Source organism: Blastococcus sp. SYSU DS0753 (assembly GCF_054051175.1).
Genome location: NZ_JBJHAT010000011.1, coordinates 1 through 55,392 on the forward strand (window position 1 = coordinate 1; position 55,392 = coordinate 55,392).

Here is a 55,392-nt window from a genome sequence, read left to right on the forward strand (position 1 = left end):
GCGACCGCTCGGCGGAGGGGCGCGCCCCCCCCCCCCCCCCCCCCCCCCCCCCCCCCCCCCCCCCCCCCCCCCCCCCCCCCCCCCCCCCCCCCCCCCCCCCCCCCCCCCCCCCCCCCCCCCCCCCCCCCGGGGCGGCAGCGGTCACCTGGCCGGGGGCAGAAACGGAGCCGGTGGTGCCGGGGACGACCGGGGAGTCGTGGCCGGCTGTCCCGGCACCGGCGTCCGGGAGGGACGCGGCGACGGCTGCCCGGGGCTCCCCGCCCGGCCCGCCGTCGTCCGCCGTCGCGGCGCCGTCGCCGACGGCCCCGGCCGGGGGCAGGGCCGTGGGCGGCGGCGCACCCGGACCCTCGGGTGCCTCGCCCGGCACGCCGGTGACGGCGCCCGTGGCGGTGGCCGCGGCGGCCGGGCCGCCCGAGGCGGACACCACCACGGAGAGCGGTGCGGCCGACTGCGCCGTCGCGGCGCCCCCCGGCGCACCGGACGCGGCCGCCACCGGTGCCGCTGCCGCGTGCACGGCCGGGGTGGTCGGTGCCATGGGCGGAGCCGCCGGCGCGGGCGTGCCCGCGGGCGGAACGGGGCCGGGAACGATCGCGGCGCCGGGCTCGGTCGCGGCGGCTGCGGCGCCTGCCCCGATGCCCGCGGCGAGGGTGGCGCTGCTCGCTCCCACGGTGCCGGTGGTCGGCCCGGCCGCGGTGGAGCCCGCGGTCGACCCCGCGGCGCTGCCGAGTGCCAGGGCCCACAGCGCCGCAGCCACCCCGGCGGCGGCGGTGTCGACGACGGTGACGCCGTCGGCTGCTGCCTCCCCGGTGGCCGCTCCGTCCTCGCCCGGGGCGGCGTCGCCGGAGGTCTGCCGTCCCCCGTGGCCGCGAACCGGGTTCTGACCGCCGGACAGCGCGCCGTCCAGGGCCGAGGCGAAGGGTTCCGCGCTGTCGCCGGAGCCGCCCGGCGAGGCGCCGGCCGGAGCGGCCCGGGGACCCGGGGCAGCGGTGGTCACGGGAGCGGTCATCGGTAGGCCTCCGCCTTGCTCATCACGGACCGGACGTAGTTCTGGGTCTCCGGGTAGGGCGGGATGCCGCTGTACCGGCTCACCGTCCCGGGCCCGGAGTTGTAGGCCGCCAGTGCCAGCTCGGTGGAGCCGAACTGCTTGGTCAGGCTGCTGAGGTAGCGGGCCGCGCCGTCGATCGCCGAGGCCGGGTCGAGCGCGTCGACCCCCAGGCCGCGGGCGGTGGCCGGCATGAACTGCATGAGGCCCTGCGCGCCGGCGGGGGAGACGGCCGAGGAGTTGAAGCCGGACTCCTGCTTGGCGACCGCGGCCAGCAGCGAGGCGTCGACGCCGTGCTTGCTGGCCGCGCGCTGGAACAGGTCCGCGTAGGGCACCCCGGCCAGCGTGCTCGCGGTCGCCGCGGCGACCGGGCTCGCCCCGGCCGCTTCGGGGAGGACCCGGCGGATCACGCTCGGGTTGCCGACCGCCTGCACCTTCACCGTCTCTCCGGCCTGGGGCGCGGCGATCATCTGCCCGTTGCCGAGGTAGATGCCCACGTGGTCGATCCCCGCCCGCGACGACGAGTGGTCGAAGAAGACCAGGTCACCCGGGCGCGCGGAGGCGAGCGAGGCGACAGCCTTGCCGGCGGTCGCCTGCTGCGAGGAGGTGCGCGGCAGCTCGATGCCCAGGTTGCCGAACACCAGCTTGGTGAAGCCCGAGCAGTCCAGCCCCTTGCGCGGGTCGGTGCCGCCCCAGAGGTAGGGGACGCCGAGATACTTCTGCGCCTCGGCGACGACCGCACCCTCGGAGGCGGTGGCCGTGCCGGCCGCCGCGGTGGTTACCGAGGAGCTGCCGGTCAGCCCGGCCGCGCCGGCGGCCGAGGCCCACGCGGCGGACGACGAGGTGGTCGTGGCGGTCGGCTGGAACCGGGCGTGGATCTCGGCGATCCGGGCCTGCACCGCGCTCACTCCGTCCATGCCGTGCCCCTCTCCGTGTCGGTGCCCTCGTCGGTGCCGCGACGGGCACGGCCGGTGGCCAGGTCGTCCGCGGCGCGCGCCTCGGCGGCGTCGGCGGCGCGCTGCTGGGCCTCCCGGTGCCGTTCGGCGAGCCGCTCGAGCGCCTTGGTGCGGCGCGCGGCGGCGGTCCACTCCGCCCGGACGGCCTCGGCCTGCTCCGCTTGTGCGGTGGCCAGCGACCGGGCGTCGGCGGCATCGGTGGCCGCCGTGCGCAGCAGCACCATGGCCGCCACGAACGAACCGGCGGGCAGGGACGGCGGCAGCACGGCGCCGGCCAGCGCCGTCTCCTGCTCGGCCGCCCGCCGGGCGGCGTCCGCGGCGGCGTTCGCGGCGGCCGCCGCGGCGGCGGCCGCTGCCCGCTCCTCGCTCCGGCGCAGCTCCAGGACGGGCTGCAGCCGGAAGGCGGTGCGCTTCACCCGCCCCTCACGATCCGCTGCAGCCAGCCCCACGCCTCGGCGGCCGACGTCGACTCACCGAGCGGCTGCTGGAGGAACGCGTCGATCTGCGGGGCCAGCTGGCGGGCGCGGTCGACCAGCGGGTCGCTGCCGTCCTGGTAGGCCCCGATCTCGATCAGCTCCCGGACGTCGCGCAGGGCGCCCATGAGGCGGCGGATCTCCCGGGCATCGGCCATCTGCGCCGGCGGCACCACCGCGCCGGCGACGCGGGAGATGGACTCGAGCACGTCGATCGCGGGGAAGTGGCCGGTCGTGGCCAGCTTGCGGGTGAGCACGATGTGCCCGTCGAGGATCGAGCGCGCGGTGTCGGCGATCGGCTCGTTGTGGTCGTCGCCCTCGACGAGCACCGTGTAGAGGCCGGTGATCGACCCGGTCACACCGGTGCCGGCCTTCTCCAGCAGCTGCGGCATCATCGCGAAGACGCTCGGCGGGTAGCCCCGGGTGGCCGGGGGTTCCCCGGCCGACAGCCCGACCTCGCGCTGGGCCATGGCGGTGCGGGTGATCGAGTCCATCAGCAGCAGGACGTCGCGGCCCTCGTCGCGGAACGCCTCGGCGATGCGGGTGGCGACGAACGCGGCCTTGAGCCGCACCAGCGGCGGCTCGTCGGAGGTGGCGACGACGACGACGGTGCGGGCCAGCCCCTCGGCGCCCAGGTTCTCCTCGATGAACTCGCGCACCTCGCGGCCCCGCTCGCCGATCAACCCGATGACCCGGACGTCGGCGTCGGTGCCGCGGGTGATCTGGGCGAGCAGGCTGGACTTGCCGACGCCGGAGCCGGCGAAGATGCCGAGGCGCTGGCCCTTGCCGCAGGGGACGAGCGTGTCCAGGGCGCGAACGCCGAAGCTGAGCGGCTCCTCCACGCGGGCGCGGGAGAGGGCGTGCGGCGTCGGGGTCTCCAGGTCCACCCACGACACGCGGCCGTCGAGGGACGGTCCGCCGTCCACCGGCCGGCCGAGCCCGTCGAGGACGCGGCCGAGCAGCTGTTCACCGACCGGCACCTGCAGCGGCCGGCCCGTGGCGCGCACCGGGGCGCCGGCGTGCACGCCGGACAGCACCCCCAGCGGCATGCAGGTGAGCCGGTCGCGGCCGACGGCCACGACTTCGGCGAGCAGCCGGCGCGTGGTGGGGTCGACCTCGACGAGGTCACCCACGGCCGCGGTGACGCCGTCGACGCTGAGGGTCAGCCCCATCGCACCGGTCACGACGCCGGTCACCTGCGGGCGGGCCGCCGCACGGGCGCGCTCGACCACGCCGGGCGGGACGGTCATGCGCCCAGCACCTCCTGCACGCGCTGCAGCGCCGTGCCCAGCTGGGCGTCGATCCGCCGGGGGCCGGACTCGGCGACGGCGCCGGCCCGCTCCACCGACGGATCGGCGACCACCCGCACCGTGTCGGGCAGCTCGGCGAGCGTCTCGGCGGGCACCTCGGCGAGGTCGTCCGGGTGCAGCCGCACGATCGTCGGGGCGTCGGCGGGGCAGAAGGTGAGGGCGCGGCGGACCGCGTCCATCACCGGGTCGGCGGCCAGCGCGAGCTCCCGGCCGAGGAGGTCCTCGACGAGGGTGAGCACGGTGCCCACGATCGAGTCGCGGATGTCGTCGGCCACCGGGCGGGCGGCCTCCTCCACCTCCCGCACGGCCGCGCCGAGCGCGGCGGTCGCGGAGACCAGCCGACGCTCCCACCGGGCCTGGACCTCGGCCAGTCGCTCCTGGGCGTCGCGCTCGACCTCGGCGACGACGGACTCCGCGGCCAGCAGGCCCTCGGCGTGGCCGGCGGCGAAGCCCTCGGTGCGGGCCTGGGCCCGCAGCCGTGCCAGCTCCTCGGCGTACACGTCACCGAGCCGGAAGGACGGCTTGCTGCCGGCGACCGGCTGGTCCTCGGCGCGGCGCACGCTCGTCCGGCGTTCGACCGGAGAGGGCTGGGCGGGGACGGCGGGGGAGGAGGGCGCCGGGGCGGCCGCGGCCGGCCAGGCCGGCACCGGGATGCCGGCGGTCCGGGCGGCCGGGACCACCGCGACCCGTGGGTCCGCGGGGGCGCCGCGCTCGGCCATGACCTCCCGGTAGGGGCGGGCCAGCGCGGCGGAGCCGCCGCGCAGGACCGCGCCCTCCCGGGGTGGCCGGTGACCGGTGTCAGGAGACGAACTCATCGTCCCCGCCGCGGTTGATGGTCAGTACACCCTGCTCCTCGAGCGTGCGGATGACCGCGACGACCTTGGCCTGGGCCTCCTCGACCGTGCGGGTGCGCACCGGGCCGAGCAGCTCGATCTCCTCGCTGAGGTTCTCGGCCGCGCGCTCGGAGAGGTTCCGCTTGATCTTGTCCTGCACGTCGGGCCGCACACCCTTGAGCGCGGTGGCGAGGTCGTTGGCCTCGACCTCGCGCAGCACCAGCTGCAGGGAGCGGTCGTCGATGGTGACGATGTCCTCGAAGACGAACATCTGCGAACGGACCTGGTCGGCCAGCTCCGGATCGGTGTTGTCCAGCCACTCGAGGATCGAACGCTCGGTGGGCCGCGGGGAGCGGTTGATGATCTCGACGAGGGTCTCGACACCGCCGACGGTGGTCATGTCCTGGTGCGCCAGGATCGAGCCCATCCGGCGGCCGAGCTCCTCCTCGACCAGCCGCACCATCTCCGGTGAGGTGCGGTCCATCATGGCGATGCGGTGGGCGACCTCGGCCTGCTGCTCGGGGGCGAATCCGGAGAGCACCTCGGCCGACTGCGCGGCCGTGAGGTGGGCGAGGACCAGGGCGATGATCTGCGCGTGCTCGTCCTTGAGGAAGGTGACCAGCTGCCGCACGTCGGCGTTGCGCAGCGAGGCGAACGGCACCTCGGTGTAGACGACGTTGAGCCGGGACAGGATGCCCTCGGCCTTGTCCTGGCCGAGCCCCGCCGCGAGGATCTCGCGGGCGAACTCGACACCGCCGCGCCCGACGAACTGCTGCGCGGTCATCAGGTGGTGGAACTCGCGCATGACGCCGTCGACGTCCTCGAGCTCCACCGAGCCCAGCTTCATCAGCTCGCGGGTGAGCGCCTCGACCTCCCGGGGCCGCAGCTGGGCGAGCAGGACGCCGGCCTCCTCCTTGCTCATCTGGGCGAGGAACACCGCGGCCTTGCGGAGGCCGGGCAGCTCCGGGCGCGGCGGTACGGCGACAGCGGTGCCGGGCGTCGTGGGGATGCTCGCGAGGGTCATGACTTGCTCTCGCCCAGCCAGCCGCGCAGCATGGCCGCGACCTCGTCGGGACGCTCGCTGACCATCGTGGAGATCTCCCCTCGCACCTTCGCCCGTTCGACGGCTTCCAGCTCCAGCGCGGCGTTGTCGGGCTCGACCATCTGCCGGGTGCTGGCCACGCGCAGGCGGTCCAGCTCGGCGAGCACGTCGTCGTCGAGCTCGAGCGCCTCGTAGTCCTCGTCGTCCTCGTCGTCCTGGCGGCGCCGCGAGCGCAGCCAGACGATGAGGACGACCAGCGCGATGCCCGCGGCGATGCCACCGGTGCGGATCATCGACCACATCTGCTCGGCGGCCTCGGCCTCGCGCGCGGCCTCCATCGCCGCGGCGGCGTTCTCGGCGGCGGTGGCGTCGAAAGGCAGCGCGGCGACCGTGATGTCGTCGCCTCGGGCCTCGTCCAGGCCGACGGCGGTGACCATCAGATCGGTCATCTGCTGCTGGTTGAGGTTGCCGGCGACCGCGTCGTCCATGACGACGGAGACGGTGAGCCGCCTCAGGGTCCCGGGGGCGTCGTCGACGACCTCGACGGTCTTCCCGACGGCGTTGTTGGCCGTCGTGGACTCCTTGTTGTACGTGGCCTCGCCGCCGGCGTTCTCCGCGGCGTCGGGCATGTTCTCCGGGCCCAGGATGCCGCCCACCGGGGCGCCGCCGCCGACGTACTCCTCGGTGGTCGTCTGCTCGGAGAGGGGTGGCGTGCCCTCCTCGAACTGGTAGGTCTCGGTGGTGGTGTTGCGCTGGGCCAGGTCGACGTCGGCGCGGACCGACACGACCGCCTTACCGGGACCGACCACCTGGTCGAGGATCTTCTGGGCGTTCGCGGCCAGCCGGTTCTCGTAGTCCTGCTCCACCTGGGAGCGGGCGTCGCCGGCGGCCGCGGTGACGCCCGTGCCGGCGGCCGAGAGGACCCGGCCGGTCGAGTCGGCCACCGTGACCTGGTCGGGGTCCATGTCCTGGATGCTCGAGGAGACCAGGTTGGTGACCGCCTGGATCTGCTCGCCCGTGAGCGCGGTGCCCGGGGCCAGGTCGAGCAGGACCGACGCCGTCGGCACGGCCTTGTCGGCGACGAACACCTCGTCCTTGGGCAGGGCGACGTGCACGACGGCGGAGTTGACGCCCGCCAGTGCCTTCAGCGTGTTGGCCAGCTCGCCCTCCAGGGCGCGCTGGTAGGTGACCTGCTGCTGGAACTCGCTGGTGGTGATGCCCTGCTCGTCCAGCAGGGCGTACCCGGTGCCCTTGCCGGCGGGCAGGCCCTTGCCGCTCATGGCCAGGCGGAGGTCGTAGACCTTGTCCTTGGCGACCATGATGGTTCCGCCGCCGTCCGCCAGTTCGTAGGCCGTGCCCTGGGCGTTCAGCTCCTCGACGATCGCCGAGGCGTCGGCGGCGGCGAGGTTCGAGAACAGCGGGGCCTGCGTCGGCGTGGTGATCCAGCTGTAGAAGAAGAACCCGCCGAGGGTCAGCCCCGCGAGCAGCAGGCCGATGACGACCTTCTGCCCGGCGCTGACCGTGTCGAACGTGGAGCGGGCACGCTCCAGCGTCCCGGCGAGTGCCGACTTCATCAGATCTGCATCCTCATGATCTCGTTGAAGGCCGCGACGGCCTGGTTCTTGATCGCCACGACCATCTCCGTGGCCACGCCGGACTCAGCGCTGGCGATCATGTAGTCGTGGACGTCCTTCAGGTCGCCGGTGGCGGCCTGCACGCCCAGCTCGGCGGTCACCGACTGGGTGGCCTGGAGCTTGTCGAAGGTGGAGGCGAGGACGGCGGCGAAGCCGTCGGTGCCCTCGGCGGCGGGAGTGCCGCGGGTGCTGCCGGCGACACCGGTGACCGCGCCGAGGCCGATTGGCGGGATGCCGCCGAGCGGGATCGTCATCAGCCCTTACCCAGCTGCAGCGCCGCCTGGTAGGCGTTCGTGGCCCGCTCGACCACGGCGAGGTTCGCCTGGTAGCCGCGCTGCGCCATCATCATGTGGGTCATCTGGTCCCCGAGGTCGATGTCGGGGTACTTGACGTAGCCCTCGGCGTCGGCCAGCGGGTGGTCGGGCTGGTACACCAGGCGACCCTCGGGGTCGCCGAACTCCGCGCGGGCCACGCGCACGCCGCCCTCGCCGGTTCCGTAGTCCACGGCCTGGGCGACGACGAGCCGCGCCTGGAAGGCGTCCTCGTCGGTGCGCCGCACCGTGTTGATGTTCGCGATGTTGTCGGCGGCGGCATCGAGCCACTTCCGGTGCGTCATCAGCCCGGACTGCGAGATGCTCAGGGCCTGGAACATGCTCATGGGGTCAGGACGTCCTCAGTGCCGTGCGGATCGAGTTGTACTTGCCGTCGAGCGCGGTCAGCGCCAGCTGGTAGCGCAGCCCCGTCTCGGTGGCGATGACCGTCTCCGCGTCGAGGTTGACGTTGTTGCCGTTGGTGTTCGTCGGCTCCAGCGAGCGCACGGTGGTGCCGCCGGAGATGACCGGGGTGGTGCCGTTGCGGATCGCCCCGCGCAGTGACGTCTCGAAGTCGGTCCGCCCGGCCAGGAAGCCGGGGGTGTTGACGTTCGCGATGTTGTCTGCGGTGACGCGCTGCCGCTGCGCGAGGCCGGCGAGCGCGGCCTTCAGGACCGGCGTGCCGACGTCGCCGATCATCGGGCGGCTCGCCGGCGGGTGGAGCAGGACACGATCGACCTCCGGGTACGCGGAAGACACCCGCGAACGAGTGCTGGGCCGCCGATCCGTGGCGAAAGTGGTGCTCTCCGTGCACCTGCTCCATCGGCAGCCGGCCGGTGCCGCCTGACCTCGTTCCGCCACACGAGGGACGGCAGGGACCGGATGGGGGAACCGTGGCGGATGTGACGGGCGGTGAGCTCGCCGTGCCGCGAGCCGACCGGGACGGGGGAGTTGGCACCTTCCGCACGGTCGCCGCGCCTGAGGGGCGGGTGCACGGCAGAACAAGACGAACGCCCCGCCGCCGGGAGCCGGCGACGGGGCGGACGTGCGGAGAGCGGGTCAGTGAGCGAAGGTGGCGAGCCGTCCGCGCCCGAGGGCGCGGGTGCGGTTGTCCCGCGCGGCCCGCCAGGCGGCCGCCCAGCGCTCGGCGGTGTGCTCGGTGAGGTGCTGGGCCAGCACCCGCTCCCGGGCGGCGGCGGCGACCTCGCGCCGGCGGTCGGCGTCCGTGATCCCGAGCGTGAGCCACTTCGCCCAGTCCTTGGGGGCGCGGGCCGGCATGCCCAGGCCGAGCCGCTCGTACTCGTCGGTCCGCGCGCGCACGCAGTACACGCCCCGGGCCGAGTACTCGAGCGGCTTGAGCCAGCTCTTGCTCGTGTTGAACCGGTCCACGCGGAGGGGGGCGATCCCGATGTCGAACAGCTCGCCGACCCGAGCGGCGTAGGTGTCCACGTCCATGACCCACGGCACCTCCTCGGGCTCGGACCGCAGGCCGAGACGCTCCCGGAGGTCCCACTTCTGCCCGAGGACCACCAGCCGGCTCCGCGGCGCCGTGCGGTCCAGCGCCTGCTGGAGGCCGGAGCCCATCTCCTGCAGGTCGTACGGGTGGTTGTAGACGTTCCCGGTCCAGCCGATCGTGACCGTTCCCGGCGTGCGCTCGTAGGCCGGCGGCAGCTCGGCGATGCGCCGGGGGACGGCGTTCTCGATGACCACACCGCGACCGTGGGGGGCGTACTCCCGCAGCAGCGCCGGGGTCGAGGTGGTGACGAAATCCGCCTCACGGGCGGCCTGCGCCGCGAGCTGGCTGTGCCCGGCGCGCACCAGGGCGTCGTGCGCCATGTGGCCGTAGGGGACCGCGGAGAGCAGGTCGTCCATCTCCACGACGACGGCCACGCCCTGCTCCTGCAGGACCCGCTGGGTCTGCAGCATGCCGACGGTCTTCGGCAGCTGCAGGACCACCACGTCGGCGCCCTGGGCGTCGGCGGCAGTCACCTCCAGCTCCCCGTCGCCGGCGGAGGGGTGCATCGTCGTGGTGATGCCGCGGGCGACCGCGACCTCGACCCCGAGCCCGGCCGCCTGGACCGCGCGGGCGGGCTCCTCGATCCGGTAGTACGTCGAACCCGGGGCGATCGCGTGCGTGAGCAGGACGCGCATGTGGGGGACCCTTCTCTGGATGGCCGCTGCCGGGGGAGCGGTGCGCCGGTGCGGCGCCCGGCGCCGGGAGTCGGCGCTCGCCCCTCTGCTATCGGCAGGTCGGAACCGGGAGACGTTCCGTCAGCGAGGTTTCGTGCTCAGCGGGCCCACGTCAGAGCGCGCGGTCGATGAACGACGGGACCGGTCGCTCGGCGCCGTAGGACATGCGCGCGGCGACGTCGCGCTGCCTCTGGGACTGGATGATCCGCTCGACCAGGGCCTCCGCGACCGCCAGCTGGTGCTGCAGCAGCCGGGCGGCCCGCTCACGCAGATCGGCCGGGATCGGGCCGAGCCCGGACGGCGGCACCCAGTCGGTGCTGCGCCTGCCCCACGCGGCGATCTCCTCGGCCCGGCCCCGGGCGAGGCTCTCCTGGGCGTCGAGGACGTCGCCCTCGAGCTGGTCGAGGGCCTCGCGCCAGTCGGCCGGCGGGTGCCGGTCGCCGGACGTGGAGCTGCCGGAGGCGTTCGGCCGGGCGGCAGGCGTGTACGGGCTGGCACCGAAGCCGGCCGCGGCCGAGCCGCTGACCGGGCCGACGGTCATGACGCGACGCCCGCCAAGGAGGCCGCCGCCTGCCGCCACGCGTCGCGCAGGGGCTCGACGACCGCCCGGCAGGAGGCGATCCGGTTGGCGTCGAACTTGAGGTTGGCCTGCACCAGCTCGCCCATCAGCCAGTTGTAGAGGGCTGCCAGGCGCGGACCGCCCTCCCACAGGTCGACCTGCAGGCTGGACAGCAGCTCGAGGACGATCGCCTGGGCGTGCTGGAGCTCCTCGTTCGCCCGGGAGCGGCTCCCCTCGGCGACCGCCACCTGAGCCCGCTCGAGATCGAGGGCCAGCCGGTCGTAGAGCATCACCAGCACCTGCTGCGGCGAGGCGGTGGCGACGGCGTCGCCGAGGTAGCGGGCGCGGAGCGAAGCAGCACTCATGGGGAAGGGCTCCTGAAGCGAAGAGTCGAGCGGGTGGGGCGGGGGACGTCAGGCCGACGGGAGCGAGCTGAGCTGACCGGCCAGCCAGTTCGACTGGTTGGTCAGGGAGCTCAGCGCGGACTCCATGGCGGTGAACTGGCGGGTGAGGGCCACCTTGCGGGCGGCGAGCCGCAGATCCCAGTCGGCGATCCGGTCCTGGATGTCGCGCGCGAGGTTGTCCTGGCCCTTGGCCAGGGAGCTCAGGGTGCCGGTCGTCGCGTCCGAGGCGGCCTTGCTGACGTCGCGGACCCGCGCGGCCAGGCCGGCAACGGCACCGGGCTCGCCCTCCACGCCGGTTCCGACCACGATGCGCTGGGCCAGCTCCGGCGTCGCCGTGAGGGCGGCGGCGAACTTCTCCTTGTCGAAGGTGATCCGGCCGTCGCGGGTGGACTGGAACCCGACCTGGGCCGGTGAGCCGTCGTCGCCGACCGCGTCGGAGACGGCCTGGAGCAGCTGACCGGCGATGGAGGTCACCGCGTACTCGCCGCGCAGCGCCGCCGTGCTCCCCGGCGTGTTGTCCGTGTAGGTCTTGATCGTCGACAGCGCGTTGTTGACGGCGTCGACGAGCGCGGAGACCTTGTCGGCGACGGCGGCGGGGTCCGACGCGACGGTGACGGTGACCGGCGTGGGCTCCTCCTTGGAGACCGTGAGCGTCGCGCCGGGCAGGACGCCCTCGAAGGTGTTGGTGGCCGAGCTGATCGTGTAGCCCGTCGTGCCGGCGGTGGTTCCGCCGACGACCAGCTCCGCGTTCTGGCCGGCGCTCGTGGCGGTGAACGCCGTGCCGGCGACGGAGAACCCGGTGGCTGCGCCGGAGGTGCTCGCGCTGATCTGGAGGGCGAACTGCCCGGGGGAGACCTGCACCGCGGAGGCCTTCAGGCCCAGGGCGGTGTCGCCGTTGATCTTCGCCGCGACCTGCTCGAGCGACTCGGTGCCGTCCAGCGTGACCGTGCCCTTGCTGGTGGTCCCGTCGGCGCTGCGGATGTCCAGGCTGCTCAGGTCGGCGGCGGTGGTCGTGCTCGACCACCGGCCGGCGCTGGTCCAGGAGGCGGTGGTCGCGACCTTGGCGACGGTGAAGGTGAGAGAGCCCGGGGTGGCGTAGGAGGCGGTGGTGACCCCGACGGAGGCAGCGGTGCTGGTGGCCTTCGTGCTGGCGAAGGACTCCGGCTTGAGCAGCGACTGGGCGCTGGTGGTCAGGGCCGCCAGCGCGCTGTTCACCGTGCGGTAGGCGCTGGCGGTGACCTGCGTCGTCGACAGCCGCGTCTTCAGCGAGTTCTGCTGCTGCGCCTCGAGCTGCAGCAGCTGGCTGATCATCGTGCCCGTGTCGATCCCGGACACCAGGCCGGTGTTGATGCTCATCGTCATGTCACTGGCTCCTGGGGTCGGTGGGATCGGGGCGCAAGCGAGTGAGGGGGGAGGCGCGAGGGCCTCCCCCCTCACCCGGGGTGGTGCTGAGGGTCTGCGACCTCAGTTGCTCAGCTGATCGTCGATCAGCGGAGCAGCGAGAGGACGCCCTGCGAGGCCTGGTTGGCCTGCGCGAGCATCGCGGTGCCGGCCTGGCTCAGGATCTGGGCGCGGGTGAACCCGACCATCTCCTGGGCCATGTCGGCGTCGCGGACCCGGCTCTCCGACGCGCTCAGGTTCTCGATCGAGACGTTGAGCGAGTTGATGGTGCTCTCGAAACGGTTCTGCGAGGCACCGAGGGTGGCCCGGGACTCCGACACCGTCTTGATCTGGGCGTCCAGCGTGGCCAGGTCGGTCGAGGCGCTGTAGGTGCCCGACGCCTGCATGTTGGTGGACACGCCGGTGACCGCGGTGGCGACGGTGGTGACGTTGCTCAGGCTGACGCTGACGGTCTCGCCGCCGTTGGCGCCGGTCTGGAACGACAGGCTGGAGGCGCTGCCGTTCAGGAGCTTGGTCCCGTTGAAGTCCGTCCGGGTCGCGATGTCGGTCAGCGCGCCGGCGAGCTCGGTGACCTCCTTCGCGATGTAGCCGCGGGCCTTGTCGTCGACGACGCCGCTGTTACCCGCCTGGACGGTCAGGTCACGGACGCGCTGCAGGATGGAGTGCACCTCGGTGAGGGCACCTTCTGCCGTCTGCACGACGGAGACGCCGTCCTGCGCGTTGCGGACGGCGACCTTGAGGCCACCGACCTGCGAGCGCAGGCCCTCGGAGATCGCCAGACCGGCCGCGTCGTCGGCGGCGCGGTTGATCCGGAAGCCGGAGGACAGCTTCTCGAGCGACTTGCTCATCTGGCTGTCGGTGATCGACAGGTTCCGGTGAGCGTTGAGGGCGGCGATGTTCTGGTTGATGCGCAGACCCATGATGATCCTCCTTGGATGGGGTCGTACCTGGTGATCCCGCTGCATCCGTGCTGCGGGGCGGTGCACCTAGGTCATCGGCGGCACGTGCGCACCGCTTGAGCCGAGTGCCGAGAACTTTTCCGGGATTCAGGCCGAGCGGGCGGACGTCACCCCGGCGTCGGGCCACGAGCCGTGCCGGCGGGGGGCCGGCACTCCGCCGGCACGGCCGGTCACGCGGTCGACGTAGGCGCGTTGCTGGTTGCGTGCGCGCACCCCGCCGTCCGCGGGGACCGTCCTGCCTTCCCAGATCTCGCTCATGGCGGCGTGCAGGAGGGTGAGTGCCCGTGCGCGCATCTGCGAGACGCGCGACAGCGTCACTCCGAGGTCTTCCGCGATGTCGGTCAGTGATTCATCACCGAAGAAATTCCGCTCGACGACCTCGTCGAGCCGGTCGGGCAGCGCCCGGATCGCCGCGTGCAGGTGCCGGGCGCGTTCCCCCCGCAGGACCGCGCGTTCGGGCGACTCGCCGCTGTCGGGCAGGTCGAGCGCCGTCCCGTCGGGGCCGACCTCCGCGTCGATGCTGATCATCACGGCCCGGTGGACGTCGACCTGCAGGTGATCCAGCTCGCTGCGGGCGACACCCAGGCTCTGCGCGAGCTCCTCGCGCGTGGGCGGCCGGCCCAGGCTGATGGTCAGCGCGTCGGCGGCGGCGTCGGTCCGCCGGGCCGCGGCGCGCACCGATCGGCTGGCCCAGTCCCCGGAGCGCAGCTCGTCCAGGACCGCCCCCTGCAGCCGCGCCAGGGCGTAGGTGGCGAAGGAGGCGCCCGCGTCCGGGTCGAACCGTCGTGCCACCTCGACCAGGGCCACGTGGGCGCAGGACAGCAGGTCCTCCCGGCTGACGTGGCCGGGGAGCGAGATGCGGGAGGCGACGGCGTTGACGGCGAACGCCGCCAGCGGCAGGTGTTCGGTCACCAGCGCGTCGACCTCCTGCGGGGAGCGCCCCTTGACCGGGTGCGGGACCCGGCCGTTCTGGGGGCGTTCGCGCAACGGCCGGTCGTGGGCGGGCCGCTCACGGAGGGGTCGCTCGGTCGCGAGGGAACGGACTGGGGTCACGTCCGTATCTCTCGGCGGTCGGTACCGAGGTCGGCACCACCCGTCGGCACAAATCCTGTCGAACTTGAGCGCCAGTTCCGCCCTTCGGCTCAACCCCCTCCGGACGGGTGCCGATGCCAGCTCCGACAGCGGGTCGTCCTGGCCGGGGGCCGGGGGACCGCGAGCACGAGCGAGACGACGGAAGGCGGTGGACGGAGTGGACTACCAGCACCTGTCGACGTTGCTGTGGCGGGAGCAGGAGCTCCTGGACCTCCTGCTCTTCAAGGCCGAGGAGAAGCAGTACCTGATCCTCACGGGCAAGAGCCGGTGGCTGGCGCGCATCGCGCACGAGATCGAGGTGATCCTCGACCAGCTGCGCACCCTCGAGGTGGAGCGGTCCGCGGCCACCGAGGCGATCGCGGGGACGCTCGGCCTCGCGAGCGACCCCTCCCTGCGGCAGGTCGCCGACGCCGCCCCCGCCCCCTGGAACGACCTCCTGGCCCAGCACCACGAGGCGTTGCTGGTGCTGATCACCGAGCTGCGCAGCCTGTCCGACGCCAACCGGGAGCTCATCGAGGGCGGCCTGTCGGCCATCGGGGACGCGCTCACGCGGACGCGGTCGTCCTCGGCCGGCACCTACGGCGCGACCGGCCGGCACTCCGACGGCACCTACCGCGCGGTCACCCTGGACGGAGCACTCTGACGTGAGCACCTTCAGCCTCCTGAACACCGCGACCACGTCCCTCTGGGCGCAGCGCCGGGCGCTCGACGTCACCGGCCAGAACATCTCCAACGTCAACACCGACGGGTACTCCCGCCAGCGGGTCGACATGCAGGCGATCGGCGGCAGCGCGGTCCCGGCTTTCTACTCCACCGGCGACGGCATCGGTGGTGGGGTGAACGCCGACGAGGTGACGCGGATCCGTGACGCCTTCCTGGAGGGGCGCGGGCACACCGAGCACGCCAACCGGGCGCAGCTGACCGCCGAGACCGACGCGTACCAGCTCGTGGAGCAGGCCTTCCGCGAGCCGGGCACCACCGGCCTGCAGAACCTCATGGCCGACATGTGGCGCGGATGGCAGGACGTGGCCAACAAGCCGGAGGACCCGGCTGCGCGGGGACAGGTGCTCAAGCGGCTGGAGACGCTCGTCGGGGGACTGCACTTCAGCAGCGCGCAGCTGGACGGGCAGTGGCAGCAGACCCGCGAGAACCTGGGCGTCCTCGTGGACGACGTCAACGCGGCGGCCGACACGATCGCCCAGCTGAACACGGCGATCCTGCGCGCCTCGCAGAGCGGCCTGCCGGCCAACGACCTCACCGACCAGCGTGACCTGCTGGTCATGAAGCTCGCAGACCAGGTGGGGGTGTCGGTGCGGCCGCGGGACGGTGGCGTCGTCGACGTGCTGGTCGGCAGCGTCACGCTCGTCGCCGGTGGGACGGCGTCGAAGCTCGCCGTCCAGGGCACGATCGACCCCGCCGGTACCGCCGGCGACCCGCCGCGCATCGTGACCGCGACCGGGGGGCTCGCGGTCACCGTCGGAGGAGCCGCCGGAGGGCAGCTGCACGTGCTGAACTCCATCCTGCCGACCTACCGCACCGAGCTCGATGGCGTCGCCTCGTCCCTGGCCGCCGCGCTGAACACCGCGCACGCCGACGGCTACGATCTCGACGGCCTCCAGGGCGGTCCGCTGATCGGCTCCTCGGGCGGACCGGTGACGGCCTCGTCCATCACCGTGGTCCTCACCGACCCGCAGAAGGTCGCGGCATCGTCCATCGGCCCGGGCGTCCCGAACCTCGACCGCGGGAATGCGGACAAGCTCGCGCAGCTGGGCAACGGTGTCGCCTCACCGGACGCCGCCTACCGCAAGATGATCGTCGAGCTGGGTGTCCAGTCGGCGGTCTCGCAGCGCAACCTCGGCATCCAGTCGGTCATCACCGGGCAGGTGGACGCCGCCCGGGAGTCCGTGGCCGGGGTCAACCTCGACGAGGAGATGACCAACATGCTGTCCTTCCAGCACGCGTACTCGGCCGCGAGCCGGCTGGTCTCGGCGATCGACGAGATGCTCGACGTCCTGATCAACCGCACCGGCCGCGTGGGGCTGTGATCTGAGTGCGCATCACGCAGAAGGCCGTCGCCCTCACCAGTCTGCAGGGCCTCAACCGTAACCTCGACGCGTTCGGGAAGCTGCAGCAGCAGCTCACCTCGGGCAAGCTCATCAACGCGCCGTCCGACTCGCCGACCGGTACGAACAAGGCGATGCAGCTCCGGTCGGAGCAGGCCGCGGTCGAGCAGTTCGGCCGCAACATCTCCGACGCCGACAGCTGGCTGTCGATCACCGACTCCACGCTGCAGAACATGCTCGACGTGACCCGGCGGGTCCGGGACCTCACCGTGCAGGGGGCCAGCACCGGCAGCTCGTCCGAGGCCAGCCGGCGGGCGCTGGCCACGGAGGTGGCGTCGCTGCGCGAGAGCCTGCTCGGGCTGGCGAACACCACCATCCAGGGGCGCCCCGTGTTCGGCGGGGTGACCACCGGCACCACGGCCTACAGCGACGCCGGGGTCTTCCAGGGCATCGCGGGGGCCGACGGCGCAGACGTCATGCGGCGGGTCTCGTTCACCGAGGAGGTCCGTGTGGACCTGACCGGGCCGGAGGCCTTCGGGCCGGCCGGGGCCGACCTGTTCGCCCTGGTCGCCCGGATCGCCGACGACCTCGTGAACGACCCCGCCGCCCTGGACCAGGGGCTGGTGGACCTGGACGCGGCGATGAAGCGGATGCTCGGCGGGGTCGCCGACGTCGGTGCCCGGGCGGCGCGGGTCGAGCGCGAGCAGCAGATCAACAGCGACCTCGCGCTCAACCTGGAGACCCAGCTCGGCGGGGTCGAGAACGTGGACCTGCCGAACACCATCATGCGGCTGCAGATGCAGCAGGTCGGCTACCAGGCGGCGCTGCAGGCCACGGCGAAGGCCATCTCGCCGACGCTCATGGACTACCTGCGCTGATGACCATCCTCGCCGACAGCCCCGCAGTGGGCCCGATGACGACGGCGCCGGCTCCGCCCCCGGTGCAGGTGCTGTCGTTCACCGAGCCGCTGCCGGGGTTCCCGGACCACTCCGACTACGTGCTGGTCGCCGGGGACGCCGCCGGGCTGCTCTTCTGGCTGCAGGCGGTCTCGCCGGACGGTCCCCGGTTCCTCGCCGTGCCGGCGCGGGAGTTCTTCCCGGAGTACGCCCCGGTCGTCCCGGCCGACGTCCGGGCCGGTCTGGGTCTGACCGACCCGGCCGATGCCCGGGTCTACTGCCTGGTCAGCGTGCCCGGTGGCGACGTCGCCGAGGCCACGGCCAACCTGCGGGCCCCGGTAGTCGTCGCCCCCGCGACGCACCGGGCGCAGCAGGTCGTGCAGACCGACGGTGCGCATCCTCTTCGTCGGCGCCTGCGCCGATAACCTCAGTGCCGCCGCGTCGGGGACGCGGCCCCGTGCCCGCAGCCGCGGGCACCGCCACGGACGGCCACCCACACACCCATGGAGGGGTACTCGTGCTCACACTCACCCGCAGCGTCGGCGAGACGATCCGCATCGGCGACGACATCGAGGTCCACGTCGTCGAGGTGCGCGGAGGCACCGTGCGACTGGGCTTCAAGGCCCCGCGCGAGGTCACCATCCACCGCGAGGAGGTCTACCGGCAGATCGCCGAGGCGAACCTGCTGGCGGCCCAGGTCACCGCGGACGCGCTCGGCGCGCTGGCGGCGTTCGCGCCCACGGCCCAGTCGGACGCCGACCCCGACGGCGCCGGCGCGGAGAGCCCGCGTCCGGCCGAGGCGGCGCGCCCCGGCGACTGACAGAACTGCACGGCTGTCGGGGGGTGCTCCTCGGCAGTCCGCGCCAATCTGACGGCCCGATGGGGCTGGGCGACCGCGACACGGGCAACTCTTGCCGAAGCTTCGCCCTGACTACTGCGATGGACACAGCGAGTTGTGTGCCGTGTCCGCAGCGTGCATGCGGCAGATTCCTCCCCAGGCAAGTGACAGGGGGCGATCAAGATGGCACGTAACGCATGCACCGCTTCGGTGGCGGGGGACCAGACCGGCGACCAGGAGTCCGTGGTGGTCCACGTGCAGCTGCGACCCCGCCGGGGCGCCACCCGCAAGTGCCTCGCGGCGCTCGCGGCGCTGGCCGCTGAGCACGAGGGCGTGGTCGTCGCGGTCACCGGCCTCAGCAAGGACGACCGCGTCGTCCGGGTGACCGTCGGCGTCGATCTCGGACCCCGGGCAGCGGTGGCGAAGTTCTCGCCGCAGGCCCAGGCGGCGTACGCGTTCGTATCGGCGGTGTTCACCTCGCTCTACGACCACATGCCGGTCTACACGGCCGAGCCCAGCGGTGCCGAGCGCGCCGCGGCTACGACGCTGCTCGAGCACGCCGCCGTCGGTGCCGCCCGTGCCGACGCCCTGGGCGCCGACATGTTCGAGGCGCTGCCCGACGCCTCGGCGCCGGCCTCGCCCGTCCCCGCGCCGCGCCGCCCTGGCCCGGGGGAGCGCATCCCGGCCTGACGGCCTCCCGTGCAGTGCGGGGTGCCGGCCGCCCGGCACCCCCTTCTTCCCCGTAGTGCCCAGGAGTACCGATGCCCGACCGCGTCCCGTTCCCGACGTCCACCACCGACGACCGACCCCGTACCCGCGAGCCCCTCGTCTTCGGGGGGATCCCCGAGGCCGACGGGTGGGCGCTGGCGCCCATCACCCCGCGCGACCGGGTGCACTTCCGGGTGGACCACGAGCTGCCGCTCGACGAGTTCCGCCGGGACCTGCCCGAGGGCGTCACGGTCAGCTACGACCAGGGTGACGGTCTCTACCGGGTGGACGGCGCCTGCGGAACCGCCGCCGTGCTCGCCGACTGGGTCAAGGCCTGGTGTGCCGGCCGGGGCACCACCACCATCGGGCTGCGCGCGGAGACCGGCGTCCGCCGGCGCGCGCCGCGCGACCTGCCGCCGGCCTTCCTCGACGACCTGTGCCGGCACTACGGGCCGGTCAGCCTCAAGCGCCTGCAGCGCAACATGAGCACGATCCGCCTGCACCTGCCCGACCCCGACGACCTCGGCCAGCAGGTCTACGAGTGGATCCTCAAGGCGGTCGCGCAATACGACGAGAACAAGTCCGTTCCGTTCGGTGCCTTTTTGGCCACCCAGCTGTCCAAGTGGGTGCACGACCTGGGGCGCAACGCCCACGGGCGCACCGCGGCCGACACCGAGCACAAGCAGCAGAAGGCGATCGCGGCGTTCATGGCGGAGCACCAGCGCCGCCCCAGCGAGAAGGAGCTCGCCGCCTACATGGGGCAGAGCGTCGCCACCTTGCGGCGCAACTCCCAGACCGTCGCCACGCTGAACGGGCTGCGGAACCTGCAATCGCTGGACGGGGCGCCCGAGGCCACCGAGATCCTGCTGCCCGACTCCTCCGAGGCGCCGGACGAGATCATGGGGGAGGCCGAGCAGACGCTGCTCTCCCACGCCCTCACGGCCGCGTGCGCTCCCGACCCGGACGCCCGCCGCGATCAGCGGGCCGGCCAGCCCAACGTGCTCGGCTGGGCGACCTGGTACCTGACGACCTGGGGTGGGCGGACCAAGACCCAGCTGTCGGCCGACCTCAACACCTCGGTGCGCAACATGAACGTCTACGCCGACCGGGTCGAGAAGGCGCTCAAGGACCGGCTGGCCGAGCTCGCGGACTGAGGAAGGACCCCGGCCCTCGCACCCCGCGCAGACGCGGGGCGAGCCACCGGACAAGGCCATCGAGATCCCGTGATCTCGGCCGTCGCCCCGCAGGGGAGCGGTCGAGATCACGGGATCTCGGCATGTGCGCCGCGCAGAGCGGTGACGTGCGGGGCGGGGTGGCGTGGGCGGACACGCCCGGGAGAATCGAGCCGGAAAAGGACCCGTCGGCGGGTCGAAGTCGGTCCGAGCCTGCCGATATCCACCTCGTGACACCCCGCCCGAGGAACCGCCGCCCGGCCCATGCGCCGGGCCCGGGGCCCAGGGCGTGGTACCGGAGCGGTGCCCGGTGAGCGCGCTGCCCGCGGGCGACGCCGGGTGCCCGGCGCTCGTGCCGCACTGGCTGGACGCGACCGCCCGCGAGCTGCTCGCCGCATCCGTGCGCACCGCCCTGGACGACAGCGCCGTTCACCCGGTGGCCAGCATCCACCTGCACGACGTGCTGACCGAGCTGCACGTGGCCGCCGCGCGCGAGGCGGTCTGGCCCGCCTCCACCGCACGGGTCCGCCTGGCCACCGGGTGGGACGAGGACGTCCTCCCCGTCCGGCTCAGCCGGGCCGAGCTCGCCGCGGTCCTCGGCCTGCCGGCGCTGCCGGCCCGGCTGCGCGGCCTCCTCGGTGCCGGGGACCGCCCGTGACCCCCGGACCGTTCGGCACCACCTCGTCCACGCGTCTGCTGCAGCGGTTCCGGACCACGCCCGTCGACGTCGTCGACCTGCACGACGTGGCCGCGCAGCTGCTGCCGCGGCTGTCCTCGCAGCGCCTGCGCCTGGGGCTCGTCAGGCGACCGGGTGCGGGCACCGTGCTGCACGTCGAGGAGGACGAGCGGGTGCAGCGGGTGCCGCTGACCGACCTCGCCGAGGACATGAGCCGGGCGGGGATCCCGGGCACGACCGCGGGCATCGCCGCTGCGCTGGGCACGTGGGTGGCCCGTCGGCCCGTGACGGACGCGGCCGCCGCCGGCGAGGGGATCGCCGTGCTGGACTGGTCGGACCGGTCCGAGACGGCGGTGGGCTGGACCGTCGTCGTCGTGCGCGGTGAACTCGCCGTGCCCTGGGTCCCCTCACCGGCGGCGCGCACGGTCGAGCTGCACCGTGTCCGCTCCGCGGCGACCGGCCGGGCCCACGAGGTGTCACCGGAGCTGCGCGTCGAGGGGCCGTTGGCGCTGTGGTCGCACCGCGCGGTGCCGGTGCTCGCGTCGGCGGCCCTGGTCGCCCCGGAGCTGATGCGGCAGCGCATCGCTGCCGCGGGCCTCGCGCTGCCCGACATGCACGTGGTCGTGACCCCGCACCGGCCGGTGGTCTGCGCGGATCCCGGGGTGGCCCGACGGCTGGCCGGGCAGGCCAGCGAGGCCAGTGTGACGCTGCCCTGGCGGGACGTCGTCGACCTGCCCTGGATCTGAGCACCGCCGGCCGCCCGTCGCTCAGGAGATGTAGCCGTACTCCCAGTGCCAGGGCTCGGGCTTCTCCGCACCGGGCCGGGCCCACTCCGGCTGCACGAAGCCGAAGCGCGCGGCGTTGGCCGTCATCCAGTTCCACTGCGGGGTGTGGGCCACGTTGATCCCGCCGCCGAGGTCGATCGCCAGCGCCCAGCCGTGGTTGGACGTCCCGGGCACGGCCGCCAGGGTGGGCTTGGCGTAGTAGGCCGCCACCTGGCCGCCGAAGGAGCGGTAGGAGTCGGTGAGGTGCAGCGGGGTGCCGAACTCGGCGGTGAAGGCGGCGTCCAGCTGGGCGTAGGCGGCGGCCGCGTCGCACCGCAGCGCGTGCCCGGCCACCCCCAGCCGGCACAGCGCCTCGGCCGGGATCCGGCCGTTGGACCAGCCGCCCCACGCCGGGCTCACGGGGCCCGGCGCCGGAAGGGGAGCGCCGCACGCGCCGGTCCCGCCGCCGGCGGGGAGCGCCGGGCTGGGCTCGACCGGGCGGGGCAGGGTCACCCGTACCGCCGACGAGCCGGCCGCCATCGAGCGGACGGCCACCTGGTAGGAGGCGGCGGAGGCGCCGATGACCTGCCCGTCGCCCAGGTAGATGCCGACGTCCTGCCCGCCGGGGGCGAAGACCAGGTCGCCGATCTGCACGTCGCGCGCCGGCACCGGTGCGCCGGTTGCCCACTGGGCCGCGGGGTCACCGGGCAGGGCGTACCCGGCCAGCAGCCAGGTGCCGGCGGTGAAGCCACCGCAGTCGTAGGTCTCCGGCCCCGCGGTCCCCGCGACGAAGGGCTTGCCGAGCTGTGAGAGGGCGTTGCTGACCGCGGCCACGGTCTCGGCCGGCAGCACCGTCACCGGTTCGCTGCCGATGACGGCCCAGGCCACGCCCGGGATCGGCCGGCCGTCGGCGTCCAGTGCCGGGGACAGGCCCGGGGGGAACGTGGCGGCATCGGCCAGCGCGGCAGCCGGCGGCGGCACGAGCCCCGCACCGGCCAGGCGCCCGAGGTAGTCCTGCCAGCGCCGCGTGGCGGCCTCGTTGCGCTGCTGCTGGGGACCGGCCGCGGGGATCGCCCCGAGACCGGCGAGCCGGCCGGTGACCTCGGGGGGGAGCTCGCCCACCTCGTCGCGCACGGCGGCGAGGACGCCGGCGGCGCGCTGTTCGGCGACCCGCAGGGCGGCGCGGGCGTCCGCCACGCGGGAGGAGGCTGCCTGCAGCCGGGCGGCGGCGCGCTCCGCCCGGACCACGCTGCCCTCCAGCGCCCGCCCGGCCCGGTCGGCGATGGCCACCCGGGTGAACGTCGCGGAGGTGGTAGCGGGCCGGTCGAGGTCCAGGCCGAGCACCGGGTACCGGCTGGTGCCGTCGGCCCGGTAGAGCTGCGCCGCGCCGGCGCCGACGGCGTGCCGCATGGTGGCGAGCTCGGCGCGCACCGCGTCCTCGGCGGTCAGCGCGTCCGTCAGCCGGTCGCGGGCCCGTCCGGCCTCGTCGGCCAGCCGGTGGTAGCGGTCCGCCTGCTCCAGCAGGGAGCTGCGCGCGGTGAGCGCCAGCGCGGTGGGATCGAGGGCCGAGCCGCCACCGTCGGGCGACTGCGTCCCGGGCAGCAGCACCGCCAGGGCGGCCGGGATGAGGAGGGCGCTGGTGGCGATGACGCCGAGGCGGGCCGACCAGCGGGAACCGGGACGCCGGGTGCCGCCGGTGCGCCGCCGTCGGCTGGGGGTGCGTCGAGTCGCGGCCCGGCCGGTGGCGGGGCGCCCACGGCCGGCCGCGGACCCGGGCGCCGGGCGCCGCGCGCCGGCGCCACCAGAGCGGCTGCCGGTGCTACCGGAGCGGGTGCCGGTCCCGCCGGAGCGGGCGGCGACGGCCGCCCGGGCCGCGGCCAGCTGCTCGGGCGTGACGCCGGGGCGGGCGGCGGCCGCCTGGCGCAGGGCCAGCGCGTCGCGCAGTGCCGCGGCCTGCGCCGGGGTCAGGGGCGGTCGGGCCGGGGAGCGCTTCCCGCCGCTCGCGCTGCTGCGGGCCGACGAGGTGCGGGCAGCCGACGACCGGGGGGCGGTACGGGTGCCGGCCGCGGTGCGGCCGGCGCTGGTGGACCGCGCGGTGCGCGGGGCAGCCGCACGCCCGGGTGTCCGCGAAGCAGGCACTGCGTCCCCCGGGCGATCTCGTCGTGACGGATGGGGCTCCTGGTGCTGCTGTGGTCAGGAGCTCTCCGCACATCCATCGACACGCCGGGGGAGGTGCTTGAAGAACGAGGGGGAGGGGATCACCCGTTCGGGGTGGGGTGAACCTGGGGGGAGTCGCCGAGCAGGCGGCTCAGGGCGCCCACCAGGCGCCGTGCCGGTGTTCCAGGGGGATCCGCAGCTCGCCGCCGTCCTCTGTGGAGACGACGAACTCCAGCTTCGTGATGCGGACGGGCGGGCCGTCGCCGTCGGGCTCCAGCAACCGGCCGGTCGCCAAGGGCATGGGCGGCAGGACGAGGAGGTCCTCGTCGGGGAGCTCGGCCATGCGCGGTCCTTCCGAGAGCGGGGTCGCACCCACCGTAGGGATCGCGCCCGGGGACGCAACGGGCCGGGTGACCTGGAGGGTCACCCGGCCCGGTCAGGCCCCGTAACGGGCCGGCGAGGGACGAGGGGCGGGGTCCTCGCTCAGCGCGCGTCGAGGGGGACGTAGTCCCGTTCGGTCGCGCCGGTGTAGAGCTGCCGGGGACGCCCGATCTTCGTGCTCGGGTCGGCGATCATCTCGCGCCACTGCGCGATCCAGCCGGGCAGCCGGCCGAGCGCGAACAGCACGGTGAACATGCGTGTCGGGAAGCCCATCGCCTGGTAGATCAGCCCGGTGTAGAAGTCGACGTTCGGGTAGAGCTTGCGCTGGATGAAGAACTCGTCCTTCAGCGCGATCTCCTCGAGCTGGCGCGCCAGGTCGAGCAGCTCGTTGTTGCCGCCGAGCTTGTCGAGCACCGTGTCGGCCGTCGACTTCACGATGGCCGCGCGGGGGTCGTAGTTCTTGTACACCCGGTGGCCGAAGCCCATGAGCTTGACGCCGGGCTCCTTGTTCTTCACCCGCTCGACGAAGCGCGGGATGTCCCCGCCGTCGGCCCGGATCGCCTCCAGCATCTCCAGCACCGACTGGTTGGCCCCGCCGTGCAGCGGGCCGAAGAGCGCGTTGATGCCGGCGGAGACCGAGGCGAACAGGTTGGCGTGCGAGGACCCCACCAGCCGGACCGTGGAGGTCGAGCAGTTCTGCTCGTGGTCGGCGTGCAGGACGAAGAGCATGTCCAGCGCCTTGGCCAGGTCCGGGTCGACGTCGTAGGGCTCGGCGGGGAAGCCGAACGTCATCCGCAGGAAGTTCTCCACCAGGCGCAGCGAGTTGTCCGGGTACAGGAACGGCTGACCGACCGACTTCTTGTACGCGTACGCGGCGATCGTCGGCAGCTTCGCGAGCAGGCGGAGCGTGCTGATCTCCACGTGGTCCTCGTCGAAGGGGTCCAGCGAGTCCTGGTAGAAGGTCGACAGCGCGCTGACGGCCGAGGAGAGCACCGGCATGGGGTGCGCGTCCCGCGGGAAGCCGTTGAAGAACTGCTTGAGGTCCTCGTGCAGCAGCGTGTGGCGCCGCAGCTTCTGGTCGAAGGCGGCCAGCTCGTCGGCGGTCGGCAGCTCGCCGTAGATCAGCAGGTAGGTGACCTCGAGGAAGCTGGACTTCTCCGCGAGCTGGTCGATCGGGTAGCCGCGGTAGCGCAGGATCCCCGCATCCCCGTCGATGTAGGTGATCGCCGAGGTGCACGAGGCGGTGTTCACGAAGCCGATGTCCAGCGCGACCTTGCCGGTCGTCGCCAGCAGCTTGCTGGTGTCGAGGCCCGGCGCGCCCTCCGCGGCCGGAACCTCCCGGAGGGGAAGCTCGCCGCCACTCCAGCGCAGGGCTACGTCGTCGGTGCTCGCTGATTCGCTCATCAGATCGGCACGTTACTGGTTGCCGAGAGGTCGCGGGAGGCTGACGGGCGTGTCCCGCCGGCGTGCCGCGGTCGGTGCCAGGGGCGGGGCCCTCGGCGGGGGGATGAGGTTCGAGGCCGGTGCCGGTCACCGGGGGAACGGCGTCCCCCGACGGGGTACCGGTCACGCTCCGCCGTCAGGACGGCCGCACAGGTCGGGCGAACACGTTCACCTGGCCGAGGTAGCCGGCCGGCAGGGGGAAGGGCAGCACCTGGCCGTCGCTCTCGGCGAGGGCGCTGAACTCGAAGTCCCCCGCGCGGCTCAGCAGCGCGATCGACTCCTCCTGCGTCCAGCCGTGGTCCGCCGCGGCCACGGGCGTGTACTCGTAGACGACGGTGGGCCGGACCGCGGCGATGAACTCCAGGGCGCCGCGGAGCACGCTCGGTTCATGGCCCTCGACGTCGATCTTGACCAGCGTGACGCGGTCGAGCTCGCCGGCCGCGTGCAGCGTGTCCAGCCGGACCGCCGGGACGGTCACCTGCCGGCACTCGTTGAGCAGGCTGAAGGAGTGCCGTCGCGCGGAGGCGATCGCGCTGTTGCCCGGGGTCGCGTTGAAGACCAGCGGGCCGTCGGTGTCGCTGACCGCGGCGTTGCAGAGAGTCACGTTCGCGGCGTCGTTGAGCGCCATGGTGGAGGCGGCCAGCCGCATCGTCTCCGGCGAGGGCTCGAAGGCGAGGACCTGGCCGGACGGCGCCAGGTGCGCGGCCATGCTCGCCGCCACCACGCCGATGTTGGTGCCCACGTCGACATAGTCGCCCGGACGCCGGGAGAGCTCGCTCCGGAGCGCGTCGATGAGGGTGCTGTTGCACGCCGGGTCGACGGCGTGCAGCGCAGACGGCCAGTCCCGGGCATCCCCGAGGTACCGGATGCCGCCGGCCTGGGTGCCGGTGAAGTACCGCCGGTCCGCGGGGACGCCGGCGCGGCTGCGCTCGAAGTCCTGGACGAACCGACCGTCCACCCGGGAGACCAGGTCGGTGCGGCGCCCCGAGCGCTGGAACTCCGCCTCCGTCAGCGCTGCCCACATGGCGCTGTGGTCCCCGATCTGCCCCTGCAGGTCGGCGAGGACCTCCCGGCAGTCCGCGAGGCGGAGCCGGCTCAGCGCCGGCTGGTCCGCGCCGGCGCTGACCGGGAGGTCGAACACCCAGGTCGCCAGGGCGCGTCCGTCGTGCCACCAGCGGTGGCGGGGGACGACGGCCAGCCACGGTTCGGGCAGCAGCATCGCCGGGTCGTCGGCGGTCACCAGCTCCAGGTCGATGTCCGGTCCGGCGGCGAGGGCGGTCTCCAGCAGCGGGACGGCGCGGTCGAGGTCCGCCTCGGGCACCGCCACCATGGCCTGCTGGGCCACCCCGGCCGCCAGGACCTCCCGGAGGGCCTGCACCGTCGCGCCCACCTCCGCCGGGTCGAGGACGGGAGCGGCCAGGGCGACGGGGTACTCACGCGTCCAGACGTCCAGCTCCTGCGCCAGCCGCTCCCGGACGGCGGGGCCGTGCGCCCGCTCGGGCAGGCCCAGGGAGCGGGTCTCCGGCGTCGGCCGGAGGAGCTCCACGAGGGCGGCCACCGACAGGTGGGCGGCCTCGAGCGCGGCGCCGTGGTCGGGGGTGTCGATGAGCTGGTGCACCCGACCCGCTGCCTCGAGCAGGGCCCGGGCCTGGGCCCGCCGTGCGTGCCCCGGCCCGGCCAGGAAGCCGTTGCGCGCGCCCCAGTCGGCCAGCCGCGACCAGTCGCGTTCGCCCCGGCCGACGTAGCGCGGGTTGGACGAGTTCTGCCCGCCGTGGGAGCGGAACCGGCTCAGGGAGCGGGGGGTGTAGTAGGCCGGGCCCTTGGCGAGCAGGTGCAGCCAGAGCTGGACGTCGTTGAGCACGTCGACGGTGCGGCCGTCGATCATCCAGAGCTCCTCGGGGTCGACCTCCTCGCGGCGGAACAGCACCGTGGTGGGCTCACCGATCACGTTCGCGCAGTTCAGCAGGACGAGGTCGCCCAGCGGCGGGCCCTCGACCAGTCCCGGCCGGTCCATCAGCTTGGGGAACTCGTGGCCGGGCACGGGCTTGCCGTCCTCGCCGATCAGCACCCGGTGGGAGAAGGCCATCGTCGCCTCGGGGAAGGACTCCAGGCCGCGGACCAGCTCACGGACGCAGTCGGTCCCGAGCACGTCGTCGTGCATGAGGAACTTGATGTACTCACCCCGCGCCTCGGCCAGCAGCCGACGGGGGTTCTCCAGCGGGCCGATGTTCGGGTCGAACCGGAGCACGCGGACCCGTGCGTCCTCGGCCGCTACCGACGCCAGGATCTCGGCCGTGCGGTCGGTCGACCCGTCGTCGCCGACGATCACCTCGATGTTGCGGTGGCTCTGCCCGAGCGCGGACCGCAGGGCCGCCCGGAGGAACCGTTCGCCGTTGTACGTCGGTACGAGGATGCTCACCAGGGGATCGGTCGGGACGGCGGCGTCCGGGTCGCGTCCGGCCGCCCGGGCGGCCTCCAGGACGCGGCGCCTGGTCTCCAGCTGCGCGTCGACGCCGTAGGCGCGCCGGGTCGTCCGCAGGCCGGCCTGGGCGATCCGGCGCACGCCGTCGGGCTCGGACACCATGTCGAGGATCCGTGACGCGATGTCGGCGGCGTCCGCGCGCGGCATGTGGATGTCACGGCCGTCGGTGTAGAGGCGGTTCTGGTCCAGCGGGTCGGTCGCGACCAGCGCGACCCCGCACAGGGCCGCCTCGACGCAGGAGCCGGTGGGGAAGCCGTCGAAGGCGCCGGGGGCGAGCCGCCCCGGCGCCGTCGGGGAGACGATGACGTCCATGCCCTCGTAGAAGGCGCGCAGCTCGGGAGTGCTCAGCGTGGCCGTGAAGCTCAGGGGGAGATCCGAGTCCTCCGCGCCGACGTCGGCCGGACCGAACCCACCGACGACATGGCCCCGGACGGGGAGACCGGCGTCCGTGAGCCGGCGCATGGTCTGCAGGAAGACCGGCCATCCCTTGTCCGAGCCGTCGGAGGTGTAGCGGAACGCGACGAAGCAGATGTCCAGGAGGGGCTTCCCGGTGCCGAAGTAGTTCGTGCGCAGCCCCGGACCGGGCCTGAGGTAGCCGGGGTCGACGGTCACGCCCAGGATCTCGGTGACCGGGACGGACCCGCCGGTCCTCGCGGTGACGAGCTCGGTCACCACCGGCTGGGTCGTGATCACGTGCTTGAGCTGTGGTGAGGCGAGGACCCGCTTCAGCATCCGCTCCGTGCGAGGCGTGCCCAGGTTCAACCCACCGCCCGGGTACAGCGTCAGCACGAACGGCAGCCCGTCTCGCTCCATGTCCGCCAGGAAGTGCGCGGCGTTGTTGAGGAACATCACCGACGCGCACTCGAACTCCGCGAACCGGCGGGTGTCGTACGGCGAGATCTGCCGGTGCGTCTCCGGGTGGAGGGTCGCGTACTCGGCGACCAGCGGCCGTAGGTCCGAGACCGTCGTCATCACCTCGGCGACGACACCGTGCCGGAGCATCCAGTCGAACTCCGCGATCCGGAACCCGGTTCCCTTGGTGGGGAAGTAGTCGTCGAGCACCACGATCCCGCGGGCCCCGTCCGGTGCGGCCACGGAGGCCGGGGGCTCGGCGGCCGACTCGTCCGCGGGATCGTCCGAGGCGCCGGTGGCCGCACCCAGCTCCCGGACGACGCCGGGCGCCAGCAGGTGCAGGTGGCCCGACACGAGGGAGCCCACGCGCTCCCGGGGCGCCCGGTGCGCCGGCGCGGCGCCCGGCAGCAGTCCCACCGGCCCGTAGCCGCTCACGGCCAGGGCGATCAGCCAGTCGTGGTCCGTCGTCTCGAAGATCTCCGGGTGGAGCCGTTCCAGCACCTCGGCCCGGTACGTGGCGCGGCTCCACGTCACCGCGACGTCCCGCTGCACCAGGCGCCCGGCGGTTGCCTCGACGTGGCCGCCGCGGTCGCCGTCGTGGCCGGGTGCGCCCGTCGCCGCCATGGACAGGTGCGGGTGCGTGTCCAGCAGCTCCACCTGACGCCGCAACTCGTCGGTCGACGACCACTCGTCGTCGCCTGCGAGCACGGCGACGTAACGGCCGCGGCACGCGGCGAACCCGCGGTGGAGGCCCAGCGCGGCGCCGGGCTCGGTCTCGCCGGTGACGACACGCACCTCGACGGCCACCCGCTCCGACCACGCCGCGACCCCCGGCCGCGTCCGGTCACCGGACGCCTCGTCGACGACGACGACCTCGATGGCCTCGTCGAGCCGCTGGCTGCGGACGGACTCCAGCGCGCGCTCGAGGAGCTCGCCGTCGTCGTGGTTGACCAGGAGCACGCTCACACGGGGAGCAGTCATGCGCGGTGTTCGCCTTTCGAGGAGCAGGGCGGGAGGACGGCGAGGACGCGGTCCCCGCGCTCGTCCCGGGAACGGAACGGGCACGGGGGGAGCCCGGGGCGCGTGGGTCCGGGGCGGGTGGGTCGCGGTCGGCCAAGATGGGTCTGGACACGTCCGAGGGGCGGGCGAGGTCGGACAACCCTGGGGTGGCAGTGCGACGACTGGTCGTGATGGGCGCGGGCGGGCACGCGCGCGAGGTGCTCGACGTGCTGGAGTCCCTCCCCGACGCGCCGGCCCAGGAGCGGACGACGGTCTTCGCCGAGCCGGGGTGGACCACCGCGGTGGCAGCGGCGCTGGTCCGGGACCGGGGCTACGAGCTGGTCGAGGCCTTCCCGGTGGACGCCACCCACTACCTCCCGGCGGTCGGTGACCCGGCGCTGCGGCGACGGTTCGTGGCGCTCGCCGAGGGCCGGGGCCTGGAGCCGGCCCAGGCGGTGAGCCCGCTGAGCACCGTCCCGGACGCCGTGCGGACGGCGCCCGGCCTGGTGATCTTCCCCCGGAGCCACATCAGCACGAACGTCGCGCTCGGTCGCCACTGCCAGATCAACACGGGCTGCTCGCTGAGCCACGACGTCCGGCTCGGCGACCAGGTGTCGTTGAGCCCCGGCGTGCTGCTGGCGGGCGGGGTCGTGGTCGAGGACGACGTGTTCCTCGGGATCGGCGCCGTCGTGCTGCCCGACCGCCGGATCGGGCGCGGTGCCGTGGTGGGTGGGGGAGCGGTGGTCGTCCACGACGTCGCCCCGGGGACGACGGTCGCCGGCAACCCCGCGCGCCCGCTGGGTCCCGGCTGAGCGCACCGCGCGCTCGGCCACGACCGGCAGCGCTGGATTCACGGCACCGCTCGGGGCGCGGTCACCGCAGCGCTGCCGGTGCGCTCCGCCACGCTGTCTGCCAGTGTCTCCCGGGGGTGCGGGATGCCGTCCACGACGGCGGGAGTGGTCGCCGGCCGGGGCCGGACGCGGCTGCCGGCGCCTCGCGGCGCCGTCGTGACGGCGCTGCGCACCAGGTCCCGGATCCGCTCCAAGGCGTTCGCGCTGATGTCGTTGGCCATGGGGAGGCCGACGATCCGCTGGGACAGCGACTCGGTGACCGGCAGGTCGCCCACCCGTCGGGTGGACGCGAGCGCCGGGAGCTGGTGCATCGGTGGGTCGAAGTACGCGCGGACCTCGATCCGGGCGTCGTGCGCCTTCTGCATCAGGTGGTTGCGCGTCTCCGGGGTGGGCAGCGCGGCCGGGACGAACTGGAACGTCGACCCCGCGGAGCCCGCCTGGAACGCGACGCCGGTGGGTTCGAGCTCGGCGCGCAGCCAGGCGGCCGCCGCGCGGCGGTGGGCCAGCACCTCGTCGAAACGGTCGAGCACCGCCAGGCCCACGGCTGCCGTCAGCTCCGGCATCTTGCCGTTGATCCCCAGGTGCCCGGTCACCGAGCGGGTCTGGTCGAACCCGAAGTTGATGAGCTCGCCCAGTGCGTCGAGGACCGCAGCCGAGCGGGAGGTGACGAGGCCGCCCTCGCCGATCGCGAACGGCTTCGTGGCGTGGAAGCTGAAGACCTCCGCGTCACCCTGGTCGCCGAGCGGGCGGCCGTCCTCGTCGACGGCGCCGAACCCGGCCGCGGAGTCGACGACGACCGGCACGCCCAGGTCGAGCGCCGCGGCGGCCAGGGAGGTGCGGCGCGCCCGGCTGGGGGCGGTACCGAAGGTGGAGCACTGCAGCACCCCGGCGAGGGCGCCGCGCAGGCCGCGCAGCCGGGCGAGCGACTCCCGGGAGGGCTGCCAGTCGTCCGGGTCGATGTCGACGAACACCGGCTCGAACCCTGCCCAGACGACCGCGTTGACGCTGGCGACGAAGGTGAACGAGGGCACCGCGACCAGCCTGCGCTCGCCCTGCGGGGTGCCGAGGCAGGCGCGCAGCGCCACCATCAGCCCGGACGTCGCGTTGTTCACCGCCACACCGGGGTGCTCGAGTCCCAGGCGGTCGGCGCACGCCCGCTCCAGCCGCGCCACGCACGGACCGCCGTTGGAGAACCAGCGAAGCCGCTCGGCCTCGGCGAACCAGGGCTCGACCTCGCGCAGGCCGGGCAGCTCGGGAGCCTGGAATCGGATCAGCTCGTGTGCGACCACCGGGTGCGCTCCTCACGTGACAGGGCCCGCCCGGGGCGGACACCCGTGGCGCCCGCCGACGGTCCCGACGGCGTGCCCGGCTCGGGTGCTGTGGAGCGCGCATCGACCACACGGGGGCCGGGGGAGCTCCGGGCGGGGTTCTCCCGGCCCGACTCCGGACGGGAGGATCCTCACCCCCGCGACGGGCCGTTCCCTCCCGCGACTCGCCGTCACGGTTCGGTTGCGCAGCGACTCGAGGGCTCGGAGATGCCACCGGCCTCAGGAGTCCCAGCCGTCCCGGGCCGGCGCCGCGCCGGCCCGGGACGGTCCCTGGGTCAGGGGTGGGTCATGGAGAGGACGTCGAGAGCCTCGTCGAGCTGGGCCTCGGTGAGCTTGCCCTGCTCCACGTAGCCGCGCTCGACGACGACCTGGCGGATCGTCTTCTGCTCGGCCAGCGACTGCTTGGCGACCTTGGCCGCCTCCTCGTACCCGATGTACTTGTTCAGCGGCGTGACGATCGAGGGGGAGGACTCGGCGTAGGTGCGGCACTGCTCCACGTTGGCGGTGATGCCGTCGACGCACCGGTCGGCGAGCAGCCGGCTGACGTTGGCCAGGAGCCGGATCGACTCGAGGATGTTGCGGGCCATGAGCGGCAACGTCACGTTGAGCTCGAAGACGCCGGTGGTGCCCGCGTAGGTGACCGCGGCGTCGTTGCCGATCACCTGGGCGCCGACCTGGATCACCGCCTCGGGGATCACCGGGTTGACCTTGCCCGGCATGATCGAGCTGCCCGGCTGCAGGTCGGGGAGGGCGATCTCGCCGAGCCCCGTGCGCGGGCCGGAGCCCATCCAGCGCAGGTCGTTGGCGATCTTGATCAGGCCGACGGCGATCGTCTTCAGCTGGCCCGAGCCCTCGACCAGCGCGTCGCGGGAGCTCTGCGCCTCGAAGTGGTTGCGGGCCTCCGTCAGCGGCAGCTCCATCTGACCGGCCAGCTTCTCGATGATCGCGGCGGCGAAGCCGGGCGGGGTGTTGATGCCGGTCCCGACGGCGGTGCCCCCGAGGGGCAGCTCGCCGATGCGCGGCAGCGAGGCCTCCAGCCGCTCGATCCCGTAGCGGACGGCGGCGGCGTAGCCCCCGAACTCCTGGCCGAGGGTCACCGGGGTGGCGTCCATGAGGTGGGTGCGGCCGCTCTTCACGACCTCCGCGAACTCCTCCGCCTTCCGCTCGAGCGAGGCCTCGAGGTGCCGCAGCGCCGGGATCAGGGTGGCGACGATGGCGCGGGTGGCGGCGATGTGGATCGCCGACGGGAAGACGTCGTTGGACGACTGCGAGGCGTTGACGTGGTCGTTCGGGTGCACCGGCGCGCCGAGGGACTCGGTGGCCAGCGAGGCGATGACCTCGTTGGTGTTCATGTTGCTCGACGTGCCCGAGCCGGTCTGGAAGACGTCGATCGGGAAGTGCGCGTCCCAGTCGCCGCGGGCCACGGTCCCGGCGGCCTCGGTGACGGCGTCGGCGATCGACCGGTCGAGGACGCCGAGGTCGGCGTTGACGGCGGCCGCCGCTCCCTTGATCGCCGCGAGCGCCCCGATCAGCTCCCGCTCGATGGGCGTGCCGGAGATGGGGAAGTTCTCGACGGCACGCTGGGTCTGCGCCCGCCACTTGGCCCAGGAGGGAACGCGGACCTCTCCCATGGAGTCGTGCTCGATGCGGAAGTCGGGGGTGTCCTGACCGCTGCCGTCCTGCGCTGCGCCGTTCTGCTGGGCCACGCTGTGCTCCCGGTGGTGTGGATGGTGACAGTGCTCCGCACGGGACCCTAGACACCCCTGGGGGTCCCGGTCGGTCCCGCCCTCGCGCGGGCCGCCGAGGAGAGGGGTGCGCGCCGCAGTGCTGTGCGCTGCCACGGTGCCGAGCCGGCACGAGCCCCCGAGGAGGGCCCCATGTCCCAGCCGCCCCCGACGCCGGACGCCGGCGTTCCGTCGTCCCCGCAGCAGCCGGGCGATCCGAGCTGGCCGGCTCCGGCGGCGGACTGGCCGGCGCCGGGTGCCCAGCCGGTGCCGGACTGGGCGTCCGCCGCCGCCTGGCAGCCGACGCCGGCGCCGCTCGCGCCGGCCCCCGCTGCCGCGCCGTCGCACCGTGGCCGCTGGGCGATCGCGGGCGCGGCGGTGGGGGGGCTGGCCGTGGGGGCCGCGGCGACCACGCTGCTGCTGAGCGCCGTGGTGCTGGGTGGCGCGGAGGACGTCGGCCGGGCCGTGGCGGCGGAGCTCGGCCCGGCGCTGACCGACGGCATCCGCGAGGGGATGGTCGAGGGTTCGCGGGCGCAGATGGAGGACGCGGGCGAGTACCTGGACGAGGAGATGGGCGGCTGGTACGCCGGCGCGCCGGGCGGGGCCGTCGAGGAGTCCCCGCCGGTGGAGCCCGGCGACCTCGGGCCGGACCCGATCCTCGACGCCTACGCGCAGGGCTGCTTCGACGGGGAGCTGCAGGCCTGCGACGACCTGATGTACGAGTCGCCGCCCCTGTCGGCCTACGAGCAGTACGCGAGCACCTGCGGGGGCCGGGTCAAGGCCTACACGGTGATGGCCTGCACCGAGCTGGGCTGAACCGAGCTGGGCTGGACCGGGACCTGCGCGGCGATCTCCTCGGCTAGCGTCCCGGTGCGTGAGCTCTCCCGAGGACCCGTCCCCTCCACCGGCCGTGCGTGTCTCCGACGCCGAACGGGAGGCGGTGGTGGCGCAGCTGCAGACGGCCGTCGGCGAGGGCCGCATCGACCTCGACGAGTTCGGGCAGCGCGCGGAGGCGGCCTACGCGGCGATCACCCGTGCCGAGCTCGACCAGCTGGTGGCCGATCTGCCGCCCGACGCCTCGCCGCGCGTGGAGATCGTGGGGCAGCGTGCGGCCGAAGAGGTGTCGAGCGTCTTCGGTGACATCACGCTGACGGTCGCGACGACCCCGCCGCAGCGGGCCGGCACGGTCTTCGGCGACATCCGCATCGACCTGCGCGGTCTGCGGACCGGCGCCGACCGGATCGACCTGACGCTCAGCACCGTCTTCGGCGACATCGACGTCATCCTGGCCGAGGGGGTGGACGGGGAGATGCACGGCGGGACCGTCTTCGGCGACCGCAAGGTCGAGCTGGCACCGGTGCCGAGGCTGGCGGGTACGCCGCTGGTCGTCGTCCACGCGAGGACGATCTTCGGTGACCTCCGGCTGCGCAGCCTCGCCCCGGGGGAGTCGGCGAGCCGGTGGGCCGCGCTGATGGAGCGACTCGCCGGTCGCCCGGGACAGCCGCCGCAGCCCCCGCCGCCTCGTCCGCCCTTGCCCTGACCGGCACGGCCTGGCCCTGCTGCAGGGGCCCGCCGCGAGCCCGCGAGCGGTGGGGGCAGCAGGGTCCTCTTTCAGTCCTCGCGGTCGAAGGGCACGGCGGAGTAGGCGCGCAGCTTCTCCAGCGAGTGCAGGCTGTCGATCGAGCGGATGGTGCCCGACCGGGAGCGCATGACCAGCGACTGGGTGGTGCACCCACCGGCGCTGTAGCGGACCCCGCGCAGCAGCTCGCCGTCGGTGATGCCGGTGGCCACGAAGAAGACGTCGCCGCGCACCAGGTCGTCGATGTGCAGGACGCGGTCGAGGTCGTGCCCGGCGTCCAGCGCCTTCTGCCGCTCGTCGTCGTCCTTGGGCCACAGCCGGCCCTGGAGCGCGCCGCCCATGCACTTGAGGGCGCAGGCGGTGATGATCCCTTCGGGCGTGCCGCCGATGCCGAGCAGCAGGTCCACTCCGGTGCCCTCGCGGGCGGCGGCGATCGCGCCCGCGACGTCGCCGTCGGTGATGAACTTGATCCGCGCCCCGGCCTCGCGCACCTCGTGCACCAGCTGCTCGTGCCGCGGGCGGTCGAGGATGCAGACGGTCACGTCACCGACCGAGCTGCGCTTGGCCTTCGCGATGCGCCGGATGTTCTCGGCGACCGGCGCGGTGATGTCCACGACGTCGGCCGCGGCCGGGCCGGTGGCCAGCTTCTCCATGTAGAAGACGGCCGACGGGTCGTACATGGCGCCCCGCTCGGCGACCGCCATGACGGCGATGGCGTTGGGCATGCCCTTGGCCATCAGCGTGGTGCCGTCGACCGGGTCGACGGCGACGTCGCACTCCGGCCCCTGCCCGTCCCCGACCTGCTCGCCGTTGTAGAGCATCGGCGCCTCGTCCTTCTCGCCCTCGCCGATCACGACGACGCCCTTCATGCTCACCGTGCCGATGAGCGCGCGCATCGCATCGACGGCCGCGCCGTCACCACCGATCTTGTCGCCGCGGCCCACCCAGCGACCGGCCGCCATGGCGCCCGCCTCGGTGACCCGCACGAGCTCCATGGCCAGGTTGCGGTCGGGCGCCGGTCGATCGGCGCTGAACGGGCGCCCGGAGGCCGGGGAGACGGGGGCGTCGGGGAAGGGGAGCGACACAGGACCTCCTGGAGAAGGACCCCGTCCTCCCCACCCCTCGTGAGCTCGGGGTGGGGCCCGGGACGGAGCCGGGGCGACCCTGCGACCGGCCGCTCCGGCAGAACCGGATCGACAGGAGGCCGCACGGGCGCTGGGCGGCGGTGGGGGGAGAGCTCACCTGCGATCCTAGGGGCATGACCGGATCCGGCCCTACGAGCCAGCGTCCCCAGCACCCCGATGACGTGGCCGGGCCCGAGGCCGAGGTCCCGCCGCCGTCGTCCGCCGCCGAGCGGGCCAACCGGATGAGCGCGGCGAACATGCTCCGCTCGCTCGTCCCGCTCGTGGTCATCTGCCTGCTGATCGTGGCCTGGCAGGCCTTCCGCAACAACCCGGACGACCCGGTGCGGGAGATCGACCCCACGAGCACGCTGCGGCTGGCCGAGGCGGAGTCGGAGTACGCCCTGCTGGTGCCCTCGCTCGGTGAGGACTACCGCCCGACGAGCGTGCGCACCGATGCCGGCACCGGCCCCGAGGGGGCGCCGGTCACCGTGCAGCTGGGGTACGTGACGCCGGCGGGTGACTACGCCGGATACGTGGTGAGCGACGACGCGGACGCCGACGCCGTCGACGCCGTGCTCGACGGCGCGACGGAGGACGGCGGGGCGGAGATCGACGGCGAGCGGTGGACCCGGTCGACGACGCAGCGGGGCGAGACGGCGTTCTCGCGGGTCGCCGACGGGGTCACGCTGGTCGTCACCGGCTCGGCCGCGGACGACGAGCTGCGCGAGGTGGCCGCGGCGGTCGCCCCCTTCCGGGGCTGACCCGCGAGGGGGTACAGCGTGCGACGCAGGTCACGAGAGGGTGACGCCCCGGTGCGTCGCGGGCCGGGACGGCCGGCAGGGGTGACGCTGTCGGGCATCAGCCACTGACCCGACCGTCCACGAGGAGACCCCGGATGCCGCCACACGAGGAGTGCCCCCGTAGTGATCACCGGGCCCCGGCCGAGGGTGGGTCGTGCGCCTGCGGCATGGTGACGCGCATCCCCGCCGCCCCCGCCGGGGTGGACGTGCGGGACGTGCTGGCCCGCTGCCTCGACGAGGGGGCGGTGGGGTCTTCCGCGCTCCAGCAGCGGGTCGACCGGGTGCTGGCGGCCTTCGCCGAGGCCGGCCTGGTGATCGCCCCGGACGCCGGCGTGCGTTCTCCCGCCTGAGCTCCTCCGTCGCGGGCCGTCGCGGCAGTGCGCGCCGGCCGAGGAGCCGCTCAGGGCTCCTCGCCGGGCGCGGCGGCGGCCAGGCGCTCGCGGGCCCGGTCGAGCCAGTGCTGGCAGACCCGGGCCAGATCCTCCCCGCGCTCCCAGAGGGTCAGCGACTCCTCGAGGGTCAGGCCGCCGGCCTCCAGCCGCCGCACGACGTCGGCCAGTTCCTCCCGGGCCTGCTCGTAGGTGGTCGTCGGCTCGGGGGTGCGCTCGTCGGCGCTCATGCGGGGTCCTCCTGGACGGTGGTGGCTTCGGTGCCGGGGGAGGCGGTCGCGCTCCGGTCGACGCGGACGGGGAGCCGGCCGCCGGCGACCCGCACCCGCAGCAGCTCGCCGTCGGCCACGTCGCCGGGATCGCGCACCAGCGCGCCGTCGGCCCGCTGCACGACGGCGTAGCCGCGGTCCAGCGTCGCGGCCGGGGAGAGGGCGGCCACCCGTGCCCGGGCGTGCTCCAGGTCGCGCTCCGCCGCCTCGACGCGGTGGGTGAGCGTCCGGCGGGCGCGGGTGCGCAGGCCCTCGACGTCGTCGGCCCGGCCGTGCAGCAGCCGGTCGGGGGAGGCGAGCGCCGGCCGGGTCCGGACCGACTCCAACCAGCGCTCCTGCTGCTCCAGCCGGGCGGCGACCAGGTGCCGGGCGCGGGCGCGAAGCCCGTCGACGAGCCGCCGCTGCTCACCGATCTCCGGCACGATCCGGTGGGCGGCGTCGGTAGGGGTGGCGGCCCGCACGTCGGCGGCGTGGTCGACGAGCGTCGTGTCGGTCTCGTGGCCGACGGCGGTGACGACCGGGGTGCGGCAGCCGGCGACGGCGCGCACCAGGCCCTCGTCGGAGAAGGGCAGCAGGTCCTCGACCGAGCCGCCGCCGCGGGCGATCACGATGACCTCCACGGCCGGGTCGGCGTCCAGCTTCCGCAGCCCCTCGATGACGTTCGCGGCCGCCTGTGGCCCTTGCACGACGCAGTGGTGCAGCGCGAAGCGCACCGCCGGCCACCGCCGGCGCGCGGTCACCAGCACGTCCCGCTCGGCGGCGCTGTCCCGGCCGGTGATCAGCCCCACGACGCCGGGTGCGAAGGGCAGCGGCCGCTTACGGGCCACGGCGAAGAGGCCCTCGGCGGCCAGCAGGCGGCGGATCCGCTCGATGCGGGCGAGCAGTTCACCCAGCCCGACGGCGCGGATCTCGGTGGCCCGCAGGGAGAAGGAGCCGCGGGCCACGTAGTAGTCGGGCCGGGCCCGCACGATGACGCGGGCGCCCTCGGTGAGCTCGAGGCCGGGGCGTTCGGCGACCTCGCGGTGGCAGGTGACCGGCACCGACAGGTCGGCCGCCGGGTCGCGCAGGGTGAGGAACACGGTGGCCGCACCGCCCCGCCGCGACAGCTGGGCGACCTGCCCCTCGACCCAGACCTCGCCCAGCCGGCCGATCCAGTCGGCCACCTTGCGAGCCACCGTGCGGACCGGCCACGGCGACTCGGGGGACGACGGGGCGGTCATGACCTGAGGGTGTCAGACGGCACCGACACCCCCTGGGCTGCCCCCGCACCGATCCGACCGGGGCAGGGGCCGTCCCTCAGGTGCCCCGCGGGGCCAGCGGGCTGGCCTCGACCGCCTGCTCCTCGAGCTTCTCCAGCCGGTTGCGCAGCATCCGCAGGTACGGCTCGCGCGCGCGGGTGGCCTGCTCGTAGGCCAGCAGGTCGGAGACCGTGTTGAGCTGGTAGCCGCGAAGACGGCCGCGCAGCTGGGCGATCGAGAAGCTGTCGTAGCCGTCGACGGGGGCCGCCCCGGCGGCCTGGGCGCCGGACAGCTCGCTGCCGCCCTGGGGGTCGTCGGTCGGTGCGGCGGAGCCCTCCCCGACGGCGCCGACGGCCGCTCCCTCGTCGATCGCGGCGTCGGTCCCGGCGGTGTCGGTGCCGCCCACGTCGGTCCGCACACCGGTGGCGGCGGCGACCGGGCTGCCGCTCTCGTCCACGGCGACGTCCGGGCCGGCGTTCGTGCCCGTCGCGGCGGTGGCGGTGCCGTCGGTGGCCGCGACCGTCTCGTCGGTGCCGGCGCCTTCCTGCGGCTCCTCGACGACGGCGATGCCCTCGTCGGTGACCGCCGCGTCGACGGTCGCCACCTCGCCGCCGGCGGTGAGCACGTCGACGCTCTCACCACCTTCGGGCTGCTCGGCAGCAGCCGCCGGAGCGGGCTCGGACTCCAGCAGCGCCCGCTCCAGGGCGCCGGCGTCCTCGGTGACCACCGCGTCGTCGGCGGCGAGCGCGTCCGCGGGCCCCTGGTCCAGCGGGTCGGTGTCGGGCACCTCGGGGACGACCTCGTCGATGGCGAGCTCGTCGAGCACCTCGTCGGTGCTCGGCGCCTCCTCCACCGGCAGGTCGGTGAGGGCCTGCTGGGCCTCGTCCGCGCCGTCGGCGAGCTCCTCGAGGCCGTCGGCGAGGTCCTCCACCAGCTCCTCCCCGAGGTCGTCGATGGCGGCGACCACCGCGTCGGCGGCCGGGTCGTCGGGGAGCTCGGCCACCTCCTCGTCGGTGATCGTGCCGCCGTCGGCGGCCCGGTCGAAGGCGGAGCCGCGGTAGCCGGTGGGCGGCTCCACGTCGTCGTCGAAGGTCGCCAGACCGGGCTCCGCCTCGCCGCGGAGCCCGACGAGGAGCTCGTCGCCGCGGGCGACGAACCCGGCGTAGGTCTGCTGCACCTTCATCGCGTGCTGCATCGCCATGCCGATCACGCGCACGGGAAGGCCGGGCAGGGTCTCGGGGAGCTTGCGCGCCTCGTCGAGCACGGTGGCCGCCAGACCGGCGGCGGCGCGGACAACCTCGGGGATCTCACGGGCCATGCTGCACAGCGTGCCCCAGAACGCCCCGCCCGACACCCCCGACCAGGGATGATGCGCCTGTAGGAGGGATGCGGCTGGTCACATCCGTGTCCGGGGCCACCCGTGCACGCCCGCCCGGCGGCCCTCACCCACCTACCATGGGCCCATGGCTGAACAGCGCGGACGTGTCCTGCTGGCCGATCCCCGGGGGTACTGCGCCGGCGTGGACCGGGCGGTGGTCGCCGTCGAGCGGGCGCTGGAGATCCACGGCGCCCCGGTGTACGTCCGCAAGCAGATCGTCCACAACAAGCACGTCGTCGCGACGCTGGAACGGCGCGGGGCGATCTTCGTGGAGGAGACGGACGAGGTGCCCGAGGGGTCGGTCGTCGTCTTCAGCGCGCACGGCGTCTCCCCGGCGGTGCACCAGGAGGCGGCCGACCGGCATCTGCGCACCATCGACGCCACCTGCCCGCTGGTCACGAAGGTGCACCAGGAGGCCAAGCGGTTCGCCCGGGACGACTACGACATCCTGCTGATCGGCCACCGCGGCCACGAGGAGGTCGAGGGCACCTCCGGCGAGGCCCCGACCCACATCCAGCTCGTCGACGGGCCCGAGGACGTCGCGAACGTCCAGGTGCGCGACCCGGAGAAGGTCGTGTGGCTGTCGCAGACCACGCTGTCGGTCGACGAGACCCTGGCCACCGTCGACCAGCTGAAGAACCGGTTCCCGGGGCTGCAGTCGCCGCCCAGCGACGACATCTGCTACGCCACGCAGAACCGGCAGCAGGCCGTGAAGCAGATGGCCGGCGAGTGCGACCTGGTCCTCGTGGTGGGTTCCACGAATTCGTCGAACTCCGTGCGGCTGGTGGAGGTCGCCCTGGAGGCCGGCGCCCGCGCCAGCTACCTGGTCGACTACGCCGCGGAGATCGACGAGGCCTGGCTCGAGGGGGTCGGCACCGTCGGCGTCACCAGCGGTGCGTCGGTGCCCGAGATCCTGGTGAGCGAGGTGCTGGACTGGCTCGCCGTCCGCGGTTACCCCGACGTGGGGACGGTGAAGGCCGCCGAGGAGCGGCTGGTGTTCGCGCTGCCGCACGAGCTGCGCCGGGCAGAGAAGGCGAAGCGGGACACCACCGACTGAGCACGCCCGCCGGCCTCAGCCGACGCCACCCCCGAACGTCCAGTCGTTGCTGCTGGGGGAGCCGTGGGATGGGGCGCCGTGCCTCGTCGACAGGTGCGGGGCGTCCGACCGGCCGCTGCGCCGTTGGCGCCGCACGACGATCAGTGCCAGGACTGCGAGGAGGGCGCCCCCCGCGGCCAGCCAGAGCAGCAGCTCCATGACGTCGTCCTCCTCCATCCCCGGCCCACCGTCGGGGCGAGCGTGTCAGGGCGGCTGTAGGGCCGCCGTGGTCAGCGGCGGGTGACCAGCCGCACGACGCTCAGCAGGAGGGCGATCGCGGTCGCGACGGCCATCGTCGGGAACCCGCGGACCAGCAGGGTCGCCATGGTGGGCAGGTTCAGCGTCGCCGAGGGGGCGAGGACGATGTTCACGACCGCGACCAGCGTGAAGACCAGTGGCGGCGCGACGATGACGGTCAGCAGGTCCCGGCGCCGGACGAGCAGGGTGGCCGCCGAGACCCCGATCGCCAGCGCGACCAGCGTGATCAGACCCAGGCCGATGCCGAAGAACGAGTCGACCGCACCGCCGGCGAGGGTCAGCAGGAAGACGCCGAGCACGGCGAGGGAGCCGCGCAGCCGACTCCCCGGTGCGGCGGCGGGCGACGCGGTCTGCGCACGGCCGCGCTCCTGCGCGGGGCGCCCAGCGCTCGGCCGCGGCGGGCCGGGCTCGCGACGGCGGGGACCGGCCGGCTGTGACCGGTCATCCGCGTACTCGCGCTCGGCCGCGCGCAGGCGTTCGCCGGCGCGACCGGGTGCGGGTGCGCCGGCACGGGACGGGCGCGCGGGGCGGGCCGGGCGGTCGCTGGCGACGGGGGGACGCGGTGCGCGTGCGGGGTACGGCCGATCGGGCCGTCCTCCGCTCTGCCATGCGCCCGCCGTGCTCGCCGTGGCCATGGCGCACCTCCGTCCCGCTCCCGAGGACGACCCGGCTGGCCGACCTCCGGGGCAACGGTAGCGACCCGAGCTGGCAGTTCGCGGGAGGAGGCCATCGCGTCGCAGGCATCCTGTGGTGGCCCAGTAGCGCAGGGTGATGGTTGTGACGGGCGGGGTGGACGAGTCCGTCCGGCGGTCCGGCCCGCGTCAGCCCGCGGTGCCGTCGCGCTCCTCCACCCCGGCCGGGTCCAGCCGCCCGAGGTCGTCGGCCGGCCGCAGCGTGCGGATGGTCGCTTCCACCGGGGCAGGCTCGGGTACGGGGGCCTCGGCGATCCCCAGGTCGTCGAACCGGCGCGCGGCGGTCAGCACCGAGCGCTCGTAGGAGCCGACCGTCTCGTTGTAGCGGGTGAGCGTGGTCGACAGCGCCGAGCCCAGGCGGGTGAGGTGCCCGGAGAGCGTGCTGAGGCGGGCGTGCAGCCGCCGGCCCACCTCGAGCACCTGGTCGGCGTCGCGGGCCAGCCGCTCCTGGCGCCAGGAGTAGGCGACCGTGCGCAGCAGGGCCAGCAGGGTGCTCGGCGTCGCGAGCACCACGTCGCGGGCGAAGCCGTACTCGAGCAGGCCGGGTTCGGCCTCCAGCGCCGTCGTCAGGAACCCGTCGGAGGGGACGAACAGGACGGTGAACGGGGCCGCCGGCCGGAAGGCGGTCGGGTACCGGCGGGCGGCCAGCTGGTCGACGTGGGTGCGCAGCTGCCGGGCGTGGGCCACCACCCGCTGGGCGCGGACGTCGCGGTCCTCGGCCTGCACCGCCTCGATGTAGCCGGCGAACGGCACCTTGGCGTCGACCACCACCTGCCGGCCGTCGGCCAGGGTGACGACGAGATCGGGGCGGACCCCGGCGCCCTCGTCGTTGGTGCCGCCCGGCTGCTCGACGAAGTCGCAGTGCTCGAGCAGGCCGGCGACCTCGACCACGCGCCGCAGCTGCACCTCGCCCCAGCGGCCGCGGACGTGCGGCGTGCGCAGTGCGGTGACGAGCGCGGCGGTCTCGTGCTTCAGCTGCGCCGAGGCCTGGCCGACTGTGCCCATCTGCTCGCGCAGCTCCCCGTGCGCGGTGGCCCGGGCCCGTTCCATGCCGGCCAGCAGCCGGTGCAGGTGGTCGAGCGACTCGTGCACCGGCTCCAGCCCCGTGTCCTCCGGGCGGCGGCGGGCGAGCAGGGTGACGACGCCCAGCGTGATCGCGGCACCGAGCAGCGCGCCCAGGAGGAGCCCGAGGATGAGGGAAGCGGCGTCCATGGGCGCGACCCTGCCGGAGGGGTGCGACAGTTCCGGGGAGGTCAGCCGGCGGGCACGCCGGCGTGCGCCGCCTCGTGGTCGAGCAGCCAGCGCTTGACCGGCGTCCCCCAGCGGAAACCGCCCAGCCCGCCGCCGGAGCCGAGCACCCGGTGGCACGGCACGAACAGGGCCGTCGCGTTGCGGGCGCAGGCGTTCGCCGCCGCGCGCACCGCCGCGGGACGGCCGCACCGGGCGGCGAAGGCCGCGTAGGTGTCGGGCGCCCCGGCCGGCACTGTGCGCAGCACGTCCCAGGCCTCCTGCAGGAACGGTCCGGAGCGCTGCCGGACCGCGACGGCGTCGATCGCGCCCACCCGGCCGTCGTGGAACTCCTCGACGGCGTCGAGCACGTCCAGTCGGGGGGCGAGCTCGCTGGACACCGGACGGAGGGACGGGTGCACCACGGCCAGCAGGTCGGCCACCTCGGCGGTCCAGCCGCTGGCGAGCACGACCTCCCGGCCGTCGGGGTCGGTGTCCACCACCACGGTGAACGGGCCGGGTGCCGTGGCGACGGTGGCGTGCCGGGTGCGGGTCGGGACGGTCATCAGGCGCTCCTCGGGAGGGCGGGCGTGCGGGTGAACAGGGACGGCGCGGCGAGCGCCCACAGGTGCATCACGGCGTAGGAGCGCCAGGGCCGCCAGCGGGTGGCGGCCTCGACGTCGGAGCTGCCGAGCGCGGCCAGCGACCGGCGCAGCGCGAGGTCGCCGGGCAGCCACACGTCGGGATCGGCGAGGCCGCGCAGGGCGACGAGGGCCGCCGTCCAGGGGCCGATGCCGGGGACGGCGAGCAGCGCCCGCCCGGCCGCCTCCCGGTCGGCGCCGGGGTCGAGCGCGATGTCGCCCCGGTCCAGCGCGGCGGCCAGCGCGGTGACCGTGCGGCGCCGTGCGCCGGTCAGCCCCACCGCGCCGAGGTCGGCGTCGGCGAGGGCGGCGGCCCGGGGGAAGGCGTGGGTGAGCGAGCCGACCGGCTCGGCCAGCGGTGTGCCGGCGGCCAGCAGCCGCGCGGTGAGCGTCCGTGCGCCCGCGACCGACACCTGCTGCCCGAGCACCGCGCGGACCGCGAGCTCCTCGGCGTCCGGCGAGGCGGGCACCCGCCGCCCGGGAGCGGCGGCGACGAGCGCGGCCAGCGCGGGGTCCCCGCCCAGGGCCTCGTCGACGGCAGCCGGGTCCGCGTCCAGGTCGAGCATCCGCCGGCAGCGGGTCACCGCGGCGCCCAGGTCGCGCAGCTCGGTCAGCCGCAGGCGGGCGGTCACCGCGGCGCTGCCGTCGGCCGCCGGGGACAGCCGGACCACCGCCGGGCCGTGCGGCAGGTCGAGCACTCGCGAGAAGGTGCTCCCGTCCCACTCCTCGAGCCCGGGGACGGCGTGCGCGCCCAGGAAGAGCAGGACCTCGTCGGCGGCGTACGGCGCCCGGGCGGCCAGCCGCAGCGTCAACCAGCCGGGCTGCCCGGCCGGGGCGCCGCGGCGGGCGCGGCGCAGCTCGGTCGGGGTGGTGGCGAACACCTCCCGCACCGTGTCGTTGAACTGGCGCACGCTGGCGAACCCGGCCGCGAACGCGATGTCGGTGACCGGGAGCCCGGTGGTCTCCAGCAGCACCCGGGCGGTCTGCGCACGCCGGGCCCGGGCCAGGGCAAGCGCGCCGACGCCGAGCTCCCCGACGAGCAGCCGGTGCAGCTGTCGCTCGGAGTACCCCAGCCGGGCGGCCAGGCCCGGCACCCCGGAGCGCTCCACCTCGCCGTCGGCGATCAGGCGCATCGCCCGCGCGACGACGTCGGCGCGCACGTCCCACTCGGGGGATCCGGGGACGGCGTCGGGACGGCACCGCCGGCACGCCCGGTACCCGGCCCCCTGGGCGGCGGCGGCGGTGGAGAAGAAGGTGACGTTGCGGGCGAGCGGTGTGCGGGCCGGGCACGAGGGGCGGCAGTAGATGCCGGTGGTGCGCACCGCGGTGACGAACCATCCGTCGAATCGTGCGTCCCGGCCGGCGACGGCGCGGTAGCGGCGTTCGTGGTCCAGGAGCTCGGTCACGTCGTCGAGCATGCCAGTGCAAGGGGACGGCTCCTGGCGGTTTTCGGACGCCGCCGTGGGGGTGGGCGGGGCCGTCCGCCGTCCACCGGTCGGTGGACGGCGGATCAGCGCTCCGGTCGTTCCCCCGGGGTGGCTCTCCGGCGATGCTGGCTGCATGACGACGATCCACGAGGCGCCGGACGTGCCCGGTGCGGCAGCCGGCGAGCGACCGGCCGTGCGGGTGCGCGGTCTGGTGAAGTGGTACGGGGGGCGGGCCGTCGTGGACGGCGTCGACCTCGACGTCCGGCGGGGCGAGGTGTTCGCCCTGCTGGGCCCGAACGGGGCCGGCAAGACGACGACCGTCGAGATCCTCGCCGGCCTCCGGCGGCGGGACGGCGGGACGCTCGAGGTGCTGGGGGAGGACCCGGCCGGCGCCGACCGGCGCTGGCGGGACCGCGTCGGTGTCGTCGGGCAGAGCACCGGGGCGGGTGACGCCCTCACCGTGCGCGAGACGGTCGACCACTACGCGCACTACCACGCGACCCCGCAGGACAGCGTCGAGCTGCTCGCCGCCGTCGGTCTGGAGGGGGCGGCGGGCACGCGCGTCGACCGGCTCTCCGGCGGGCAGCGGCGGCGGCTGGAGGTCGCGCTGGGCGTGCAGGGGCGGCCGGAGCTGCTCTTCCTCGACGAGCCGACGACCGGGCTCGACCCGGTCGCCCGCCGGCAGTTCTGGTCGCTGGTCGAGGGGCTCCGCGACCGCGGCACCACCATCGTGCTCACCACCCACTACCTCGACGAGGCCGCGCACCTGGCCGACCGGGTCGGGGTGATCGCGGCGGGCCGGCTGGTGGAGGTGGCCGCGCCCGGGGCGCTCGGCGCTGCGCTGCGGCAGGAGGCCACCGTGCGCTGGACCGAGGACGGCGTCGTGCGCGAGGTCGTCACCCGCACGCCGGCCGGCGTCCTGCGCGACCTGCTGGCGGCGACCCCAACCGGCGAGATCCCCGACCTGACCGTGACCCGCCCCGGCCTGGAGGACGTCTACCTCCGGCTCGTCTCCGAGGGAGCTCCCCGATGACCGCCCTGCTGCCCACCCCGCCGCCGGCCGCCCGCCGTCCGGCGCCCCCGGGGGCCTGGGCGATCGGGCGGGCCAGGGTGGCCCTGGAGCTGCGGCTGTTCGTCCGCGACCCGGGCCAGCTGGTGTTCTCGTTCGCCTACCCGGTCGTGATGCTGGTGATCTTCGGCTCGATCTTCGCCGGCCGCGAGGTGGCGCCCGGGGTGGACTTCCGGCAGTACTTCCTCGCCGGCATCGCCGCGACGGGGATCATGCTGACCAGCTTCCAGGCCGTCGGCCTCGCGATCACCGAGGAGCGCGACCGCGGCGACCTGCTGCGGCTGCAGACGCTGGGCACCCCGCCGCTGGCGTACGGGATCGGCAAGGCCGGCCAGGTGCTGCTCACGACCGTCGTCCAGCTGACGGTGCTGCTGGTGGTGGCGGCGACGGTCTACGACGTGCCGATGCCCGGCGACGCCGGCCGCTGGCTGACCTTCGCCTGGGTGGCGGTGCTGGGCATCCTCGCCGGCACGGTGCTCGGCATCGCGGTGTCGTCGTTCGTCGGCAGCGCGCGGGCGGCGGGCGCGGGCATCCCGGCGGTCGCCGTCGTCCTGCAGTTCTTCTCCGGCGTGTTCTTCGTGTTCTCGGAGCTGCCGGGGTGGATGCAGCAGCTGGCCGCGGTCTTCCCGCTCAAGTGGATGACGCAGGGCATGCGCTCGGTCTTCCTGCCCGACGCGGCCGCGGCCGCGGAGCCCGCGGGCAGCTGGGAGCACGGGACCACTGCCGTGGTGCTGGCCGCATGGGTGATCATCGGCGTCGTGGTCTGCGCCCGGACGTTCCGCTGGCGGCGGAACGCCGGATGAGCGTCCGCAGCCGGCTCGGCGCCGCCTTCCTCCCGCCCGCGGACGAGGAGGGCGGCGCCGAACCGCTGTCCGAGCGCGGCTGGCGGGCGACCGTCGTCGGGATGCACGTCATCTCGGCGGCGTTGTGGGGGCTGGCCGTGGCGACGGCGGTCGCCGACCACGACGGCGGGCGGCTGACCGCCGTCCTGGGGGTGCTGGCGGGGTTCGCGCTGGCGTACGTGCTGGCCGGTGCGCCGGCGCTGAGCGGTGATGCGCCGGTCCGTGCGGTCGTCTACCTGGCGGTGCTCGTCGCCGGGTTCTGCGCGCTCGGGTTCCTGTCCCCGGAGCTGTTCTTCCTGCTGTTCCTCGCCTATCCGCAGGTGTGGTTCGTCGTGCACGGCCGGACGACGGGTGTGGCGTGGACCGTGCTGCTGGCAGCCGCCACCGCGGCCGGCCCGCTGGTGCGCGCGGTATCGGGGGAGCTGGCCCGGGAGGTGCTGGTGCAGACCGCCATCAGCCTGCTGTTCAGCCTGGCGCTGGGGCTGTGGATCAGCCGGGTGCTGCACCAGAGCGCTCACCGCGCCGAGCTCATCGAGCAGCTGGAGCGCACCCGGGCGCAGCTGGCCCGCGCCGAGCACGAGCGCGGTGTCCTGACCGAGCGGGAGCGGCTGGCCCAGGAGGTGCACGACACCCTCGCGCAGGGCTACACGAGCATCGTGGTCCTGGCGCAGACCGCGGCCGCCCAGCTCGCCGCCGACCCGGTGGTCGCCCGCGAACGGCTGACGCTGATCGAGGAGGTGGCGCGGGAGAACCTCGCCGAGGCGCGCGCCATGGTCGCCGCCTTCCGGCCGGTGGCGCTGGACGGCTCGACCCTGGTCGAGGCGCTGGCCCGCCTGGCCGAGCGGTTCGGGCGCGAGACCGGCCTCCCGGTGCGCGTGGACACGTCGGCGCTGGACGGCGGTCTGGCGCTGCGCCGCGACGAGGAGGTCGTCCTGCTCCGGGGAGCGCAGGAGGCGCTGACCAACGTGCGCCGGCACGCGGCGGCGCGGGCGGTGGTGATCCGGGTGTCGGTCGTCGGCGGTGAGGGGGCGCGGCAGGTGTCGGTGCACGTGGAGGACGACGGGGTGGGTTTCGAACCGTCCCGCGCGCGCGGTGCGGGGCTGGAGGGGCTGCGCGACCGCGTCTCCTCGGTCGGTGGCGAGGTCGACGTGGTGTCGGCGCCCGGTGAGGGCACGCGGGTGACGGTGCGGGTGCCGGCCTCGTGAGCGGCAGCGCGGTGATCCGGGTGGTGGTGGTCGACGACCACCCCGTGGTCCGGGGCGGCCTGGTCGGGTGGCTCGACGCGCAGCCCGACCTCGACGTGGTCGGGGAGGCGGGCGACGGGGCCGAGGCGCTGGCGCGGGTGGCCGAGCTGGCGCCGGACGTCGTCCTCATGGACCTCCGCATGCCACGGATGGACGGCGTCACGGCGACCGGGCGCATCCTCTCCGCGCACCCGGACGTCCGCGTGCTGGTGCTGACCACCTACGACACCGACGCCGACATCGTGCGCGCGGTGGAGGCGGGGGCGACCGGCTATCTGCTGAAGGACACGCCACTGCCGCAGCTGGCCGACGCCGTCCGGGCCGCGGCCCGCGGGGAGACCGTGCTGGCGCCGCCGGTCGCCGCGCGGCTGGTCTCGCGGCTGCGGGCCCCGGCCGCCGAGGCGCCGACCGCGCGCGAGCTGGAGGTGCTCGCGGGCGTGGCGCGGGGGCTGACGAACGCCGAGATCGGCCGGCAGCTGTTCATCGGCGAGGCGACGGTGAAGACGCACCTGCTGCGGGTCTTCGCGAAGCTCGGGGTGGACGACCGGACCCGGGCGGTGCTGGTGGCGGTGGAGCGCGGGTTGCTGCCCTCGCCGGGGCGGTGACCGGATCGTCATCGGCCCCGAGGGGCAGCCCTGGACCTGGGCCGCACCACGGCCGCTCCGCAGGGACCCGCCGCGAGCTGCGTCCGTGCGGTGCTTGCCCACGCTGTATCCCTTCGACCGATCCATCACGGTCGTCGGCCGGCGGCGGGGGGAACTGGAGCACGGACCTCATCAGGGCGGGGAGGCCCACGGTGGTGGGCGCCGCCGCGCGGGTGCCACCACGATGTCGGGCGTCCGGAGGCGGTGCGCCGGGGCCGTACTCTGAGCTCCCGTGAGCCTCACCATCGGGATCGTCGGCCTGCCCAACGTCGGCAAGTCGACCCTGTTCAACGCCCTGACCAAGAACGACGTCCTCGCGGCGAACTACCCGTTCGCGACGATCGAGCCGAACGTCGGCGTGGTGGGGGTGCCCGACCCGCGGCTGGAGAAGCTCGCGGAGATCTTCGGCTCGCAGAAGATCATCCCGGCGACGGTGTCCTTCGTGGACATCGCCGGCATCGTGCGCGGCGCCAGCGAGGGTCAGGGCCTGGGCAACAAGTTCCTGGCGAACATCCGCGAGAGCGACGCGATCTGCCAGGTGATCCGGGTCTTCAGCGACCCCGACGTCGTGCACGTCGAGGGCAAGGTGAGCCCGGCGGACGACATCGAGACGATCAACACCGAGCTCGTGCTGGCCGACATGCAGACGCTGGAGAAGGCGATCCCGCGGCTGGAGAAGGAGGCGAAGAAGGACAAGGAGCGCGCCGCGCTGCTGTCCGCCGCCCAGGACGCGCAGAAGGTGCTGGACGAGGGGAAGACCCTCTTCTCCGCCGGCGTCGACCCCGAGCCGCTGCGCGAGCTGACGCTGCTAACCACCAAGCCGTTCCTCTACGTCTTCAACGTCGACGCCGACGAGCTCGCGAACAGCGAGAAGCTCGACGAGCTGCGGGCGCTGGTGGCTCCGGCGGAGGCGATCTTCCTCGACGCGCAGACCGAGTCGGAGCTGATCGAGCTGCCGGCCGACGAGGCCGCCGAGCTGCTCGAGTCGATCGGGCAGAGCGAGCCCGGGCTGGACCAGCTGGCGAAGGTCGGCTTCCGCACCCTGGGGCTGCAGACCTACCTCACCGCCGGGCCGAAGGAGTCGCGCGCCTGGACCATCCCGGTCGGCGCCACCGCCCCGCAGGCCGCCGGGGTCATCCACACCGACTTCCAGCGCGGCTTCATCAAGGCCGAGATCGTCAGCTTCGACCAGCTGGTCGAGGCCGGCTCCATGGCCGAGGCCAAGTCCCGCGGCTGGGTGCGCATGGAGGGCAAGGACTACGTCATGGCCGACGGCGACGTCGTGGAGTTCCGCTTCAACGTGTGACCTCCGGGCGCACCCCACGGTGGACGCGCGGAACAGGGGCTACAGGAGCAACGTTCTGGTGTCGATGTCCCCGATGGCCGGTATCGCCGGGGTGCCCCACGACCGAGGAGACCTGATGGACTACCTGCGACAGCTGCAGGCGGAACGGCCGCTGCTCTTCGGGATCCTGCTCCTGGTGGGCTTCATCGTCGCCTTCCAGCTCGCGATCTTCGTGATCCAGCTGATCGTCGGCCCCTTCGGTCTGCCGGGCTGGGCGCCCCTCGTGATCCTGGTGGGCGGCCTCGTCCTCATCGCCCGCCGGCAGCAGCGGTAGCGGCTCATTCGTCCGCGAGGGCGTTGAGCCGGGCTGCCTGGCGCATGAGGTGGTCGCGCTCGGGCAGGTTCGGTGCGGCACGGGCGGCCTCGGCGTAGAGCCGCGCCGCCGTCGCCGGGTTGCCGTCGCGCTCGTGCAGGTACGCCGCGACGGCGGAGTAGCGGGGGAGCGAGGGATCCAGTTCGGCCAGGGCGGCCAGACCGGCCCGCGCACCGTCGGCCTCGCCGACCGCGACGGCCCGGTTGAGGCGGGCGATCGGACTGCCGGTGAGCCGCACCAGCTCGTCGTACCACTCCACGATCTGCACCCAGTCGGTCTCCCCGGCGGTGCGTGCGTCGGCGTGCAGCGCGGCGATCGCGGCCTGCGCCTGGAACTCACCCAGCCGGTCGCGGGCCAGCGCGGCCTGCAGCACCTCGACGCCCTCGGTGATCGACCGGGTGTCCCACGCGGTGCGGTCCTGCTCGGCCAGGGGCACGAGGCTCCCGTCGGGGCGGGTTCGTGCCGGGCGGCGCGCGGAGTGCAGCAGCATGAGCGCCAGCAGCCCCGACACCTCGGGGTGGTCGCTGACGGCGGCGAGCTGCCGGGTGAGGCGGATGGCTTCCGCGGCGAGATCGACGTCGCCGGAGTAGCCCTCGTTGAAGACCAGGTAGAGGACCCGCAGCACGGTCGCGATGTCCCCGGGCTGGTCGAACCGGACGCCCGACACGGTCCGCTTGGCCCGGCTGATCCGCTGCGCCATGGTCGCCTCCGGCACGAGGTACGCCTGGGCGATCTGCCGCGTGGTGAGGCCGCCGACCGCGCGCAGCGTGAGCGCGACCGCCGAGGCCGGGGTCAGGGACGGGTGGGCGCACAGGAAGTGGAGCCGGAGGGAATCGTCCAGGACCTCGGCCGGCCCCGGCGGCGGTTCGGCCTCGACGCGCAGCTCGCGCTGCCGCCGGGAGGACTCGGCGCGGGTGGCGTCGAGGAACTTGCGCCAGGCCACCGTGACCAGCCATCCCCGCGGGTCGCGCGGCGGGTCGTCCGGCCACACCCGGACGGCTTCGACCAACGCTTCCTGGACGGCGTCCTCGGCCGCCGCGAAGTCGGCTCCGCGGCGGCCGAGGATCCCGATCACGGTGGGGATGAGCGCCCGGAGCAGGGTCTCGTCCACCGGTGCGGTCACTCCGTGACGGTGGGCGGCGCCGTCAGGAAGGGGCGCAGCTCCAGCCACTCGTGGATCGGCTCCCCACCTGCGCCAGGAGCCGCGGAGAGCTCACCGGCCAGCTCGACCGCGCGTTCGTAGCTGTCGACGTCGATCACCATCCAGCCGGCGATGAGGTCCTTCGTCTCCGCGAACGGGCCGTCGGTGACCGGCGGCCGCCCCTCGCCGTCCGAGCGGACCCACGTGCCCTCGGGCGCGAGCGCCTGCCCGTCGACGAACTCGCCGGTGCCCTCCAGCCGCTCGGCGAACTCCTGCATGTACCGCACGTGGGCCGAGATCTCCTCCGGCGTCCACTTCTCCATCGGGACGTCGTTCACCGCCGCCGGCGCGCCGCGGTAGTGCTTGAGCAGCAGGTACTTGGCCATGGTGTTCTCCCTGGTGAGGTACGGCCCATTCTGGCCGTTCGCACCCGGGGGACGGAGCCGCGCTCGGATTCTCGACATGGGGCGCGGGCCCTGTCGAGGACCTTCAGGACGGGGTCAGACCCGGCCGCGGAGGATGCGGTGCCAGTAGACCTGCGGCAGCCCGTAGCGGTCGAACAGCCACTGCCAGCGTCGCGGCACGAACGGGTCGAGGAAGGGCACCGACGGCTGGGACCGGTTGTCGCGGTCGACCTCGTTCAGCATCAGCTTCCGGCGGGTCACGGTGATCGGCATGACCGTGTAGCCGTTGTACTGCTGCATCGGCTTGCCCGTCGCGGCGGCCGACAGGTTCTCGCTCAGCACCTTCACCTGCTTCCGCAGCGCGCCCCCCGACGGGCGGGTGGCGAGGTCGGCGGCGTCGCCGAGGCCCCAGATCGACCCGTGCCGGCGGTGCCGCAGCGTCCCGGGGTCGACGTCCACCAGGCCGGGGGAGGCATCGACGGCGAGGCCGGCGTCGGCGATCCAGCGCGGCGCCCGGTAGTGCGGGACGGCGTGCGCGAACGCGACGTCCTCCAGCACCCGCCGGCCGCTCGAGGAGGTGATCGTGACCGAGTGCAGGTCGCCGTCCACCCGCTCGATCCGTGACTCGCGCAGCACCTCGATGCCGTAGCCGGCGAACACGTCCTCCAGGTACCGGTCCGCTTCCGGGATGCCGGTCCCCGCCGCCGCCGGCAGCACGAGGCGGACCTGCAGGTCGTCCAGCACGCCGGCGCGCCGCCAGTGGTCGCACGCCATCAACAGCGGCTTGAGCGCGGTCGGCCCGCAGGACGCCGGCTCCGGGGGCACGGTGAAGACCACGGAGCCGGCCCGCAGCGACGTCACGCCCGGCCACACCAGCGGGGCGCTGCCCGGCACGTACGAGGACGCGGCCCACCCCTCGGTGTAGGCCCGCTGCAGCCCCGGCGTCGCGTCCCAGTCCTCCACGAGGCCGGGGCAGAGCACGAGGGTCGAGCAGTGCAGGGTCCGGCCCCCGCGGGTGCGCACCGTCATGGCGGCGGGGTCGACGGCGTCGACGGCGTCGCGGATCCACGTGCACCCGTCCGGCACGACGTCGGCCATCGGGCGCTCGAGCTCCGCCATCGACGCCTCGCCCGCGGCGACGTAGTTCAGCAGCGGCTTGTACCGGTGCACCGGGGACGGCGCCACGACGGTGACGTCCTCCACCCCGTCCCGGAGCAGCCGCGCCGCCAGGGAGATGCCGGCGTTGCCGCCGCCCACGATGAGCACGTTCGTTCCCGCCACGTCCGCTCCCCAGGATCAGGCCGCGGACCTCTGGTCAACGCCGCAGCTCGGCCACCGTGTCGAGCCTGCCCAGTTTGTGCGGGTTCCGAACCGCGTACATGCGGCTGATCCGGCCGTCCTCGACGACGAACGTGACCACGGTGTCGAACTCGCCGCCGGGGTCGATCCGCGCCCCGACCGCCCCGTTGACCAGCGGGGTGGTGATCCGCACGCCGGGCGCGAGCTCGGCGAACCGGGACAGCGCGTTCGCCACCCGCGCCCGGCCCGCGAACGGTCGCCGGGCGGCGGGCGCCAGACCGCCGCCGTCCGCGACCACGACGACGTCGGGCGCCAGGACGTCCAGCAGCGCCTGCACGTCGCCACCGGTGAGCGCGGCGAGGAACCGGTCCACGACCTGCTGCTGCTCGGTGCGGCTCACCGTCATCCGCGGTCGTCGGGCCGCCACGTGCTCGCGGGCCCGGTGCGCGATCTGCCGCGCCGCGGCGCTGGACCTGCCCACCGCCTCGGCGATCTCGTCGTAGGGCACGTCGAACACCTCGTGCAGCACGAGGACCGCGCGCTCGACCGGTCCCAGCGTCTCCAGCACCGTGAGCACCGCGATCGAGACGCTCTCCGCGAGCTCGACGTCCTCGGCGACGTCGGGGCCGGTCAGCAGCGGCTCCGGCAACCACTCGCCCACGTAGTCCTCGCGCCGGCGGGAGATCGTCCGCAGCCGGTTCAGCGCCTGCCGGGTGACGATCCGCACCAGGTAGGCGCGCGGGTCCCGCACCGTCGCGGGGTCCACCTCGGCCCACCGCAGCCAGGTCTCCTGCACCACGTCGTCGGCGTCGGCGGCCGAGCCGAGCAGCTCGTAGGCGACGGTGAAGAGCAGGCCGCGGTGGGCGGGGAAGGGGTCGTCGGTCATGCCGGGGTGAGGCCGTCCCGCGAAGGGGTGGCCAGCGGCGGCAGGCCGCAGGACGCCGCGAACTCCTGTGAGCGGATGCCGAGTGCGACGTTGGCCCGCGCCGTGAGGTTCATCGCGCCGACCCGGGCGGTCAGCTCGACGAGCGCGGGCGCGCCGAGGTCGGTCAGCAGCGCGGCCGACAGCTCGTCGGTCACGGCCGGCGGCGTCTGGCTCATCGCCTCGGCGTACTCCATCACTCGCCGCTCCAGGGGCGTGAACACCGTCGACTGCCGCCAGCGCGGCACCTCGCGGGCCTTCGCCTCGTCGAGCCCGCGGTTGCGCGTCATGAAGTAGTGGAGATCCAGGCAGAACCTGCACCCGACGGTCGCGGCCGCGGCCATCGACGCGAAGGTCGCGAGCTGGGGGTCCAGCCGGTGCCACGCGTCGGCCTTGCGGCCCAGGCCCATCAGGTCCTTGACCACGGCCGGGTGGTGCCAGAGCACGCCGACGGACTCCGGTACCTGGCCGAACATCCTCCGGCACATCGCCTTCACCAGGCCTCCGTAGA

At 74.4% G+C, this 55,392-nt stretch carries 57 protein-coding genes (1 of these 57 only partly in view); 22 read left to right on the forward strand and 35 right to left on the reverse strand.

Features of this window, described 5'->3' with window-relative positions; translation table 11 throughout:
- Positions 1-371 precede the first annotated feature (371 nt).
- Positions 372-881 (forward strand): hypothetical protein, encoded by a 510-nt coding sequence (locus ACI799_RS10550; protein ID WP_456613034.1) that lies wholly within the window; start codon positions 372-374, stop codon positions 879-881.
- Between the two features lie 121 nt (positions 882-1,002).
- Here ACI799_RS10550 and ACI799_RS10555 read toward each other — a convergent pair whose 3' ends face one another.
- The 15 genes from ACI799_RS10555 to ACI799_RS10625 all read right to left on the reverse strand — a co-directional run bounded on the left by ACI799_RS10555 (position 1,003) and on the right by ACI799_RS10625 (position 14,101).
- Positions 1,003-1,959, reverse strand: a complete 957-nt coding sequence (locus ACI799_RS10555; RefSeq protein WP_456613035.1) for a transglycosylase SLT domain-containing protein — start codon at positions 1,957-1,959, stop codon at positions 1,003-1,005.
- Positions 1,947-2,414 (reverse strand): flagellar FliJ family protein, encoded by a 468-nt coding sequence (locus ACI799_RS10560; RefSeq protein ID WP_456613036.1) that lies wholly within the window; start codon positions 2,412-2,414, stop codon positions 1,947-1,949. The genes ACI799_RS10555 and ACI799_RS10560 overlap by 13 nt, the downstream gene beginning before the upstream one ends.
- On the reverse strand, positions 2,411-3,721 hold the full coding sequence (locus ACI799_RS10565; protein WP_456613037.1) for a FliI/YscN family ATPase: 1,311 nt from the start codon (positions 3,719-3,721) through the stop codon (positions 2,411-2,413). The genes ACI799_RS10560 and ACI799_RS10565 overlap by 4 nt, the downstream gene beginning before the upstream one ends.
- Entirely contained in the window at positions 3,718-4,596 is an 879-nt protein-coding gene (locus ACI799_RS10570; RefSeq protein WP_456613038.1) for a FliH/SctL family protein, read from the reverse strand. Before ACI799_RS10570 ends, ACI799_RS10565 begins: the two co-directional genes overlap by 4 nt.
- Positions 4,580-5,638 carry a flagellar motor switch protein FliG gene (gene fliG / locus ACI799_RS10575; protein WP_456613039.1) on the reverse strand — a complete coding sequence of 353 codons (1,059 nt, stop codon included), beginning with the start codon at positions 5,636-5,638 and terminating at the stop codon, positions 4,580-4,582. The genes ACI799_RS10570 and fliG overlap by 17 nt, the downstream gene beginning before the upstream one ends.
- Complete coding sequence (gene fliF, locus ACI799_RS10580; RefSeq protein ID WP_456613040.1) at positions 5,635-7,230, reverse strand: flagellar basal-body MS-ring/collar protein FliF; 1,596 nt, start codon at positions 7,228-7,230, stop codon at positions 5,635-5,637. Before fliF ends, fliG begins: the two co-directional genes overlap by 4 nt.
- Positions 7,230-7,544: a flagellar hook-basal body complex protein FliE gene (locus ACI799_RS10585; protein ID WP_456613041.1), complete on the reverse strand. Its 315-nt coding sequence runs from the start codon at positions 7,542-7,544 to the stop codon at positions 7,230-7,232. Before ACI799_RS10585 ends, fliF begins: the two co-directional genes overlap by 1 nt.
- On the reverse strand, positions 7,544-7,948 hold the full coding sequence (gene flgC, locus ACI799_RS10590; protein ID WP_456613042.1) for a flagellar basal body rod protein FlgC: 405 nt from the start codon (positions 7,946-7,948) through the stop codon (positions 7,544-7,546). Before flgC ends, ACI799_RS10585 begins: the two co-directional genes overlap by 1 nt.
- A gap of 4 nt (positions 7,949-7,952) precedes the next feature.
- Positions 7,953-8,300 carry a flagellar basal body rod protein FlgB gene (locus tag ACI799_RS10595; protein ID WP_456591273.1) on the reverse strand — a complete coding sequence of 116 codons (348 nt, stop codon included), beginning with the start codon at positions 8,298-8,300 and terminating at the stop codon, positions 7,953-7,955.
- A 360-nt stretch (positions 8,301-8,660) separates the two neighbouring features.
- The gene (locus tag ACI799_RS10600; RefSeq protein WP_456613043.1) at positions 8,661-9,752 is read right to left on the reverse strand and encodes a glycosyltransferase family protein; all 1,092 of its coding nucleotides are present in this window, start codon (positions 9,750-9,752) and stop codon (positions 8,661-8,663) included.
- Positions 9,753-9,903: 151 nt separating this feature from the next.
- Positions 9,904-10,332 carry a hypothetical protein gene (locus ACI799_RS10605; RefSeq protein ID WP_456613044.1) on the reverse strand — a complete coding sequence of 143 codons (429 nt, stop codon included), beginning with the start codon at positions 10,330-10,332 and terminating at the stop codon, positions 9,904-9,906.
- The gene (gene fliS / locus ACI799_RS10610) at positions 10,329-10,715 is read right to left on the reverse strand and encodes a flagellar export chaperone FliS (RefSeq protein ID WP_456613045.1); all 387 of its coding nucleotides are present in this window, start codon (positions 10,713-10,715) and stop codon (positions 10,329-10,331) included. The genes ACI799_RS10605 and fliS overlap by 4 nt, the downstream gene beginning before the upstream one ends.
- Positions 10,716-10,763: 48 nt before the next feature.
- Positions 10,764-12,116, reverse strand: a complete 1,353-nt coding sequence (gene fliD / locus ACI799_RS10615; RefSeq protein ID WP_456613046.1) for a flagellar filament capping protein FliD — start codon at positions 12,114-12,116, stop codon at positions 10,764-10,766.
- A gap of 125 nt (positions 12,117-12,241) precedes the next feature.
- On the reverse strand, positions 12,242-13,075 hold the full coding sequence (locus ACI799_RS10620; protein WP_456613047.1) for a flagellin N-terminal helical domain-containing protein: 834 nt from the start codon (positions 13,073-13,075) through the stop codon (positions 12,242-12,244).
- A gap of 126 nt (positions 13,076-13,201) precedes the next feature.
- Positions 13,202-14,101 (reverse strand): sigma-70 family RNA polymerase sigma factor, encoded by a 900-nt coding sequence (locus ACI799_RS10625; RefSeq protein WP_456613048.1) that lies wholly within the window; start codon positions 14,099-14,101, stop codon positions 13,202-13,204.
- 253 nt (positions 14,102-14,354) lie between these two features.
- Between ACI799_RS10625 and ACI799_RS10630 the strand changes: the two genes are divergently transcribed.
- The 9 genes from ACI799_RS10630 (at position 14,355) to ACI799_RS10670 (ending at position 21,305) form a co-directional block, all read left to right on the forward strand.
- Entirely contained in the window at positions 14,355-14,849 is a 495-nt protein-coding gene (locus ACI799_RS10630) for a flagellar protein FlgN (RefSeq protein WP_456590956.1), read from the forward strand.
- A gap of 1 nt (position 14,850) precedes the next feature.
- Positions 14,851-16,251, forward strand: coding sequence for a flagellar hook-associated protein FlgK (gene flgK, locus ACI799_RS10635; RefSeq protein WP_456590955.1), 1,401 nt, complete (start codon positions 14,851-14,853; stop codon positions 16,249-16,251).
- 5 nt (positions 16,252-16,256) lie between these two features.
- Positions 16,257-17,147 carry a flagellar hook-associated protein FlgL gene (gene flgL / locus ACI799_RS10640; RefSeq protein WP_456590954.1) on the forward strand — a complete coding sequence of 297 codons (891 nt, stop codon included), beginning with the start codon at positions 16,257-16,259 and terminating at the stop codon, positions 17,145-17,147.
- The gene (gene fliW / locus ACI799_RS10645; protein WP_456613049.1) at positions 17,147-17,590 is read left to right on the forward strand and encodes a flagellar assembly protein FliW; all 444 of its coding nucleotides are present in this window, start codon (positions 17,147-17,149) and stop codon (positions 17,588-17,590) included. Before flgL ends, fliW begins: the two co-directional genes overlap by 1 nt.
- Before the next feature lie 92 nt (positions 17,591-17,682).
- Positions 17,683-17,985, forward strand: a complete 303-nt coding sequence (gene csrA, locus ACI799_RS10650; RefSeq protein ID WP_456590952.1) for a carbon storage regulator CsrA — start codon at positions 17,683-17,685, stop codon at positions 17,983-17,985.
- Between the two features lie 201 nt (positions 17,986-18,186).
- Entirely contained in the window at positions 18,187-18,693 is a 507-nt protein-coding gene (locus ACI799_RS10655) for a hypothetical protein (RefSeq protein ID WP_456590951.1), read from the forward strand.
- A 71-nt stretch (positions 18,694-18,764) separates the two neighbouring features.
- Positions 18,765-19,865: a flagellar biosynthesis protein FliA gene (locus ACI799_RS10660; RefSeq protein WP_456613050.1), complete on the forward strand. Its 1,101-nt coding sequence runs from the start codon at positions 18,765-18,767 to the stop codon at positions 19,863-19,865.
- 328 nt (positions 19,866-20,193) lie between these two features.
- The gene (locus ACI799_RS10665) at positions 20,194-20,541 is read left to right on the forward strand and encodes a hypothetical protein (protein WP_456590949.1); all 348 of its coding nucleotides are present in this window, start codon (positions 20,194-20,196) and stop codon (positions 20,539-20,541) included.
- Positions 20,538-21,305: a hypothetical protein gene (locus ACI799_RS10670; RefSeq protein ID WP_456613051.1), complete on the forward strand. Its 768-nt coding sequence runs from the start codon at positions 20,538-20,540 to the stop codon at positions 21,303-21,305. The genes ACI799_RS10665 and ACI799_RS10670 overlap by 4 nt, the downstream gene beginning before the upstream one ends.
- A 21-nt stretch (positions 21,306-21,326) precedes the next feature.
- Here the strand turns inward: ACI799_RS10670 and ACI799_RS10675 are convergent, their stop codons facing one another.
- The 4 genes from ACI799_RS10675 to ACI799_RS10690 form a co-directional block, all read right to left on the reverse strand.
- Positions 21,327-23,462, reverse strand: a complete 2,136-nt coding sequence (locus tag ACI799_RS10675) for an NlpC/P60 family protein (RefSeq protein ID WP_456590947.1) — start codon at positions 23,460-23,462, stop codon at positions 21,327-21,329.
- A gap of 169 nt (positions 23,463-23,631) precedes the next feature.
- On the reverse strand, positions 23,632-23,823 hold the full coding sequence (locus ACI799_RS10680) for a hypothetical protein (RefSeq protein ID WP_456590946.1): 192 nt from the start codon (positions 23,821-23,823) through the stop codon (positions 23,632-23,634).
- A gap of 140 nt (positions 23,824-23,963) precedes the next feature.
- Positions 23,964-25,265 (reverse strand): citrate synthase, encoded by a 1,302-nt coding sequence (locus ACI799_RS10685; RefSeq protein ID WP_456613052.1) that lies wholly within the window; start codon positions 25,263-25,265, stop codon positions 23,964-23,966.
- A gap of 175 nt (positions 25,266-25,440) precedes the next feature.
- Complete coding sequence (locus ACI799_RS10690) at positions 25,441-29,619, reverse strand: FkbM family methyltransferase (protein WP_456613053.1); 4,179 nt, start codon at positions 29,617-29,619, stop codon at positions 25,441-25,443.
- Positions 29,620-29,804: 185 nt separating this feature from the next.
- Here ACI799_RS10690 and ACI799_RS10695 point away from each other — a divergent pair, with 185 nt between their 5' ends.
- On the forward strand, positions 29,805-30,449 hold the full coding sequence (locus ACI799_RS10695; RefSeq protein WP_456613054.1) for a NeuD/PglB/VioB family sugar acetyltransferase: 645 nt from the start codon (positions 29,805-29,807) through the stop codon (positions 30,447-30,449).
- A gap of 38 nt (positions 30,450-30,487) precedes the next feature.
- Here ACI799_RS10695 and ACI799_RS10700 read toward each other — a convergent pair whose 3' ends face one another.
- Both ACI799_RS10700 and ACI799_RS10705 read right to left on the reverse strand, forming a co-directional pair.
- Complete coding sequence (locus ACI799_RS10700; RefSeq protein WP_456613055.1) at positions 30,488-31,777, reverse strand: DegT/DnrJ/EryC1/StrS family aminotransferase; 1,290 nt, start codon at positions 31,775-31,777, stop codon at positions 30,488-30,490.
- A gap of 314 nt (positions 31,778-32,091) precedes the next feature.
- The gene (locus ACI799_RS10705; RefSeq protein WP_456613056.1) at positions 32,092-33,522 is read right to left on the reverse strand and encodes a class II fumarate hydratase; all 1,431 of its coding nucleotides are present in this window, start codon (positions 33,520-33,522) and stop codon (positions 32,092-32,094) included.
- 171 nt (positions 33,523-33,693) lie between these two features.
- On the opposite strand from ACI799_RS10705, the gene ACI799_RS10710 reads away from it, so the two are divergent.
- Both ACI799_RS10710 and ACI799_RS10715 read left to right on the forward strand, forming a co-directional pair.
- Complete coding sequence (locus tag ACI799_RS10710) at positions 33,694-34,356, forward strand: hypothetical protein (RefSeq protein ID WP_456590943.1); 663 nt, start codon at positions 33,694-33,696, stop codon at positions 34,354-34,356.
- Positions 34,357-34,414: 58 nt separating this feature from the next.
- The gene (locus tag ACI799_RS10715) at positions 34,415-35,080 is read left to right on the forward strand and encodes a DUF1707 domain-containing protein (RefSeq protein ID WP_456613057.1); all 666 of its coding nucleotides are present in this window, start codon (positions 34,415-34,417) and stop codon (positions 35,078-35,080) included.
- A 71-nt stretch (positions 35,081-35,151) separates the two neighbouring features.
- Here the strand turns inward: ACI799_RS10715 and glpX are convergent, their stop codons facing one another.
- Positions 35,152-36,204 carry a class II fructose-bisphosphatase gene (gene glpX, locus ACI799_RS10720; RefSeq protein ID WP_456590941.1) on the reverse strand — a complete coding sequence of 351 codons (1,053 nt, stop codon included), beginning with the start codon at positions 36,202-36,204 and terminating at the stop codon, positions 35,152-35,154.
- A gap of 173 nt (positions 36,205-36,377) precedes the next feature.
- On the opposite strand from glpX, the gene ACI799_RS10725 reads away from it, so the two are divergent.
- Positions 36,378-37,004 (forward strand): DUF4245 domain-containing protein, encoded by a 627-nt coding sequence (locus ACI799_RS10725; protein WP_456590940.1) that lies wholly within the window; start codon positions 36,378-36,380, stop codon positions 37,002-37,004.
- A 206-nt stretch (positions 37,005-37,210) separates the two neighbouring features.
- Positions 37,211-37,393 carry a hypothetical protein gene (locus ACI799_RS10730; RefSeq protein WP_456590939.1) on the forward strand — a complete coding sequence of 61 codons (183 nt, stop codon included), beginning with the start codon at positions 37,211-37,213 and terminating at the stop codon, positions 37,391-37,393.
- 50 nt (positions 37,394-37,443) lie between these two features.
- Here the strand turns inward: ACI799_RS10730 and ACI799_RS10735 are convergent, their stop codons facing one another.
- From ACI799_RS10735 to ACI799_RS10745, 3 genes are all read right to left on the reverse strand, one after another.
- Positions 37,444-37,662, reverse strand: a complete 219-nt coding sequence (locus ACI799_RS10735; protein WP_456590938.1) for an exodeoxyribonuclease VII small subunit — start codon at positions 37,660-37,662, stop codon at positions 37,444-37,446.
- A complete protein-coding gene (gene xseA, locus ACI799_RS10740; protein ID WP_456590937.1) occupies positions 37,659-38,921 on the reverse strand; it encodes an exodeoxyribonuclease VII large subunit in 1,263 nt (420 codons plus the stop codon). Before xseA ends, ACI799_RS10735 begins: the two co-directional genes overlap by 4 nt.
- A gap of 76 nt (positions 38,922-38,997) precedes the next feature.
- On the reverse strand, positions 38,998-40,257 hold the full coding sequence (locus ACI799_RS10745) for a hypothetical protein (protein WP_456590936.1): 1,260 nt from the start codon (positions 40,255-40,257) through the stop codon (positions 38,998-39,000).
- 145 nt (positions 40,258-40,402) lie between these two features.
- Here ACI799_RS10745 and ACI799_RS10750 point away from each other — a divergent pair, with 145 nt between their 5' ends.
- On the forward strand, positions 40,403-41,374 hold the full coding sequence (locus ACI799_RS10750) for a 4-hydroxy-3-methylbut-2-enyl diphosphate reductase (RefSeq protein WP_456613058.1): 972 nt from the start codon (positions 40,403-40,405) through the stop codon (positions 41,372-41,374).
- 15 nt (positions 41,375-41,389) lie between these two features.
- On the opposite strand, the gene ACI799_RS10755 is transcribed toward ACI799_RS10750, so the two are convergent.
- The 5 genes from ACI799_RS10755 to ACI799_RS10775 form a co-directional block, all read right to left on the reverse strand.
- Positions 41,390-41,590, reverse strand: a complete 201-nt coding sequence (locus ACI799_RS10755) for a hypothetical protein (RefSeq protein ID WP_456590934.1) — start codon at positions 41,588-41,590, stop codon at positions 41,390-41,392.
- Between the two features lie 53 nt (positions 41,591-41,643).
- Positions 41,644-42,306 (reverse strand): DUF6542 domain-containing protein, encoded by a 663-nt coding sequence (locus ACI799_RS10760; protein ID WP_456590933.1) that lies wholly within the window; start codon positions 42,304-42,306, stop codon positions 41,644-41,646.
- Positions 42,307-42,492: 186 nt separating this feature from the next.
- Positions 42,493-43,575, reverse strand: a complete 1,083-nt coding sequence (locus tag ACI799_RS10765) for a DNA recombination protein RmuC (protein WP_456590932.1) — start codon at positions 43,573-43,575, stop codon at positions 42,493-42,495.
- A 41-nt stretch (positions 43,576-43,616) separates the two neighbouring features.
- Complete coding sequence (locus ACI799_RS10770) at positions 43,617-44,156, reverse strand: methylated-DNA--[protein]-cysteine S-methyltransferase (RefSeq protein WP_456599730.1); 540 nt, start codon at positions 44,154-44,156, stop codon at positions 43,617-43,619.
- A complete protein-coding gene (locus ACI799_RS10775; protein WP_456599729.1) occupies positions 44,156-45,637 on the reverse strand; it encodes a DNA-3-methyladenine glycosylase 2 family protein in 1,482 nt (493 codons plus the stop codon). The genes ACI799_RS10770 and ACI799_RS10775 overlap by 1 nt, the downstream gene beginning before the upstream one ends.
- Before the next feature lie 154 nt (positions 45,638-45,791).
- On the opposite strand from ACI799_RS10775, the gene ACI799_RS10780 reads away from it, so the two are divergent.
- The 6 genes from ACI799_RS10780 to ACI799_RS10805 all read left to right on the forward strand — a co-directional run bounded on the left by ACI799_RS10780 (position 45,792) and on the right by ACI799_RS10805 (position 51,076).
- Positions 45,792-46,691, forward strand: a complete 900-nt coding sequence (locus ACI799_RS10780) for an ABC transporter ATP-binding protein (RefSeq protein ID WP_456613059.1) — start codon at positions 45,792-45,794, stop codon at positions 46,689-46,691.
- Entirely contained in the window at positions 46,688-47,530 is an 843-nt protein-coding gene (locus ACI799_RS10785; RefSeq protein WP_456590928.1) for an ABC transporter permease, read from the forward strand. The genes ACI799_RS10780 and ACI799_RS10785 overlap by 4 nt, the downstream gene beginning before the upstream one ends.
- Positions 47,527-48,774, forward strand: coding sequence for a sensor histidine kinase (locus ACI799_RS10790; protein WP_456599727.1), 1,248 nt, complete (start codon positions 47,527-47,529; stop codon positions 48,772-48,774). Before ACI799_RS10785 ends, ACI799_RS10790 begins: the two co-directional genes overlap by 4 nt.
- On the forward strand, positions 48,771-49,418 hold the full coding sequence (locus ACI799_RS10795) for a response regulator (RefSeq protein WP_456590926.1): 648 nt from the start codon (positions 48,771-48,773) through the stop codon (positions 49,416-49,418). Before ACI799_RS10790 ends, ACI799_RS10795 begins: the two co-directional genes overlap by 4 nt.
- Positions 49,419-49,689: 271 nt before the next feature.
- The gene (gene ychF / locus ACI799_RS10800) at positions 49,690-50,763 is read left to right on the forward strand and encodes a redox-regulated ATPase YchF (protein WP_456613060.1); all 1,074 of its coding nucleotides are present in this window, start codon (positions 49,690-49,692) and stop codon (positions 50,761-50,763) included.
- Between the two features lie 115 nt (positions 50,764-50,878).
- The gene (locus ACI799_RS10805; protein ID WP_456580839.1) at positions 50,879-51,076 is read left to right on the forward strand and encodes a hypothetical protein; all 198 of its coding nucleotides are present in this window, start codon (positions 50,879-50,881) and stop codon (positions 51,074-51,076) included.
- 4 nt (positions 51,077-51,080) lie between these two features.
- Here ACI799_RS10805 and ACI799_RS10810 read toward each other — a convergent pair whose 3' ends face one another.
- The 5 genes from ACI799_RS10810 to ACI799_RS10830 form a co-directional block, all read right to left on the reverse strand.
- Positions 51,081-52,238 (reverse strand): RNA polymerase sigma factor, encoded by a 1,158-nt coding sequence (locus ACI799_RS10810; RefSeq protein ID WP_456613061.1) that lies wholly within the window; start codon positions 52,236-52,238, stop codon positions 51,081-51,083.
- Entirely contained in the window at positions 52,235-52,642 is a 408-nt protein-coding gene (locus ACI799_RS10815; RefSeq protein WP_456613062.1) for a YciI family protein, read from the reverse strand. The genes ACI799_RS10810 and ACI799_RS10815 overlap by 4 nt, the downstream gene beginning before the upstream one ends.
- Before the next feature lie 114 nt (positions 52,643-52,756).
- A complete protein-coding gene (locus ACI799_RS10820; RefSeq protein WP_456590921.1) occupies positions 52,757-53,941 on the reverse strand; it encodes an NAD(P)/FAD-dependent oxidoreductase in 1,185 nt (394 codons plus the stop codon).
- Positions 53,942-53,975: 34 nt separating this feature from the next.
- A complete protein-coding gene (locus tag ACI799_RS10825) occupies positions 53,976-54,845 on the reverse strand; it encodes an RNA polymerase sigma-70 factor (protein ID WP_456590920.1) in 870 nt (289 codons plus the stop codon).
- Positions 54,842-55,392 carry the 3' portion of a carboxymuconolactone decarboxylase family protein gene (locus tag ACI799_RS10830; protein WP_456613063.1) on the reverse strand. It continues 43 nt past the right edge of the window, so 551 of the gene's 594 nt are visible here — the last part of the coding sequence; its start codon lies beyond the right edge, outside the window; it ends in the stop codon at positions 54,842-54,844. The genes ACI799_RS10825 and ACI799_RS10830 overlap by 4 nt, the downstream gene beginning before the upstream one ends.

Excerpts from the sequence above, each read along its gene's own strand:
- ACI799_RS10555 (WP_456613035.1), bottom strand. The coding sequence starts at position 1,959 with ATGGACGGAGTGAGCGCGGTGCAGGCCCGGATCGCCGAGATCCACGCC.
- ACI799_RS10565 (WP_456613037.1), bottom strand. The coding sequence starts at position 3,721 with ATGACCGTCCCGCCCGGCGTGGTCGAGCGCGCCCGTGCGGCGGCCCGC.
- ACI799_RS10570 (WP_456613038.1), bottom strand. The coding sequence starts at position 4,596 with ATGAGTTCGTCTCCTGACACCGGTCACCGGCCACCCCGGGAGGGCGCG.
- fliG (WP_456613039.1), bottom strand. The coding sequence starts at position 5,638 with ATGACCCTCGCGAGCATCCCCACGACGCCCGGCACCGCTGTCGCCGTA.
- fliF (WP_456613040.1), bottom strand. The coding sequence starts at position 7,230 with ATGAAGTCGGCACTCGCCGGGACGCTGGAGCGTGCCCGCTCCACGTTC.
- ACI799_RS10585 (WP_456613041.1), bottom strand. The coding sequence starts at position 7,544 with ATGACGATCCCGCTCGGCGGCATCCCGCCAATCGGCCTCGGCGCGGTC.
- flgC (WP_456613042.1), bottom strand. The coding sequence starts at position 7,948 with ATGAGCATGTTCCAGGCCCTGAGCATCTCGCAGTCCGGGCTGATGACG.
- ACI799_RS10595 (WP_456591273.1), bottom strand. The coding sequence starts at position 8,300 with ATGATCGGCGACGTCGGCACGCCGGTCCTGAAGGCCGCGCTCGCCGGC.
- ACI799_RS10600 (WP_456613043.1), bottom strand. The coding sequence starts at position 9,752 with ATGCGCGTCCTGCTCACGCACGCGATCGCCCCGGGTTCGACGTACTAC.
- ACI799_RS10605 (WP_456613044.1), bottom strand. The coding sequence starts at position 10,332 with ATGACCGTCGGCCCGGTCAGCGGCTCGGCCGCGGCCGGCTTCGGTGCC.
- fliS (WP_456613045.1), bottom strand. The coding sequence starts at position 10,715 with ATGAGTGCTGCTTCGCTCCGCGCCCGCTACCTCGGCGACGCCGTCGCC.
- fliD (WP_456613046.1), bottom strand. The coding sequence starts at position 12,116 with ATGACGATGAGCATCAACACCGGCCTGGTGTCCGGGATCGACACGGGC.
- ACI799_RS10620 (WP_456613047.1), bottom strand. The coding sequence starts at position 13,075 with ATGGGTCTGCGCATCAACCAGAACATCGCCGCCCTCAACGCTCACCGG.
- fliW (WP_456613049.1), top strand. The coding sequence starts at position 17,147 with ATGACCATCCTCGCCGACAGCCCCGCAGTGGGCCCGATGACGACGGCG.
- ACI799_RS10655 (WP_456590951.1), top strand. The coding sequence starts at position 18,187 with ATGGCACGTAACGCATGCACCGCTTCGGTGGCGGGGGACCAGACCGGC.
- ACI799_RS10660 (WP_456613050.1), top strand. The coding sequence starts at position 18,765 with ATGCCCGACCGCGTCCCGTTCCCGACGTCCACCACCGACGACCGACCC.
- ACI799_RS10680 (WP_456590946.1), bottom strand. The coding sequence starts at position 23,823 with ATGGCCGAGCTCCCCGACGAGGACCTCCTCGTCCTGCCGCCCATGCCC.
- ACI799_RS10685 (WP_456613052.1), bottom strand. The coding sequence starts at position 25,265 with ATGAGCGAATCAGCGAGCACCGACGACGTAGCCCTGCGCTGGAGTGGC.
- ACI799_RS10690 (WP_456613053.1), bottom strand. The coding sequence starts at position 29,619 with ATGACTGCTCCCCGTGTGAGCGTGCTCCTGGTCAACCACGACGACGGC.
- ACI799_RS10710 (WP_456590943.1), top strand. The coding sequence starts at position 33,694 with ATGTCCCAGCCGCCCCCGACGCCGGACGCCGGCGTTCCGTCGTCCCCG.
- ACI799_RS10725 (WP_456590940.1), top strand. The coding sequence starts at position 36,378 with ATGACCGGATCCGGCCCTACGAGCCAGCGTCCCCAGCACCCCGATGAC.
- ACI799_RS10730 (WP_456590939.1), top strand. The coding sequence starts at position 37,211 with ATGGTGACGCGCATCCCCGCCGCCCCCGCCGGGGTGGACGTGCGGGAC.
- ACI799_RS10735 (WP_456590938.1), bottom strand. The coding sequence starts at position 37,662 with ATGAGCGCCGACGAGCGCACCCCCGAGCCGACGACCACCTACGAGCAG.
- xseA (WP_456590937.1), bottom strand. The coding sequence starts at position 38,921 with ATGACCGCCCCGTCGTCCCCCGAGTCGCCGTGGCCGGTCCGCACGGTG.
- ACI799_RS10745 (WP_456590936.1), bottom strand. The coding sequence starts at position 40,257 with ATGGCCCGTGAGATCCCCGAGGTTGTCCGCGCCGCCGCCGGTCTGGCG.
- ACI799_RS10750 (WP_456613058.1), top strand. The coding sequence starts at position 40,403 with ATGGCTGAACAGCGCGGACGTGTCCTGCTGGCCGATCCCCGGGGGTAC.
- ACI799_RS10755 (WP_456590934.1), bottom strand. The coding sequence starts at position 41,590 with ATGGAGGAGGACGACGTCATGGAGCTGCTGCTCTGGCTGGCCGCGGGG.
- ACI799_RS10760 (WP_456590933.1), bottom strand. The coding sequence starts at position 42,306 with ATGGCCACGGCGAGCACGGCGGGCGCATGGCAGAGCGGAGGACGGCCC.
- ACI799_RS10765 (WP_456590932.1), bottom strand. The coding sequence starts at position 43,575 with ATGGACGCCGCTTCCCTCATCCTCGGGCTCCTCCTGGGCGCGCTGCTC.
- ACI799_RS10770 (WP_456599730.1), bottom strand. The coding sequence starts at position 44,156 with ATGACCGTCCCGACCCGCACCCGGCACGCCACCGTCGCCACGGCACCC.
- ACI799_RS10780 (WP_456613059.1), top strand. The coding sequence starts at position 45,792 with ATGACGACGATCCACGAGGCGCCGGACGTGCCCGGTGCGGCAGCCGGC.
- ACI799_RS10785 (WP_456590928.1), top strand. The coding sequence starts at position 46,688 with ATGACCGCCCTGCTGCCCACCCCGCCGCCGGCCGCCCGCCGTCCGGCG.
- ACI799_RS10790 (WP_456599727.1), top strand. The coding sequence starts at position 47,527 with ATGAGCGTCCGCAGCCGGCTCGGCGCCGCCTTCCTCCCGCCCGCGGAC.
- ACI799_RS10805 (WP_456580839.1), top strand. The coding sequence starts at position 50,879 with ATGGACTACCTGCGACAGCTGCAGGCGGAACGGCCGCTGCTCTTCGGG.
- ACI799_RS10815 (WP_456613062.1), bottom strand. The coding sequence starts at position 52,642 with ATGGCCAAGTACCTGCTGCTCAAGCACTACCGCGGCGCGCCGGCGGCG.
- ACI799_RS10825 (WP_456590920.1), bottom strand. The coding sequence starts at position 54,845 with ATGACCGACGACCCCTTCCCCGCCCACCGCGGCCTGCTCTTCACCGTC.